This window comes from Candidatus Eisenbacteria bacterium (assembly GCA_018831195.1).
Classification (GTDB): Bacteria; Eisenbacteria; RBG-16-71-46; order CAIMUX01; family JAHJDP01; genus JAHJDP01.
This window is the reverse complement of record JAHJDP010000077.1, coordinates 1-57,671: the sequence shown is the minus strand read 5'-3', so window position 1 is coordinate 57,671 and position 57,671 is coordinate 1. Positions and strand designations below refer to the sequence as shown.

47 protein-coding genes, 5 tRNA genes and 1 other RNA gene (1 of these 53 running past the window's edge) are annotated in these 57,671 nt (G+C 56.0%); 37 read left to right on the top strand and 16 right to left on the bottom strand.

Features of this window, described 5'->3' with window-relative positions:
• From KJ970_12965 to menD, 4 genes are all read left to right on the top strand, one after another.
• Positions 1-509, top strand: partial view of a tetratricopeptide repeat protein gene (locus tag KJ970_12965; GenBank protein ID MBU2691825.1) — the end only. 643 nt of this gene lie to the left of the window's left edge; the window shows 509 of its 1,152 coding nt (coding positions 644-1,152); the start codon falls outside the window, past its left edge; it ends in the stop codon at positions 507-509.
• A 132-nt stretch (positions 510-641) separates the two neighbouring features.
• Positions 642-1,283: a TetR/AcrR family transcriptional regulator gene (locus tag KJ970_12960; GenBank protein ID MBU2691824.1), complete on the top strand. Its 642-nt coding sequence runs from the start codon at positions 642-644 to the stop codon at positions 1,281-1,283.
• The gene (locus tag KJ970_12955) at positions 1,280-2,644 is read left to right on the top strand and encodes an isochorismate synthase (protein ID MBU2691823.1); all 1,365 of its coding nucleotides are present in this window, start codon (positions 1,280-1,282) and stop codon (positions 2,642-2,644) included. The genes KJ970_12960 and KJ970_12955 overlap by 4 nt, the downstream gene beginning before the upstream one ends.
• Before the next feature lie 9 nt (positions 2,645-2,653).
• Positions 2,654-4,519 (top strand): 2-succinyl-5-enolpyruvyl-6-hydroxy-3-cyclohexene-1-carboxylic-acid synthase, encoded by a 1,866-nt coding sequence (gene menD, locus KJ970_12950; GenBank protein ID MBU2691822.1) that lies wholly within the window; start codon positions 2,654-2,656, stop codon positions 4,517-4,519.
• A 24-nt stretch (positions 4,520-4,543) separates the two neighbouring features.
• On the opposite strand, the gene KJ970_12945 is transcribed toward menD, so the two are convergent.
• Positions 4,544-5,719 carry a mandelate racemase/muconate lactonizing enzyme family protein gene (locus KJ970_12945; protein MBU2691821.1) on the bottom strand — a complete coding sequence of 392 codons (1,176 nt, stop codon included), beginning with the start codon at positions 5,717-5,719 and terminating at the stop codon, positions 4,544-4,546.
• Between the two features lie 68 nt (positions 5,720-5,787).
• Here KJ970_12945 and KJ970_12940 point away from each other — a divergent pair, with 68 nt between their 5' ends.
• From KJ970_12940 to menA, 3 genes are read left to right on the top strand one after another with little or no spacing between them, the layout of a single operon-like run.
• Positions 5,788-7,020, top strand: coding sequence for a CoA transferase (locus tag KJ970_12940; protein ID MBU2691820.1), 1,233 nt, complete (start codon positions 5,788-5,790; stop codon positions 7,018-7,020).
• The gene (gene menB / locus KJ970_12935; protein MBU2691819.1) at positions 7,017-7,817 is read left to right on the top strand and encodes a 1,4-dihydroxy-2-naphthoyl-CoA synthase; all 801 of its coding nucleotides are present in this window, start codon (positions 7,017-7,019) and stop codon (positions 7,815-7,817) included. Before KJ970_12940 ends, menB begins: the two co-directional genes overlap by 4 nt.
• Before the next feature lie 47 nt (positions 7,818-7,864).
• Positions 7,865-8,788, top strand: coding sequence for a 1,4-dihydroxy-2-naphthoate octaprenyltransferase (gene menA, locus KJ970_12930; GenBank protein MBU2691818.1), 924 nt, complete (start codon positions 7,865-7,867; stop codon positions 8,786-8,788).
• An 82-nt stretch (positions 8,789-8,870) separates the two neighbouring features.
• On the opposite strand, the gene KJ970_12925 is transcribed toward menA, so the two are convergent.
• On the bottom strand, positions 8,871-9,257 hold the full coding sequence (locus KJ970_12925; protein ID MBU2691817.1) for a cupin domain-containing protein: 387 nt from the start codon (positions 9,255-9,257) through the stop codon (positions 8,871-8,873).
• Positions 9,258-9,991: 734 nt separating this feature from the next.
• Between KJ970_12925 and KJ970_12920 the strand changes: the two genes are divergently transcribed.
• From KJ970_12920 to KJ970_12905, 4 genes are all read left to right on the top strand, one after another.
• On the top strand, positions 9,992-10,420 hold the full coding sequence (locus KJ970_12920) for a hypothetical protein (protein MBU2691816.1): 429 nt from the start codon (positions 9,992-9,994) through the stop codon (positions 10,418-10,420).
• Between the two features lie 13 nt (positions 10,421-10,433).
• Positions 10,434-12,605, top strand: a complete 2,172-nt coding sequence (locus KJ970_12915) for a SpoIIE family protein phosphatase (protein ID MBU2691815.1) — start codon at positions 10,434-10,436, stop codon at positions 12,603-12,605.
• Positions 12,595-12,945, top strand: coding sequence for an STAS domain-containing protein (locus tag KJ970_12910; GenBank protein MBU2691814.1), 351 nt, complete (start codon positions 12,595-12,597; stop codon positions 12,943-12,945). The genes KJ970_12915 and KJ970_12910 overlap by 11 nt, the downstream gene beginning before the upstream one ends.
• 397 nt (positions 12,946-13,342) lie before the next feature.
• Positions 13,343-13,516, top strand: a complete 174-nt coding sequence (locus KJ970_12905) for a hypothetical protein (GenBank protein MBU2691813.1) — start codon at positions 13,343-13,345, stop codon at positions 13,514-13,516.
• Between the two features lie 184 nt (positions 13,517-13,700).
• Here the strand turns inward: KJ970_12905 and KJ970_12900 are convergent, their stop codons facing one another.
• The 7 genes from KJ970_12900 to KJ970_12870 form a co-directional block, all read right to left on the bottom strand.
• Positions 13,701-13,955, bottom strand: coding sequence for a hypothetical protein (locus tag KJ970_12900; protein ID MBU2691812.1), 255 nt, complete (start codon positions 13,953-13,955; stop codon positions 13,701-13,703).
• An 18-nt stretch (positions 13,956-13,973) separates the two neighbouring features.
• The gene (locus KJ970_12895; protein ID MBU2691811.1) at positions 13,974-15,482 is read right to left on the bottom strand and encodes an HNH endonuclease; all 1,509 of its coding nucleotides are present in this window, start codon (positions 15,480-15,482) and stop codon (positions 13,974-13,976) included.
• Between the two features lie 29 nt (positions 15,483-15,511).
• Positions 15,512-15,709 carry a hypothetical protein gene (locus KJ970_12890; GenBank protein MBU2691810.1) on the bottom strand — a complete coding sequence of 66 codons (198 nt, stop codon included), beginning with the start codon at positions 15,707-15,709 and terminating at the stop codon, positions 15,512-15,514.
• Positions 15,710-15,858: 149 nt separating this feature from the next.
• Entirely contained in the window at positions 15,859-16,611 is a 753-nt protein-coding gene (locus KJ970_12885; protein MBU2691809.1) for a molybdenum cofactor guanylyltransferase, read from the bottom strand.
• A gap of 14 nt (positions 16,612-16,625) precedes the next feature.
• Complete coding sequence (locus KJ970_12880) at positions 16,626-17,849, bottom strand: 2,3-bisphosphoglycerate-independent phosphoglycerate mutase (GenBank protein ID MBU2691808.1); 1,224 nt, start codon at positions 17,847-17,849, stop codon at positions 16,626-16,628.
• A gap of 17 nt (positions 17,850-17,866) precedes the next feature.
• On the bottom strand, positions 17,867-20,365 hold the full coding sequence (locus KJ970_12875; GenBank protein MBU2691807.1) for a S8 family serine peptidase: 2,499 nt from the start codon (positions 20,363-20,365) through the stop codon (positions 17,867-17,869).
• Between the two features lie 166 nt (positions 20,366-20,531).
• On the bottom strand, positions 20,532-23,030 hold the full coding sequence (locus KJ970_12870) for a S8 family serine peptidase (protein ID MBU2691806.1): 2,499 nt from the start codon (positions 23,028-23,030) through the stop codon (positions 20,532-20,534).
• A gap of 286 nt (positions 23,031-23,316) precedes the next feature.
• Between KJ970_12870 and KJ970_12865 the strand changes: the two genes are divergently transcribed.
• The 10 genes from KJ970_12865 to KJ970_12820 all read left to right on the top strand — a co-directional run bounded on the left by KJ970_12865 (position 23,317) and on the right by KJ970_12820 (position 35,980).
• Positions 23,317-25,095, top strand: coding sequence for a lamin tail domain-containing protein (locus KJ970_12865; GenBank protein ID MBU2691805.1), 1,779 nt, complete (start codon positions 23,317-23,319; stop codon positions 25,093-25,095).
• 587 nt (positions 25,096-25,682) lie between these two features.
• Positions 25,683-26,030, top strand: a complete 348-nt coding sequence (locus tag KJ970_12860; GenBank protein ID MBU2691804.1) for a pentapeptide repeat-containing protein — start codon at positions 25,683-25,685, stop codon at positions 26,028-26,030.
• Positions 26,031-26,094: 64 nt separating this feature from the next.
• A complete protein-coding gene (locus KJ970_12855; GenBank protein MBU2691803.1) occupies positions 26,095-28,038 on the top strand; it encodes a hypothetical protein in 1,944 nt (647 codons plus the stop codon).
• 346 nt (positions 28,039-28,384) lie between these two features.
• Positions 28,385-30,415, top strand: coding sequence for a tetratricopeptide repeat protein (locus KJ970_12850; protein MBU2691802.1), 2,031 nt, complete (start codon positions 28,385-28,387; stop codon positions 30,413-30,415).
• A gap of 281 nt (positions 30,416-30,696) precedes the next feature.
• Complete coding sequence (locus KJ970_12845) at positions 30,697-32,166, top strand: GIY-YIG nuclease family protein (protein ID MBU2691801.1); 1,470 nt, start codon at positions 30,697-30,699, stop codon at positions 32,164-32,166.
• Between the two features lie 42 nt (positions 32,167-32,208).
• The gene (locus tag KJ970_12840) at positions 32,209-32,637 is read left to right on the top strand and encodes a DNA-binding protein (protein ID MBU2691800.1); all 429 of its coding nucleotides are present in this window, start codon (positions 32,209-32,211) and stop codon (positions 32,635-32,637) included.
• On the top strand, positions 32,630-33,091 hold the full coding sequence (locus KJ970_12835; GenBank protein MBU2691799.1) for a hypothetical protein: 462 nt from the start codon (positions 32,630-32,632) through the stop codon (positions 33,089-33,091). The genes KJ970_12840 and KJ970_12835 overlap by 8 nt, the downstream gene beginning before the upstream one ends.
• Positions 33,045-34,214, top strand: a complete 1,170-nt coding sequence (locus KJ970_12830) for a pyridoxal phosphate-dependent aminotransferase (GenBank protein MBU2691798.1) — start codon at positions 33,045-33,047, stop codon at positions 34,212-34,214. Before KJ970_12835 ends, KJ970_12830 begins: the two co-directional genes overlap by 47 nt.
• Before the next feature lie 15 nt (positions 34,215-34,229).
• Entirely contained in the window at positions 34,230-35,189 is a 960-nt protein-coding gene (gene arcC, locus KJ970_12825) for a carbamate kinase (protein MBU2691797.1), read from the top strand.
• 38 nt (positions 35,190-35,227) lie between these two features.
• Entirely contained in the window at positions 35,228-35,980 is a 753-nt protein-coding gene (locus KJ970_12820; GenBank protein MBU2691796.1) for a formylglycine-generating enzyme family protein, read from the top strand.
• 56 nt (positions 35,981-36,036) lie between these two features.
• On the opposite strand, the gene KJ970_12815 is transcribed toward KJ970_12820, so the two are convergent.
• Positions 36,037-38,172, bottom strand: a complete 2,136-nt coding sequence (locus KJ970_12815) for a penicillin acylase family protein (GenBank protein MBU2691795.1) — start codon at positions 38,170-38,172, stop codon at positions 36,037-36,039.
• Positions 38,173-38,555: 383 nt separating this feature from the next.
• On the opposite strand from KJ970_12815, the gene KJ970_12810 reads away from it, so the two are divergent.
• Positions 38,556-39,188, top strand: coding sequence for a lamin tail domain-containing protein (locus KJ970_12810; protein ID MBU2691794.1), 633 nt, complete (start codon positions 38,556-38,558; stop codon positions 39,186-39,188).
• 106 nt (positions 39,189-39,294) lie between these two features.
• On the opposite strand, the gene KJ970_12805 is transcribed toward KJ970_12810, so the two are convergent.
• A tRNA-Leu gene (locus KJ970_12805) sits at positions 39,295-39,378 on the bottom strand.
• 213 nt (positions 39,379-39,591) lie between these two features.
• Between KJ970_12805 and smpB the strand changes: the two genes are divergently transcribed.
• The 8 genes from smpB to KJ970_12765 all read left to right on the top strand — a co-directional run bounded on the left by smpB (position 39,592) and on the right by KJ970_12765 (position 47,803).
• Entirely contained in the window at positions 39,592-40,098 is a 507-nt protein-coding gene (gene smpB, locus KJ970_12800) for an SsrA-binding protein SmpB (protein MBU2691793.1), read from the top strand.
• The gene (locus tag KJ970_12795) at positions 40,091-41,755 is read left to right on the top strand and encodes a hypothetical protein (GenBank protein ID MBU2691792.1); all 1,665 of its coding nucleotides are present in this window, start codon (positions 40,091-40,093) and stop codon (positions 41,753-41,755) included. The genes smpB and KJ970_12795 overlap by 8 nt, the downstream gene beginning before the upstream one ends.
• Complete coding sequence (locus KJ970_12790) at positions 41,755-42,351, top strand: GerMN domain-containing protein (protein MBU2691791.1); 597 nt, start codon at positions 41,755-41,757, stop codon at positions 42,349-42,351. Before KJ970_12795 ends, KJ970_12790 begins: the two co-directional genes overlap by 1 nt.
• Positions 42,352-42,407: 56 nt before the next feature.
• The gene (gene murI / locus KJ970_12785) at positions 42,408-43,223 is read left to right on the top strand and encodes a glutamate racemase (GenBank protein MBU2691790.1); all 816 of its coding nucleotides are present in this window, start codon (positions 42,408-42,410) and stop codon (positions 43,221-43,223) included.
• 20 nt (positions 43,224-43,243) lie between these two features.
• On the top strand, positions 43,244-43,984 hold the full coding sequence (rph, locus tag KJ970_12780; protein MBU2691789.1) for a ribonuclease PH: 741 nt from the start codon (positions 43,244-43,246) through the stop codon (positions 43,982-43,984).
• Position 43,985: 1 nt separating this feature from the next.
• Entirely contained in the window at positions 43,986-44,597 is a 612-nt protein-coding gene (gene rdgB, locus KJ970_12775) for an RdgB/HAM1 family non-canonical purine NTP pyrophosphatase (protein ID MBU2691788.1), read from the top strand.
• Positions 44,598-44,684: 87 nt separating this feature from the next.
• Positions 44,685-45,152, top strand: a complete 468-nt coding sequence (locus KJ970_12770; GenBank protein MBU2691787.1) for a transcriptional repressor — start codon at positions 44,685-44,687, stop codon at positions 45,150-45,152.
• On the top strand, positions 45,149-47,803 hold the full coding sequence (locus tag KJ970_12765; protein MBU2691786.1) for a T9SS type A sorting domain-containing protein: 2,655 nt from the start codon (positions 45,149-45,151) through the stop codon (positions 47,801-47,803). Before KJ970_12770 ends, KJ970_12765 begins: the two co-directional genes overlap by 4 nt.
• A 629-nt stretch (positions 47,804-48,432) precedes the next feature.
• On the opposite strand, the gene KJ970_12760 is transcribed toward KJ970_12765, so the two are convergent.
• From KJ970_12760 to KJ970_12750, 3 genes are all read right to left on the bottom strand, one after another.
• Positions 48,433-48,506 (bottom strand) — tRNA-Arg (locus KJ970_12760).
• A 25-nt stretch (positions 48,507-48,531) separates the two neighbouring features.
• Positions 48,532-48,607: transfer RNA gene (locus tag KJ970_12755), tRNA-His, on the bottom strand.
• A gap of 41 nt (positions 48,608-48,648) precedes the next feature.
• Positions 48,649-48,723 (bottom strand) — tRNA-Pro (locus KJ970_12750).
• A gap of 124 nt (positions 48,724-48,847) precedes the next feature.
• Between KJ970_12750 and KJ970_12745 the strand changes: the two genes are divergently transcribed.
• The 4 genes from KJ970_12745 to KJ970_12730 all read left to right on the top strand — a co-directional run bounded on the left by KJ970_12745 (position 48,848) and on the right by KJ970_12730 (position 52,797).
• Positions 48,848-49,342, top strand: coding sequence for a single-stranded DNA-binding protein (locus tag KJ970_12745; GenBank protein ID MBU2691785.1), 495 nt, complete (start codon positions 48,848-48,850; stop codon positions 49,340-49,342).
• 127 nt (positions 49,343-49,469) lie between these two features.
• Positions 49,470-49,542 (top strand) — tRNA-Lys (locus tag KJ970_12740).
• A gap of 197 nt (positions 49,543-49,739) precedes the next feature.
• The gene (locus KJ970_12735) at positions 49,740-51,503 is read left to right on the top strand and encodes a hypothetical protein (protein MBU2691784.1); all 1,764 of its coding nucleotides are present in this window, start codon (positions 49,740-49,742) and stop codon (positions 51,501-51,503) included.
• 232 nt (positions 51,504-51,735) lie between these two features.
• Positions 51,736-52,797, top strand: coding sequence for an aryl-sulfate sulfotransferase (locus KJ970_12730; GenBank protein MBU2691783.1), 1,062 nt, complete (start codon positions 51,736-51,738; stop codon positions 52,795-52,797).
• Between the two features lie 92 nt (positions 52,798-52,889).
• On the opposite strand, the gene KJ970_12725 is transcribed toward KJ970_12730, so the two are convergent.
• The gene (locus KJ970_12725) at positions 52,890-53,096 is read right to left on the bottom strand and encodes a hypothetical protein (protein MBU2691782.1); all 207 of its coding nucleotides are present in this window, start codon (positions 53,094-53,096) and stop codon (positions 52,890-52,892) included.
• A 40-nt stretch (positions 53,097-53,136) separates the two neighbouring features.
• On the opposite strand from KJ970_12725, the gene ssrA reads away from it, so the two are divergent.
• Both ssrA and KJ970_12715 read left to right on the top strand, forming a co-directional pair.
• Positions 53,137-53,486: a transfer-messenger RNA gene (gene ssrA, locus KJ970_12720) on the top strand.
• 154 nt (positions 53,487-53,640) lie between these two features.
• On the top strand, positions 53,641-54,825 hold the full coding sequence (locus tag KJ970_12715; protein ID MBU2691781.1) for a Fic family protein: 1,185 nt from the start codon (positions 53,641-53,643) through the stop codon (positions 54,823-54,825).
• 20 nt (positions 54,826-54,845) lie between these two features.
• On the opposite strand, the gene KJ970_12710 is transcribed toward KJ970_12715, so the two are convergent.
• On the bottom strand, positions 54,846-55,499 hold the full coding sequence (locus tag KJ970_12710) for a T9SS type A sorting domain-containing protein (GenBank protein MBU2691780.1): 654 nt from the start codon (positions 55,497-55,499) through the stop codon (positions 54,846-54,848).
• 348 nt (positions 55,500-55,847) lie between these two features.
• On the opposite strand from KJ970_12710, the gene KJ970_12705 reads away from it, so the two are divergent.
• Positions 55,848-57,671, top strand: a 1,824-nt coding sequence (locus KJ970_12705; protein ID MBU2691779.1) for a choice-of-anchor D domain-containing protein, incomplete at its 3' end; no start/stop codon positions are given.

Sequence of the window (57,671 nt, the reverse complement as noted above, 5' to 3'; positions counted from 1 at the left end):
TTGCTGTCAATAACGCCTTGGAGATTCAGCCTGATGACCTGGCCTGTCTTCGGTTTCTCGGGGTTCTCTATTTTGAGCAAGATGTTTGTGAGGAGGCGATCGAGGCATTTCAGAAGGTTCTGTTTCAGGATCCGCTTGATCTCGAAGTACGCATCGGTTTGGCAAGCTGCCACCACGCGCTGGGGGATTATGACGAGGCGATTTTAGAGCTGCGCACGATCGTGACCCTCGACGAGACGAACTACGATATCCTGCTATTGTTAAGCAATATACTTCAAGAAAAGGGCGATTACGAAGAGGCGGCCCATTATTCCGCTCGTGCGGTTCGCCTGGCGCCGGACCGACCCGATGCCTATTATCTTCTCGGACTGGCCCATCAAAAATTGGGACGGCAAAAGGAGGCGACCGAAGCCTTCCAGACGCTTGAAGAACTCCGGGAGAGAGATCGTGGCATGGCGGCCGGCGACTCACTCAGCGGAACCCCTCCTTCTGACGGATCGCCCCGCTAACCATTCCACACACCTTGGTCTTGACAGCCGTCGGCGGGCCCGTCTAGATTTTTAATAGACTGACCAGTCGGTATTTCATGCCGCTGCCGGGGATTTCAAGCCCGGTCATCCGAGGTTGGGAGGGGATATCTGATGCCGCGGCAGGCGGGACGTTCGGCACAACAAACACGGGCGATCATTCTTGATGCGGCAGCTGAAGTTCTTGCCCGGCAAGGATATGAGGCCGCCCGGGTTGATGACATCGCCCGCCGTTCCGGCGTATCAAAGGGGGCCTTCTACTTCCATTTCCCCAGCAAGGAAGAGATGGCCCTGGGACTCGTGGATCAACTCTCCGAGAGATTGATCCAAAAGGTTCAGCGGATGGTCGAACCCCAGCCCCCATCGCGGGCGAGGCTGGGGGCGGCGATTCAAGCCCTTCTGGAAACCTTCGCCCGCAAGCGCGCCTTGGGGCATCTCCTTCTCGTCAACATCGTCGGCCAGGGCCGGGTGATGGATCGAAAGTTCCTGCCGATCCGCGAGAAATTCATTCTCTTTATCCGGGCGGAATTGGTGGGGGCGGCTGAAGCGGGGGAGCTGCCGCGGGATCTGGATCTGGATCTGACGGCGCGCGCCTGGCTGGGCGCCCTTCATGAAACGATCCTTCATTGGCTACTGGCCGCCCATCCAACACCGCTCGCATCACAGGGGAAAGCCCTGCAGAACCTCCTTTTTTATGGGATTGGAAGGGCTCTCCCGGGTTGTGATGATAAAGAGACGGGCAGAGGGTCGCCATGAATCGGGAATCGGTTAAAAACGGACGGTGGCATCTCATCTCTCGCACGGAGAGCCTGGATTCCGAATCCGATCCATTTGAGGCGTTTGAAAAGGCGCGATTGAGAGGTGAACCGTCCTTTTTCTGGATGCACCCATCAGACGGATTATGGATGGTGGGCGAGGGCGTTCCCCGGAAGGAGCTCCAGCCGCGCCCCTGCATCATCAGCACGGCGGCGGAAACCCATCGCCACTGGATGCAGAATCTGAGATTGGATCCTGCCGGCCGGCCGGGAGTGGGGCCGGTTCTATTCGGCGCCTTTCGCTTCCGTTCGGATCACCCCGTGGGAATTCCCTGGACCGGCTTGACGCCCGATCCTTTTATTTTTTGCCCGCTTCAAATGATAAAGATGAACGGCGCTGTTTCGAGAATCGTTACAACGGCCGCCGACGGACCGCTGGCGGAGGATCTTAATGTTAAAGACTCCGACTCCCCCTCGACCCGCTCGTTCTCGGAACCTCCCGCGCCAAGACTGATTGAGGCTGAAGGAATGTCTTATGGCGGATGGGTCGAGGGGGTTCAGCGTATTCTCGGTGAGGTCGGGAAGGGACGGGTGGAGAAGACGACCCTGGCGCGTTATCTCCATCTCCGATTTTCCGGATCCTGGAATTGCGCCGGAATCCTCCGGCGTCTCAGCGCCTCGTATCCCGATTGCCGGATCTTTGCCATTGCGGAGAAAGGCGCCTGCTTTCTCGGCGCGACACCCGAACTGCTGATGGAACAAAAGGGTGGAAGAATCCAATCCGTTTGTCTGGCCGGATCGGCGCCGCGGAGCACGGATGCCGGGACCGACACCGAGGCCGGGCGCGCCCTTTTGGGGGACCGCAAGGAAAGGCGTGAACACGAGATTGTCGTGCGCTGGATTGCCGAGCGGCTGAAGGGGAAAACGTCATCCCTAAGCTGGGACCGGGAACCCCGGTTGCGGCGATTGCGCGCTGTTCAGCATCTCCAAACCGTTTTTGAAGGGGCCGTGGCGCCGGGAGGGCATCTTCTGGACCTGGTCTCGGCGATCCATCCGACACCGGCCGTCGGTGGTGTGCCGCTGAACCGGGCTTTGGAGCTTTCCGGCGATATCGAAATGTTCGATCGCGGGTTGTATGCCGGCCCGATCGGATGGATTGACGGCCGGGGCGATGGGGAGGTTGCATTGGGAATCCGTTCCGCCTTGATCCGGGGAGAGGATGTGCATCTCTTCGCTGGGGCCGGTATTGTGAAGGGTTCAGATCCGGAAAGGGAATGGCGGGAGGTGTCGCTGAAGTTTGCGCCGCTGCTCGGGGCTCTGCAACTGCCGCCGGATACGGTGTCAGGGGTAGGAATGGAGTGATCGATAAAGATGCCGACGAATCGTAGCGGGACATGGGCCGGTGTGTTGGTGGAGGAATTGGCAAATGCCGGATTAGAACATCTTTGCGCGGGCCCCGGTTCGCGATCCACCCCGCTGATTCTCGCTTTTAACAAACAACCGGGAATTCGTCTTTGGACCCATCTCGATGAGCGTTCGATGGGCTACTTTGCGCTGGGCATGGCCAAAATTCTGCGCAAACCGGTTGCCTTGCTCTGTACCTCCGGCACCGCGGCGGCGAATTTCTATCCCGCCGTCGCCGAGGCGTTCGCCGCGCGCATCCCGCTGCTGGTTTTGACAGCGGACCGCCCTCCCGAACTTGTCGATTGGGGCGCTCCGCAGACCATGAACCAGACCGGGCTTTATGGCTCATTTGTTAAAGTTTCCGTGACTCTTCCCAAACCGGAGATAAGTGTGGAATCGATCCGCTATCTGCGGGCTATCGCCTGCCGGGCCATGGCGTCGGCGGGTGCGGCGCCGGCGGGGCCGGTCCACTTGAATATTCCGCTGGTTGAGCCGCTGGTCGAGCCGCTGGTTGCATCGCCGGTTGAGCCGCTGGTTGCATCGCTGGTTGAGCCGCTGGTCGATCCATTGGTTGAGCCGCTGGTGTCCATCGTTGATCCACCGGCTTCGCCGGCCGGCAGTGGCGGGTGGTTTTCCCGTGGGGGGCGGGATGTGGATCGCGCCTACACCCAAGTCCCGGTGGTGGAGGCGCGAATTGATAAAGACAGCTTGCGGCGCTTGGCCGATGATTTGTTAAAGGAGGCGAAGGGGTTGATCATCGCGGGGCCGATGGCGGGTTCCGACGCCACCCTCGGGATCGCAGCGCTGGCCCGGAGGCTCGGCTATCCCATTCTGGCCGATCCCTTATCACAGCTGCGATGCGGGCCGCATGATAAATCGCTTATAGTTGACAGCTACGATTTTATTTTGCGCAGTGACGTTGTGAGGTGTGAGGCCGAGCCCAAGATTATCTTGAGATTCGGCGCCCTGCCCTCTTCAAAGCCGATGCATCTATTTTTGCAGCATCATACGAATGCCCGGCAGATTCTGGTCGATCCCGGTTCCTGGCGCGATCCCCATCATCTTTTATGGGATCTTATCTCCGTGGATGAATCAGTCTTTTGCCGGGAGCTGGTGGATCGGCTCCCCGATGGCGGGCGGCGGAGCGGCTGGGCGGATAGATGGATGCGTCTGGCGGCTGAAAGCCGCGGGATGGTGAGTGAACATGTTTCCGAGAGATCTGCGCTCTTCGAGGGTAGGGTGTTTCAGGAGCTGAAAGAGCTTCTGCCCGGCGGTTCGACCCTTTTTGCCGGGAACAGCATGCCGATACGGGATCTTGACGACTTCTTCCCAAAATGTGATCGGGAGATTCGTTTGTTGGGAAACCGCGGTCTGAACGGAATCGATGGGGTGGTTTCGACGGCGCTGGGGACGGCGGCTGTCGCACCGGGAAAGCCGGTTGTCGCTGTCCTGGGAGATATCTCGTTCTATCACGATCTCAATGGACTTCTTGCGGCGACACGGCATGGACTCCATGTTGTCTTTATCGTGGTGAACAATAATGGCGGCGGCATCTTCTCATTCCTGCCACAGGCCGGCGACCCGCAAACCCTGGACCCGCTTTTCGCCATGCCGCACGGTTTAACTTTTCAGGATGCGGCGCGGCTCTACGGATTACAGTATCGACTCGTTGAGTCATGGACAGAATTCCGAATCCGCCTTTCGGATGAATTGCAGAGTGCCCGCTCATCAATCATTGAGATCCCCGGAGACCGGGAGATCAATAGATCCCTGCATGAAGAGATCTGGGCGGAGGGGATAACGGCGGCTTCGGAGGTCTGGGCGAAGGGATGACGGCGGACGCGCCGTCGCTGAATCTTACTCGGTGACCTCGCCCTTCGGAGGAACAGCATAGCGTTCCAGCGCTTCCGGATTGACCGCCGCCCCGATTCCCGGTCCCTGCGGGAGAGTGAGACAGCCGTTTTCCACGATAAGCGGCGCCTCCAGGAGATCGTGTTCCAGCAGCGAGGCTGTCGCCAAACCGCAGGCGGGCGCATTGAGCGGCAGGAATTTTGTAAGATGCGCGGCGGCCAGAATGCCGATCCCGCTTTCAAGGGAGGATGTGATCACGACGGTTCGGTTCCGCTTGGTCAGGGCGCTGGTGAGAAAAACAGCATGATGGAAGCCGAGCCGGGCCGCTTTCACAATAAAAATGTCGGCGGCATCAATCTCGATGAGCTTCTTCACGGCGGGCCAGGAGACGACGGCTTCATCGGCCGCGATCGGCACGGCCGACCGGCGCCGCACCTCGGCCAATCCCTTCGGGTCCTCTGGTGAAACAGGTTGTTCAATGTACTCGATCCCAAAAGGTTTGAAGCGCTTGAGCACCGCTACCGCCTCATCCGGCGTCCAAAGGCCGTTGGCATCCAGACGAATTGTGGCATTCGATCCGGCCAGTTCCCTCACGGCCCGCAGTGTCTCCAGCTCTTCGCTGAGAGGGCGGCGTCCCACTTTTATCTTGAATGAAGTCATTCCCTGCGATCGCGCCAGCTCGATTTCGGTTGCGAGCTCTTCATACCCGGATGTGGTGATCAGGGCATTGGTCCGGATCGGCGTTTCCGCGGATCGCTGGATTCTCTCAGGGTGCTTCGGTTCGAGAAAGGCCCAGCCCATGGCCCGTGAGACAAGATCCAACATGGCGGTTTCAAGGCCGAAACCGGCGGCGCGCGCCGGCGGCGAGGATTTCTGGGGAGGAAAGAGCTTTGCCGAGAGCATTCCGATCCGGATGAAGACGAGGGACCGCGGATATTCGCCGACCAGTTCCCGCCCCAACAACGCGGCGGCGCTCTCTTTAATAATCTTGGCGATCTCTTCCAACTGGGTCGGTGATCCGGCGCCGATGGGTGAGGCTTCGCCGATGCCGGTGCTCCCATCATCCGCCGTGATTCGGATAAGAAGACCATGCCGGTGCGACGCCCTTAGCGCGCCATGGGCAACCGGGCTCCACAAAAACGGCACACGGTATCCCCGCCACGCTACCCTGTTAATTTTCATGAATGACTCCTCCACCTCTACAAGGCACTATGACTCAGGATGGAACCGATCTTCAAGCGGGGGGGGAAATGAATTCTCAGGATGCATCTAAGAGCGGCCCGCCGCTGGCCGGGCTGCTGGTTCTGGATCTGAGTCAAATCCTCTCAGGTCCCTACTGCACAATGCTTCTCGCAGATCTCGGCGCTGAGGTGATCAAAATCGAACCTCCGGGAGGCGACCGGGCGCGCGATATCGGTCCGATGGCCGGCCCGGATAGTTCCTATTTCATCAGTGTCAACCGCGGTAAAAAATCAGTCGTCATCGATCTCCAGACCATTGAGGGACGCGAGCTTTTTCTGCGGATGGTCGATCACGCCGACGGGTTGGTTGAAAACTTCCGCCCGGGTGTTCTGGATCGCTTGGGATTGGGGCACGAGGTTCTTCTCAGCAGGAATCCACGCTTGATCTATGCATCGATCACGGGGTTCGGACATACCGGCCCCTATGCACAAAAACCGGCTTTCGATATTATTGTACAAGCACTCGGCGGCATCATGAGCGTCACCGGCGAACCCGGTGGGCCGCCACTTCGCCCGGGCGTATCGCAGGGAGACAGTGTCGCGGGAATGTTCGCCGCCATCGCGATTTTGGCGGCATTGCAGCATAGAGAACGCACAAGTCTCGGCCAGTGGATCGATATGTCGATGTTGGACGGGCAGGTGACACTGATGGAGAATGCTTTTGCCCGTTTCTTCGCCACGGGCGACGTGCCGGGGCCGCTGGGATCCCGTCATCCGGCCTTGACGCCGTTTCAGGCCTTCCCGACAGCGGATGGATTTATCGTCGTCGCCCTGCTGCATGACAACCCCGAGATCTGGCGGCGTTTTGTGGAACTTATGGATTGCGCCGAATTGTCCGCGGATCCCCGGTTCTGCGACGGCCGGTATCGAACAGAGAACTATGCGGCCCTGGCGCCGATGTTGACGGAGGCCTTCAAGCAGCGTTCGACGGGGGAATGGTTGATCCGCCTTTCCAGAGCTGATATCTCCTGCGCGCCGGTGCAGAATGTCGCCGAGGCGGCGGAGGATCCCCAGGTGCGGGAACGTGAAATGTTAAAGGATATCCCTCGTGGTGACGGCGGGAAACTGACGGTTGCGAATACGCCCTTTCGCTTTCAGACGGCCCGGACAGGGCCTCAGGGGCCGGCGCCGGGTTTGGGCGAGCATACCGACGGGGTTCTAAGGGATCTTTTAAAGTTAAGTCCGGCTGAATTAATGAAGCTGCGAACAATAGGCGTGACTTCAGTACGGAGGAAAGAATGAATTTCGAGTTTAATGATATCATTTATGAACACAAGGATGGGGTCGCTTTTGTCCGCATCAACCGGCCTGAGGTTCTCAATGCGTTCCGTCCGCAGACACTGGATGAGATCATCATGACGCTCGAAGATGCCTGGGCGAATACGACGATCGGTGTGGTGGTTCTGACCGGTGTCGAAGGCAACTTCTGTGTCGGCGGTGATGTGAAAGCGCGCGGCAAGGGGGGGTATATCGATGGGTCCGGGACACCGCGACTGCAGGTAACTCGTGTGCATCGCTTGCTGCGGGAGATCCCCAAACCGGTCATCGCGATGGTTGACGGCTACGCCATCGGCGGCGGGCACGTTCTCCATGTTCTGTGCGACCTGACGATCGCCTCCGACCGGGCTCGCTTCGGACAGATCGGCCCGCGTTTCGGAAGCTTTGACGGGGGGTTCGGCGCGATCTATCTGGCGCGGATCGTTGGAGAGAAGAAGGCGCGGGAGATCTGGTATCTCTGCCGGCAATACACCGCGGAAGAGGCGCGGGAGATGGGGCTGGTCAATAAGGTTGTACCGGCGGAGGCACTGGAAAACGAGGTGATGGCTTGGTCAAAAGAACTCCTGGCCAAGAGTCCGATGGCGCTGCGCTTCTTGAAACATGCCTTTAATGCCGATACAGATCATGTCTATGGGATTCAGAACCTGGCGCATGGTGCGACGGCGCTTTATTACGATACCGATGAATGCCGGGAGGGAACAGAAGCCTTTCTTGAGAAACGGGATCCCAATTATGATTCCTTCCGGCGTCATCCCTGGTAAACAATTCTTTTGCGGCATGCTAAATTCAAAGGACGCTGGCGGTGACCATGTCGAATGTACCGAAAACTTCACTTTGGGGGCCGGGTATCGGATCACTCTCCGTCTGGTGGCAAGCGGGGAGGCCCTTTACGCTGCCCGCCTCCATCGTACCGATCCTGATCGGCGCGGCTTTGGCTTATCGGGAGGGAGAGCTGATCTGGGTTCGTTTTATCCTCGCTCTGATCGCTTCTCTCCTTGTACAAATTGGCGTGAATCTCGTCGATGAATACAGCGATCACGGCCGGCCGGCCGGTGCTTTGAAGCATCCGGCGCCCTACAAAGTGATTTTCAGGAGAGAGCTTACCGCACGCGCCGTCCGGATGGGAGCGATTATTGTTTTGGCAGCCGCCACACTCATAGGTGTCTATCTAATTGCCGTGACACATTGGTTACTGCTCCCGATCTGCCTGGCTTCACTGGCTGCAGCCTATTTCTACGCCGGCGGGCCGAAGCCGCTGGGGCATCGTGGTTTCGGCATTCCACTGGTCTTTGTATTTATGGGCATCGTAATGGTGACAGCCGGGTATTACATTCACAGCGAACGATGGACATTGGATGCGCTGTGGGCTTCATTGCCTGTCGCCTGCTTTGTGACGGCGATCCTCGTTGTGAATGATCTGCGCGACCTCGATGAAGATCGCGCTGAGGGCAAAATGACGCCGGTGACCTGGTGGGGGCGGTCCTTTGGGAGGGGTCTTTGGCTTGTGCTGGTTGTGTCGGGTTATCTCGTTGTCTGCGGGAGAGCCCTGCTGGATCCGGCGATGAGAGGATTGTTGCTCGTGCTATTGTCTCTTCCGATTCTTTTTGTGGCGGCACGGCCGGTTTTTCACGGGAAGGAGCGGGAAACGTTAGCGCGTGGATTACGGATGACATCACTGGTGCATTTTGTCTTTGGTTTGCTGTTCGCGATTGGATTGATCATCGGGAGATGAGCAGCTTCTAGATTGCCCAAACCGGACGTGATGCGTCGGTTCGGGCAATTCTGAAGCCTATGCATCCGGCTCGATCAGCCGTCTAACCGTTGATCATGCCGAGAATATGGTCGATAACCTGCGTGTGCTCTTTCTGAGGACTGAATAGGACAATATCGGCCTCTTCATCCGCCTTCACAGTATGCCCCGGGGGCCAGTAGAACAGGTCTTTCTCACGAACCGTTTCCTGCTCACCGTTCGTGTATGTCGTCGTCAGCGCGCCCTTGATGACGTAGCCCCAATGCGGGCATTGACAGAGATCGCCTTCCAGTCCATGAAGCAAGGGCGTGATATCCGTCCCGGCTCCAAAGGAAAAGTACTCGCCGCTGATTTTTCCATACCCGGAGGAATCACCGAATCCTGTTTTCTGCCGGGCGATAGCGCCGGGGACTTCGATCTTGACGGGTACATCATCTCTTGCTATCCGCATTTTCATGCCTCCTATTCCAGGTTTAACTTATGAGATCGAATAAAAAGGCCAACGGAGGACTTTATCAGCAAGAAGCCGATATGTCAAGCCGCCCCTGCCATCAAGCTCAATGGGCTGTACAGGTCGGCAATGGAGTTTTGAATCCTGGCAGCGGGCATCTGGCAGCGGGCATTGGGCATCTGGCAGCGGGCATTGGGCATCTGGCAGCGGGCATTGGGATACATATTAGGTACGCCTTGCCTGCGGAAGACATCGGATGAATGAAATTAATATATTGAACAATCAGATGAGGAGGATCTACCGAAGAGCGGACCGGGTTCGCGAAATTATGATGAGGGCTTAAAATAAACCAAGGTGCTTTCGCATTATTTCAACCACGGTTCTCTGATGTTTTTTCTGCGAAGATTGATGACATCAAAACCATCGATCCACAAATAACCGGACTTTTGATGAAATTGATTCCCTCCGACACGGAGAGTCGAATGCCGGTGACTCAAAAATGAAAACCGTGCAACCTATTGCAAATATGCACGTTGCGGGTGCTTCTCTTTTCAACGAGAAGAGCCCTGCAAATCCTCAAAATCTCATCACAAATCCCCGATATTTCTTGTGGGGATTAATGTTAGGGGAGGCGACCCCGACCCGCCATTTTTGCTGGCATTTCCTCGATGAAGTTTTTCAGTCAGACTAATGACCCCGGTTTTGTGGAGTGATGACGTCATATTATGAACGTGGTGATAAGGACAGCTTTCATCTGCCTCCTTCTGGCCGCCTTCCCCCAATATGCCTTGGGTGAGTTCGCCTATTGTACGGCCATGGATTTGGAACATTGCCATAAAGAGGGCAACGAGCGGGCACGCCGATCTGAGACCATGCTGCGGCGGACCGAGCTTGCGATCCCATCTCATGTTGACGAGCTGCTGGTGGAGGTTGAGCGTCGCTGCGTGGAGGTTGAGCGCCGCTGCGGGGAGATTGAGCGCCGCTGCGGGGAGATTGAGCGCCGCTGCGGGGAGATTGAGCGCCGCCGGGTGGAGGATCTCTATCGCCAAGGTATCGAGGCGATGAAAGCCGGCCGTTCGCAGAACGCTCTGCACTCCTGGGAGCTAGCGCACGCACCGCAACAGCTCAGTCGCACCAGAGAAATTCTGGGCGGTGGGCGATAGGGATTAAGAGACTATGGCAATATCGAACGAAAATGGTCTGGCAAAACAGACATGGGCGTCCTTTAATCCGTCACCTCCCCAAAAGAAGCCGGCCTTCAGCATTCGATTTATTGTCACAGCCGCGGCGATCGGTATCACTATGGCGGCTGTCTTGATTGTTGGAACGGTCCAGGAGCGGAATTCGCGAAAGGCACTCGTCGCCGAAGTTGAAACCCGCCTAATGCTGGAAGCGCGCAACCTGGCGATGACCGGGGCCGGTGCTCTTCTTCGCGACTATCCTGAGCTGACGCTGCATCCTTTAATAAAGGAGATGCAAACCAAGCAACCCGAGCTGGCTCTGGTGCTGGTTATTGATCATGAAGGTAAGGTACAAGGTCATGCTGATTCCCGTGAATTGGGGCAAAAGACAAAGGCTCTGGAAGGGCTGAAGCCGGAGACGGCACAGCTGGAATTGGGAGATGGGGAGGCGATGCTGGGTAATTCTGAAAACCTGGTTGCCTCGGCGCCGGTGCTGCACCCCAGCGGACAGGTTATTGGGACCGCCGTCGTCGGTCTTCAACGTAACTATATTAACCAGGTTATCAACGCGGGCCGCCGCCAGCAGCTTATTGCACTTTCTATCGTTCTGATCCTTGGCGTGATGGTGGCCCTGATTCTGATGACAAGTCTCCTCCGGCCGGTCGGAAAACTGCGGGCCGGTTTGGAGCGGATCGGACAGGGAGATCTTAACAAACCGATTCGGCTGCGTGATCGGACGGAGCTGGGAATGCTGGCCGATACGGTGAATGATATGGCCGCCAAGCTCAAGAAGGCCCAATCGGAAATGGTGGAAAAGGAGCGTTTTGCGCACGAATTGGAATTGGCCAGGGAAATTCAAGCCTCACTGCTTCCTAAATCCAGGATAGTGGCCAAGAGCTTCTTCATTGACGGTGCGCATCGTGCAGCGTCAGAGGTTGGCGGCGATTATTACGACATTTTCGAATTGGCCAATGGGAAAATCGGTGTGGCGATTGCCGATGTTGCGGGCAAAGGCCTGGCCGGCTGTCTGGCGATGTCGATGCTTTCAGCCTTGCTCCGTGCTTTCCGGGATCAATTTGAATCACCGAAGGAACTCCTTATAAAACTTGATGAACGCCTTGGTGAAAATCTGAGCTCGGGAAGCTTTGTGACAATGTACTACGGGATATTGGATCCTGAAACCGGAAGGCTGGTCTCCGCATCCGCCGGTCATTCACCCACTATCGTCTATCATCGATCCACCGGGCAAGTTGAACAAAGAATGATGAAAGGGATTCCCCTCGGAGCTGTTCGGGGCGGCGCCATCCGGTCCACTTTAAATGATGAAGAGATTATCCTGGAACCGGGCGATATGCTGCTCCAATACACGGACGGCGTGAATGAAGCCTTTGGTTCCGCGAGTGAGGAGCAGTTTGGGTTTGAAAGAATGGAGATTGTTTTCAAGGAATGCGCCCCGCGGGGATGTGTGCGTGTCATTGAGGATTTTCGTCAGGTGCTGGATGAATGGCGGGCGGGCAGCGCGCGTTCAGATGATGAAACATTTCTTGTGGTGAGCCGTGAGATTTGCGTTCCGGTGGAAGCGACCGGGCGGGATGATGCGGAAGCTCTTCCGGCGCATCATTGGGAGGCTCGGCGCTGGCTTGAAACGGCGAAAGAGCACGGGATCCATCTCCGCCTGCCCGCAAATCTTGATCAACTGGATAATCTGACAGATTGGCTGATCGAGCGTCCCGAATTCCGGGAGATGGAGGAAAGCCATATGCATCTCCTCTCTTCGGGGATGTATGAGGTCTGCGCCAATGTCATGGAACATGGCTATAAGCTTGATCCAGAACGGGAATTTGATCTCTGGTGGCTCCCGGAATCCTCGGCCCATCAGATTTTCACCATGGTTTCCATCGATGAAAACCGGCAGGGGATCAATCCCACCGGCTACTTTCTACTCCTCGATCAAGGTGTGCCGTTCTCGGCTGATAACTGGGTCGCGACTGATTTTTGGGATCCAGAGGTCTGGCGCCGGCTACGCGGGTTCGGTCTCGACATTATTCACAAGGTGATGTCCCGCGTCGTCTATCGTCCTGCGACACCGGAAGGGAATGTCACTCTTCTGGCATTCGATATCTCGAAACTGGATCAAGAACAGAGGGAGCTACCTCATGGGTTTTGATTTTGAAGTCAATGAAGTCGGTGCGCCCGGTGCGATGATTTTAAGAATTCAGGGGAACCTTGACAGCAAAAGCACCCCTGTTTTTCTTCGACACTGTCATCAGGTAAAGGCTGCTGGTAGAAACCTCGTGTTGAACTTGTCAGATGTGCAGTTCATCGCATCCAGCGGGATTGGAGGCCTGTTGGCTCTTCGGGAGGATTTTGAGGAAGCTGGTCTCGGAGTTCGTTATGCCGCTCTATCTTCAGCAGTGGAATCCGTGATCAATCTTCTAAACCTTGGGGCGTTTCTTGGGATCGACCCCACCGAAGATGAAGCGCTTTCATCCCTGGCGGCGCAATGACGGATCCGGCAAGAAAGAGATCTCAGGAAATCGATGGCTCCGCAACAGGTCTAGTGGATTCTAAACGTTAAACAGCCCGGCTTCATCACAGGCTTCTTTCATTAATGGAGTTGAGCCAGGAACTCGCCGTCTCGCCCGATCCCTTTAAGATTGCCGATCTTGTGTTTTTCAATCTCATGGGGGAGATGGGAACATCAAAAGCCTCCCTTTGGATTGTTTCAGTTGAAAGCGAGCGCCGGCTGATTCATTTGCGAAGATATGGGATTCGAAAACAATCGGTGAAATTGACTGGAAAATTATTTGAATCCCAAAAATCCTGGAAATTGATTGAATCGCAAAAGACCTGGAAATTGTTTGTCATCAAACGGAACCTGTTCTTACCGAGAATTTACCGGCCATGGTTGATGCCGAGGGTCTCAACCTGATCACCGAGGCGAAAATAGGTCTCTTCGGCCCCATCCGTATCCGGGAATGGTCGCTGGGATGTTTGGTGTCGCGCTTGAGAATGCAAGCCTATACAATAATGAATTGGAGAAGCATAGGCATTCGCGCCATGCGAATGAGAGTCTGAAGGAACTCGACCATCTGAAATCCGACTTTATCTGAAATATGCATCATGAGTTGAGAACACCCCTGACAATGATTATGGCGTACCTCGATGATGTTATCACGGAGGAGAAAGCCGCCGGCCGCCGGAAGGAGTTCCTGGAGATCATCATGGGGAAACGGTCAAATTCGATAGGCCGTTGGAAAATTTAATGGATTTCTCGGCTTTGGCGGAGGACGGTTTCGAGATCCGCCGGGAGAATGGGAACATCACGGAAATGATGCGACGGTTCAACATGGCGTGAGGTCGGCGGGATGGGGATAGGGCTCGCTCTGGCCAAGAGATTAGCCGATTCGATGAGTGCAAGCTCGCTGTCCGCAGCGCCGTCGGCAAGGGATCGATCTTCACGCTGCTCGTACCGGCCTGCTGCTGAACATCTATTATCCGCGACCGAATGGTTCATCGTACTCTGTACCCAGGATCAAGAAAGCAGATGTGGGTCTAGATTCTTTTCATGCCACAGCTGGTGACAACTTGAACATAAGGTGACAAGGTTTCCGGGATTATTCGATCCGCCATCCTTGCGAGGTTTTCGGTGATGCACTTCCAGAAAGCGTGTATTCCGGCATCCCGGCGCCTGACATTTATGTTTGTCTCGATTGAGTACCGTCCGACGGACGGTTGGTGAAATCGTTGATCGATTCCTCTGTCCTTGTTGCTCGATGATCGCATCGCAAGCAGCTGCTTCTGCAACTGAGGGGTTCAGTTTCTTCATTCCCCGATTCGTCTGGAGGATTGCCTGCTGACACGTATCGCATTTGTAAATCACTATCTTGTAAGGAGTTGCAGAGTCTCGCCGGCGAGACTTTTTGGATTCTGCGGGTGCCCTGTCGTCCTGATTGTTTCGAGTTTCGTTCCTTTGTTCATCGCCTTTCATCGAAACCCCATCACTGATGGCCACGCCAGCATTGGGAGTCGGATCAGAGAGCGGCTCACGTATCGGATCAGAGAGCGGCTCACGTATCGGATCGGAGAGCGGCTCATGTATCGGATCAGAGAGCGGCTCACGTATCGGATCGGAGAGCGGCTCATGTATCGGATCCAGGAACTGCTCAAGTGAATGCAAGAGAATCTCCTCGCGGCTGATTCCTGGCTCGACGAGTCGTGATTTATGAATTTTCTCAATTAATGTTTCATATCGCGCCAGCTGGATGGGAGTGAAACGAAACTCAACGGAAACCGGCGCGTCGTCGACCAGCTCTGGATCATCATTTAAGATGATCTCCATATAATTGTCTGGGGCTACAAGTTTACGATCGCTGGCGGGAAGATTACCCTTATCCGTTGGACATTTCTGATCGGTGGGGTGGGCCGAAAGCTCCCCCTGCCTCGGATGGGCGCGACGCTTTAATGCCGATCTTCGGCGAGCGAGATCGACTCTCTTTTCGAGTGTTCTGCGATTTGAGTTTTTTGCCACATCAATCCAGCGCTCTTCGGTGGCCGGGCTCGCAACCTTTGCGACCTCTTGGGCCTTGGTCCAACCGATTTCATTTTTTGCGATGGCTGCTCGTAGTTGAGGAAGACGTTCGAGATCATCGGCCAAGCGCAAGAAGTGGAATATCTTGCTGCGCGAAAAGCCCAGCGACTCAGCGGCATATTGATGAATAGATGAGTAACCCAGGTCGCGATAGAGCTTCCGCTGATTCATTTCCGAGAACCACAAGACAGCTGATTGCTCGGCCCGATGAAGGGTGGTCAAGGCCTGGTGCAATTCACGATCGACCTGTTGGGCGGGGAGATTTGAGGTGAAGGGATCGGCAAGGGTGCGGATTGGTATATGGGTTGGTGTTTGGGCATGGGATGGTGTTTGGGCATGGGTTGGTGTTTGGGCATGGGTTGGTGTTTGGGCTTGGGTTGGTGTTTGGGCATGGTCTGGGGATTGCATCGTTATTGTGGATTTTACCTTAGATTGGGGGCGACGGGTCGTCATGCAAGACCTCCGGGGACCTGGCTGGGAGTTTAGGTGAATGTATTTGTAATATCGAACATATGTTCGTTTAAGTCAAGTGGAAAGATCGAAGAATTTGAAGAAAATTGCATTGCAGGTGGCTGCGCATTGCGGGTGGCTGCGCATTGCAGGTGGCTGCGCATTGCAGATGGCTGCGCATTGCGGGTGGCTGCGCATTGCAGGTAGCTCGCATTGCCGATGGAATGCATTCTTAAGGATTTTGAATTGAGGATTATTGTTTGCTGCCGTTTTGGAGTGTCGAAAATTCAACACTCATGCCGGATAGGCCCAAACCCCGCATGTGTTGGATTCCATTTCTCAAGGGTAGATTTGTCGAGATCAGGGTGGCGTTGAACTCTTATCCCTCGATGCAATCCCGGACCCGTTCCAAATCCTCGGGCGTGTTCACATTAATAAAGAAATTTGGATCCAGTTCTTTGCCGCTTGCATCATGAGTCACATCAAGGCAATCGATCGCCGCCAGGAATCCCAGCATGCCGTAGACCCCGCGCTCCAATCGATTCTGTATCATCGGAAGAGTCGATCGATGATAGACGGCGCAGAGCGGATGCTGGAGACCGCCGGCCAGCGGAACCGCGGCATCGTGATCGCCGATCGAATCAATGAGATGTCTTAAGACATCGGATCTAATGCAGGGGATATCGCAGGCGATGACTAAAATGAGATCACGATCGGGGGCGCCGGGGGCGTCAGGGGTGTCAGCGGCGTCAGAATCGTCAGAATCATCAGAATCGTCAGGGGCGTTGGAGGCGCCAGAAGCGTCAGATGTGTTTGAAATGTTAGAGGCGTTTGTGGCGGCAGCGGAATCCGCGATGGCCGCCGCATGCAGAAAGGCTGTTTCCAGTCCGCAGAGCGGGCCATACCCCGGCCGCGCATCGGGGATCTGGGGCAGCCCGAGAAACGCGAGGCCGTCCGTTTCGCCGACCAAAGTGAGTGATGAGACCACAGGTTTTACCGCGTGAATAACATGCTCGATGCAGGTCCGGCAACCAATCCGGATTTGGGCTTTCGGCTCGCCCATCCGGCGGCTCTTGCCGCCCACAAAGATCATTCCCGGGACGGAACTTTTGTTTATCTCCAATGATGGCATGGATCTTCGCTGTTTTATGCCCCGAATTTCTCAAACTTGAGCGCGTTGGCCATGAGAAGCGGCATGATGTCGACATGCTTCATCCCATTCAATGATCCCTCGGCGATGGAGCGCTCATCGAACCTTTGGACATTGTCGGGCCGGCAATAAGGCGACCAGACAACAAACGGCACCGGATGCCAGCTGTGGGATTTCAGCAAACAAGGCGTCGAGTGGTCACCCGTCACCGCGATGACATCGGGATTTAGTTTTTTGAACTCGGGGAAAAGGGTGTCACCATGCTGCAAGACATCCACCTTGCCGTTAAAGTCGCCGTCCTCGCCCATGCTATCCGTCTTCTTAATGTGAAAGAAGAAGAAATCGTATTTATCCCAGTTCGCTTTCAATGTCTCCAGCTCTGATTCGAGCGTTGAGCCGGCGTTCAAGACATCCATCCCGACCAATTTTGACAAACCCTTATACATTGGGTACGTGGCGATACACACCGGCTTAAGTTTGAAAATGTGCTGGAAGGAGGGGATCTGGAGATGATCGTCGAAGCCGCGCAACAGAACCATGTTCGCGGGCTCCATTCCCTTCAGTCTCGACCTGGCTTCAGCGATGAACCGAGTGACCAGATTCGCCGTGTGCGCGGCCTCTTTTATTTGCGTCGCCGGTGGATTCAGAGGTTTGACGTCGAGGGGCGGCACGCCGGTGGTCTGTGGATCGGAATCCGAGAGCTTGCCGCACAGGCCGGCCCCGCGGAAAATCGCCGCCGCTCGATAGTCCATTTCAGGTTGAACAAATATCTCGACGCCCGGAAGCTTGATTTCCGAAAGAATCTTGCAACGCTTGGCGCCTTCCTCCGTTGCGATACGACCGGCCCGCCGGTCGGTGATGAGGCCGTCGCTATTCATCGTGCAAAAATTAATCCGGGCCGCAACATCGCCCGGCTGCAAGTCGAAACCGATTCCAAGGGCCGAAAGAACACCCCTCCCAATAATGTAATCCAAGGGTTCGTAGCCGAACAGCCCCAGGTGCGCCGGACCGGAACCGGGGGTGATTCCCGCGGATATAGGGGTGGAAAGACCGCAGGCCCCTTCCGCCACCAGGTCATCAAGATTGGGGGTCTTGGCGGCCTCGAGCTCGGACATTCCCATCGCGGGGGTCGGGTGGCCTCCCAATCCGTCAAATACGACCAAGAGAATTTTGGAATCTGTTTTCTTGGCTAATGAACGGTACAGATCAAAGGGATTCATCTATGCCTCCATACTTGTCATCGAATCAGCACGAGCCTTCCGACGCGGACCTTACCGGCCGCCTGGACGCGGGCAAAGTATAACCCCGAGGGAACCTCCCGATCCTCTTCATCCCGGCCATCCCAAATAAGCCGGTGCAACCCCGCCGGCAGCCAATCCTGCACCAATGTGCGAATGCGCCGTCCCGCCGGATCCATCACCTCCACGGCGACCCGTCCGGCGCGGGGGAGATTCAGCCGCAAGGTTGTTTGTGGACGGAAAGGATTCGGCATCGCCTGAAAGAGCTCGGCATTGAGACCGGCCGGGCCGCTCCAGTCGATATAAACCGGACCCGCCGGATATTCAACCTGTCCCTGAAACACGGCGGCGATCCAGTAGGCGTAAATGCCGGGTTGTACAAGATCACGATCCTCCCATACCATCCCGGCGCCGTCCCGCGGCACAACGGCGATCATCTTGGCGTTTTGTATAAGCTCGCCCGGCGCCGATCCGTCATCGAGGGCGCGCAGCAGCTGATATGATGAGGCCTGAATATCACCCGGGGAGTTCCAAGCAAGGCGAACGCCCCATGCAGTGGCGGTCGCTTCGATCCCCTCAATCATGATCGGCGTGTTGATATCGGTCGCGGCCGATGCATTGATCTTTCCGTAACCCCACCGAGCGTTGGGGACATTCCCGGTAAAATCATCGGCGCGGGCGGTCCGGGTCAACTGATCCAAGGCGTCCGCGGCGGTGAGGGAACCGAACGCCTCTAACATCAGCGCGAGCGTACCCGCCACATGCGGAGCCGCCATGCTTGTTCCCTGCGTGAGGAAGTGGACGCCATCGGGATCGATATAGGCGTCGTACATAAAAGCGTCGGATGAGAGGGCGGATTTGATCCCCATTCCAGGCGCCGCGATCTCCGGTTTCAGCACGCCGTCACGGCGGGGACCGGGGCTGCTGAAATCGGCGATGCCGCCGTTCTCGATGGAGCCCTGGTAGTAATAGATATTGCCGTCGATCGACCGCCAATTCGGTTTGGTGACATAGGCCGCCACGGCGATGACCGAGTCAGCCGTTGCCGGTGAGGCGACGATTTCTTCCTCTTCGACACCTTGCACAAATTTTGGGATCGGTCCCGACCATAGATAGACCCAGAGATCGGTTTCAACCGGCACCAGGCCCGTGGGGACGACGGCCCCTTCGATGTAGATCGTCCAAGTACCGGGCGCGGGACTGTGCGCCGCGTCGACGTCGAGAACGTAAATGTGAAAGTTTTCATCCCCGTTCGGCGGATCCCAGTAACCATTATCGATATAGACATCCCCATCGCCGGTCATTTCATCAAGAACCTCGCCGTAGAAGATGGGACCCAGTATGGCGCCGTTCGGCGTCTGCATCGTGATGGTGAGCTCGGCGCTGCCGTCATACCAGGCGTCGATCGCAAAATAATCATTCTGCGTTCCGGCGAGTGGATCATAGGGCGCGATGTCAAAAGTCACGGTGGCCAGGCCGCCCTGTTCAACACTTACCTCGGCGTGAATGCTATCGCCCAATTCATTGCCGGCGGCCGCGACGATCAAATGGTTCGGCTCCACCAAATTTTCAAAGGCGATATCAAAATCCTCGGTCCCGTCGTGAGGGCCGTAATGGCTGCCCAAGCTGAGGTTGACCACGGCCGGCTTCCCCAGGGCATCAGCGCGGCCGAAAATATAAGATGCGGCATCGATGATGTCGTCGGTATAAAAGGATGTTTTAACAATAATGAGATCGGCTTCGGGCGCCATGCCCACAAACCGATAAGCCGCCTGGCCGTTGCCGGTCGCCGAGCCGTTTCCCGCGGCGATCCCCGCGATATGCGTTCCGTGCCCGTCGTCATCCACCGCTGTGCAGGTTTGATTATTAATCTCCGCCTGTGTCCACTCGCTCCCCCCGTCGAATCCCACCGGCGGATCGCCGGAATCATCCATCTGATCCCAGATCGAAAGGATCCGGGTCGTCCCGTTCCCCTGAAAATCAGGATGATACGGATCGATCCCCGAATCGATGATGCCGATGATGATTCCCTCACCGGCATATCCATTATAAACGGGCGGCGTCCCGCCGTCGGCATTGTGCGCAGCGGTTCCGCCCATTTCAGGTACGGAACGATTGAGGAGGGGGCGCGCTTGCACCGCCAATGAAATGGAGGTGATTTCCGGTCGGTTCGACAGATCGTCGATCTCCTCGGGGCTTAACCGCGCCGTGCAAATCCGGCCGGATTGGGTCTGGATGGGGATCCCGATCGCTTCGGCGGAAATCCCATCCGCCACAAGACGGATAAGGCAGGGCAGCCGGCCGTCGTCGGATGCCATCAATTTAAAATAGGAATCAGGACCGGCGTTCTTGCCGAAAGGGCTCTCTTCATCAAGCCCCTTGAGCGCCATTCGCAGGGCCGGATGCAGCTTCGACGCAGGCATCCCGCCCGCCACGGCGGCGGTGCTGACGAGCAGAAGGCAGACCGCTAAAGCCGGAAGGAAACGCGGTCGAGGCATGATCTGATCCCCTTTCTCATTTGAGGCATCTTGAGCTATTCATCTGAGAATAGGTAATAGACAAATGAGTCACAAGTAAAAGGGGAAGGGGCCGTTGAGGAACAAGCAAACAGGGCGGGTGATTCCCGCCCCGTTTGCCGCCGGTTATCACTTGGTGGAATAATCCTTAGCGAAGCAAAACCAAGCGGCCAATCTGCTCTTGGTCCCCAGCTCTGATCCAGGTGAAATAGAGACCTGGGGCCATCGGCCGTCCCGTCCCATCGCGGCCGTCCCAGACGATGCGGACTTCTCCCGGCTGATACATTTGATTAGCAACGGTGCAGATCCGGCGCCCACCGGGTTCGAGTATGTCGACGCGGACCCGTGTCTTATAATTCAGGTCCAGCCGGATGGTCGTATTCGGCGTGAAGGGATTCGGTGAGGCCGGATGAAAGACGATGCGCCCCGTCGCCGTGGGCGACCAGTCGACATAGACCGGACCCGCCATCTCAGCGGATTTGCCGTCATGGATCGCCTCTATCCAGTAGGCATAGCGCCCCGGCTCGGTTAAACCCCGGTCATCGGCGGAGCCGTCGAGCTCTGCGGCCAGACCTTCAATAATGGGAAGAGCCCGATTCAGAAGATCATCCGGATAAGAGCCGTCATCGAGCGCCCGGTGGATCCGGTAGCCTTCAATGGTGATATCTGAGTTGACGGCCCAGGTCACGCGCACTCCCCAAGGCTCGGGCTGGGCTTCCATCCCGTAGATCATGACCGGCGTGGTCCAGCTTGTGGCGCCGAGGGCGTCAATCTTTCCAACACCCCAGGTCGAATTGGGAACCGACCCTGTAAAGGCATCCGTATTGGCCGTATTGGAAAGCTGGGCCATGATCTCTCCCTTTGTCAGACTGCCGTTGCTTTCAAGCATGAGAGCGACGATGCCGGCGACATGCGGGCAGGCCATGCTGGTCCCCTGGTTGAGGAAATGTTTGCCGTCCGGATCGATATACTCGACCTGATAGGAGGCGTAGGTGGAGAGGGCCGCCACGATCCCCATGCCCGGAGCGGCGACGTCGGGCTTATTCACGCCATCCCGGCGGGGGCCGATGCTGCTGAAGTCTGCGATGGAGTTGAGCACCGGCGCGGGGCTGTACTGGTATGAATTGCCGTCGATTGAGGCCCACATCTTCTTGGTCACCCATGCCGCAACGGCGATAACCGAATCGGCGGTTGCCGGAGAACCGACGATCTCTTGTTCCTGGGAGCTGAGATTGAAGTAGGGGGAACTCGCGATCGTTGCAACGTATAACCAAAGGTCGATCTCGGCTACGGCAGGGAGAAGACCCGCGGGCACAACGGTGCCTTCAAATTCGAGGATCCATGTTCCCTGCTCCGGCGGATTGACGGACATCGCATCCCGTATCTCAATGTATAAGTTTTCGTCGCCGTTGACGGGGTTGGTTGTGGCGTTGTCGATGGTCACAAATCCATCGACGGTGTTGTAGGTTTCTGAGTCGCCGAAGGGGACAGGGCCGGCCACATGCCCGTTGGGAGACGTCAAGGTGACGGCCAGTTCACTATCGCCGGTGTACCAGGCGTCAATGGCGACAATGTCATTGTCGGAAGCGACTTTGGCGACGTAATTCGGAATGATAAAGGTAGCGCTGCCGGTTCCCCCTTGGGCGACGGTGACTTCCGCGTGAATGCGATCCCCCTGTTCATTGCCCGCGGCGGCGACGATGATTCTATTCTCACCGGCCAGGGCGTCGAGGGCCAAATCGAAGTCGGCGGTGCCGTCATGCGGGCCGTAATGTGTGCCGAGGCTGAGATTGACAACGGCGGATTTGCTAAGGGCGGTCGCCTTTGAGAAGACATACTCGACCGCGTCCACGACATCCGTCGTAAAAAATGTCGTCTTGACGGCTATGATGTCGGCCTTCGGCGCCGCGCCGACATATGTATAAGCCGGCTCGCCATGCCCGGTCGCCGCGCCGTTGCCGGCCGCCGTTCCGGCGACATGCGTTCCGTGACCGTGCGTATCTTTTGAATCGCAATCTGAATTCTCGATGTCGTCTGTATCCCATTCGGTGCCATAACCAAATCCGCTGGGGGACGTGCCGGAATTATCATCTTGATCCCAAATCTGCAGGATGCGGGAGTCGCCATTAGCCCAGAAGTCGTCATGATACGGATCGATTCCCGTATCGATGATGCCGACGATGACCCCTTCACCGGTGATACCCGAATAGACAGGCGGAATCGCGCCATTCCCGTCATGAACCTCATCTGTATAAGTTGCGGGGATGGAAAGATCGAGCAGCGGCTTGGCGCGCACGGCCATCGAGATACTCGTGACGGCGTTCTGTGTGGAGAGGGTTGCGATCTCGTCGAGGGTCAGCCGGGCCGTTACAATCGAGCCGGCGACGGTTTGAGCGGGAATGCCGAGAGCCGCGATGCTCCCGGGATCAGTGACCCGGATGAAGCAGGGTATCCGGTCATCGGGCAAGGCGGAGACTTCAAGCAGATGCGCCACTCGTTCCATGGCTGTGCCGTTTTCACGATCGTTCATAATGCTTTGCAACCGCGGATCAAGCCGGCTGGCGCCATTTGCACCCCAGGATTGCGCGGGAAGGAGAAAATGTAGCACAATTATGAGGCCTAATGTGAAAGAAACATTTTTGTTCATGCTCGCTACCCCCTCGTGACGGAGCGGCTCCCGCGGCCATCGGCGACGCGACTTTGCATCTCAAGTATAGGGATGGCTCCCCGACTCGGTGGTCGGAACCGAGTCCCATCCTGTCTAAAATATCGGCCCCGCCATCCCATCACCTAAGGCGAGGTGGTGCGATCCCTGCACTATTGTCGTTTTACGATCTTTCTCGTCGTTCTTCCGACACCCGGTGGGATAGCCGGTGGGAGGGGAACACGGAAGTATTCCGGTTTGGGGATCTTTTACAAGGAAGGAGATCGAGATGCAGCGGAGAGACTGGGGAATAGCCGGATGGGTGGGGTGGCGGCTGCTGATGCTCGGCTTCATCTGTCTTGGATTGTCGGGCGGATGGATTGCGGTGTGCAGCGCAACTTCTGAAATAACAGAGTGTTGCGGAAATTTAGCGGGCCCCGAGAGCACCGCCGTGTGTTCCATCGACGGCGAAAGCCGGGTTGTGATTAATGAGATCTTCTATGACCCTCAGGGGTCTGATACGGGAAAAGAATATGTGGAGCTTTTCAACGCCGGGCTGTCTTCTATCGTATTGGATGACATCATCTTAGAATCTGGAAACGGCGCGCGGCCCGAGAGCTGGTCGGTGGAGTGGGCGGCCCCCTCAAACTTGGTTCTGGATCCAGGAGCGTTTCTCTGGATTGGCGGTGTACCAGAAGGGTACTCCGGCTCTCCCGATTTTGAGACGACACTGCATCTCCAAAATGGCCCAGATGCCGCCCGCGTGCGCCGTGGAGATGAAGTTATCGATCTAGTGGGATGGGGTGTTTTGGAGTACCCGGTTTACTATGAGGGGCTGCCCGCGCCCGATCTGCCATCCGGCGAGGCGCTCGGCCGCATGCCCGATGGGAATGATACCGGCGATAATTCAAGGGATTTTCAAGCCCTGTCCTCACCCTCACCGGGGAAACCGAACAAGTCGCCGCAGACACTTTTCCTGGAAAGCCCGCATGCTGATCCCCGTGTCGCCTCCCCGGATGAACCGATCGGATGGTCGGCGCGACTTGTCCATTCCGGCCTTGACCCGGTCGTCCTATCGCCGGCGGTCATCACATGGGATGGAAGGCCGCTCCACCCGCCGCTACCCGAAGCGATCTATTGTGATAGCCCGGTGAGTTTCAATTGGGAAGAAAAGGCGCCATCTCAACCCGGTTTCTATCAACGTGAGATAATGTTCTGTCTAAATTCCGACACCCTTCTTGCCCGGACCGGGTTTTATGTCGGGACCGGACCCGTCGCGATTGTGGAAATACAATATGACCCGCTGGATGGGGAGAAGGAGTGGGTCGAAATCCTCGTTCGGGAAGAGATCTATTCGTTAAATGGGTGGGGTCTGGAGGATGCGGGAGGACGTCGGATTTTAATTGATGACTCCCGGCCCATTTTTCGCGATGACCGCTTTATATTGTCAGAAGATCCGGTAGCCCTTGTGGCGGCCAGACCTGACTTCGATTTTTCAAAAATCCTTGCCCTCTCCGGCACTTGGCCGTCCTTAAACAATACGATTCAAGAAGAGATCGGGGTCGCGGACATCCTGGTTTTATCGAAGGCGTCCGGTGAAATCTCCGATGTCGCATCTTATACACCACCGCCCGGCGCCGGTGATGGGATCTCGTTGGAACGACGTTCGGTGGAGAGGCCGTCTCACCCCATTGCTGATTGGATTCCTTCTCCCCACGGCCCGACACCCGGGTCTCCCGGCTTTTTAGAGCAACAATCTTTATACCAGGGAAAACTCCTCATCACGCCAACGGTCTTGACCCGAGGCGAATCCCCCGGCTGTCTCATTCTCCCCCCCGCGACGCCGGAAGGACGGACCTGGTCTGCTGAGGTCTTTGACATTTCAGGACGCCGGGTCCGTACCTTGGGTCTCCAGGAGAGAAAAGCCGGTGAACCGGCCTTCTGGTGGAATGGAGAAGGCGAATCAGGGCGGGGTGTCGCTCCGGGACTCTATGTGGTCTGCGTCAAATCCTGGACGGAGGGGAAGGGATCGCAGCAGTGGAGCGCTTCTCTCGGTGTGACTCCCTGAGATGTCCGGCATGGAAAGTTTTGATAAAGCATTCACCGAAAGGATCGTTGGTCGATACACGAGGATCCTGTTCGGGATCGCCCTGGCGACCGGTTTTCTCACGTGTGCCATCACCGCCGCCGGGGCCGGTCCCCCTCCTTTGCGACCGGTTTGGGGATCAGGAGATCCGATCTGGCATTGGCCCGATCTATTCACCGATCAAACAACGGCTCGCTGGATAAGAGCAAAGGGAGGGAGAGGAGAGCAGGGAGGGCATGAAGGGAATGGGGAATGGGGGGAACCCGGTCCGGCGATCTGGAGCGGCCGGATTTCCGCTTGGCGCCCCTTTCAAATCGCTGAACTCTCTTCGATGACATTTGAGACCGGTCTGTCCGGCGATCACTGGTCGGGATTTTTCTCGGGTGTCTTGCTCTCGGGTGAACAATACCGGGAAGCGTGGTGTGATTTCCGTTTTGTGAAAGGTAAACCGCCGGCCGTCTGGTGGATTGGGTGTGGAGGGGGCGGGTTGCAGGCGGCCGGCCGCAGTGAGCCCGTGGGGTGGGGTGGAAATTCGGGTATCAGCATTTGCCGGGGATTTGTTGAAGTGAATGGAGGATTCAGCGTCGACCGGATGGTACAGAGTTTTGATGGAGAGGGTCATTGGTCGTGGACTTGGTGCGTTGGGAGCCGGCTGTCGGCGCCGGCCGGTCTTATTGTCGATGTTCAGATACGTCAAACATCCCAAAATACGGGTTCATCGGTGGTCGGGATCAGGTGGACCCCAGCCCAGGCGACGGAGGCGCCCTTGGATCGCGCTTCGGCGGGCAGTGTTCCGGCGGGCAGCGCTTCGGCCGGCATCGCTTCGGGGGGCAGTGCTTCGTCGGGCATCGCTTCGGCGGGCAGTGCTTCGTCGAACACCACTCCGCGCCTGGCCTTGGCCACGGCCTATAATTTGACCTTGGGAACTGAGATTTTTCATTTCATCCTGCACCTTCCCTTCGTTCGCACCGGATTTGATCTTTGGATGCACGGCCACCCTGTCTTGGGTTGGACACCGGGGATCTCATTCTTTTGGGGGTTCTGATCGTGGCGCGTCATCAGTGGCCCCAGAGGCTCCAATTCCGCCACGTCCTTCAACGACTCCGGCCGGTTGCCGTCCTGACCGCCCTTTCCTGCATGGGAATGATACATTTTATCTCCCCGGCCGATGCCGATACGGACACCATTGCCGACACCCCGGCCGGCGCCGTTACCGATGCCCCTGCCGACAACCCCGCCGCCACCATCGTCGCCGCCGTTACCGATACTCCGGCGGACACCCCCGCCGATCCGCTGGTGATCGACGAAGCCCAAGAGGAAGGCACGCTTGACCTACTGGAGGAAATGGGGATTCTCGACCTGTTAAATGGTGCGGGATACCTCGAAGCGGCCGATTCTGTAACGTCAGCCCCTGAGCACATCCGCCCCGATCCGGCCTTCGCCAAGTCCACGGGGCTGCAAAAATTCTCGAACTCCTGGAGCCACAGGATTTCGTTGCGATGGGTTCACAGCTCCACAACCGAGCCGCTTCGCTTCAAGGGGAGCGCCGGGTGGAGTGGGGGGCGGTTTCCTTTGCATGGCGATCTTTTGTTAAAGACAAATCCGGAGAAGATCTCAGGCGCGAATGTCAAAGGCTCTCTTGCCGCGGGGCCCTTCCAGGCCGGGCATCTGGAGTTGAGCTGGGCCGAGGGTTTGATTCTCTCACTGGGTGAAAGGGATCCCGGTTGGGGCGGCCGTCTCGCTTTGAGTCCCATGGCCATGCGGGTCAAGAAATGGTCATGGCTTGGGGAGATCGAACCGCCGATCGTGGGCGCCGGCGCGGTGACTCCGCCAGGATTGCGGCGACTGACAATCGGTGGTCTCTGGGCCCGCAAACCCAGCCGAGGCGAGAAGAACTGCGAGATCGACGGCGGTGCCCAGCCGGAAGCTTTCTCAACGATTCATGGCGCTTGGATTCTCTTCGATCTTTTCCATTCGACTCCGAATCCATCCTCCTGGCTCGGTGTATTATTGTTAAAGACGACTCCCAGGCCGATCCCCCTGCTCTCGTTGGCCGGATCCCACGCCGGTCCGCGGGGGCGGGTCTCCTATGAAATGGCCGGAGAGGATCGAATCGAGGCTTGGGCCCTCTCGGCGCTCTGGAAAGGAAACCGGGATATGCCATCCCTAAAGCGTTTGGAGGTCGCTTTCCGGTGGGATCGGGAAGTGGATTGGGAATGGAGTTGCGATCCCCGCCGGCCGCCGACGGGGCGTGTCAGAATGATGCGGGTGGCCGCCGAGTGGAGGCTCCGCCCGGGAGCCACGATGCAACTGCACGCGGCCAATGAAGCGCGCTGGACCGATGCGAAGCCGCTTCCAACTCATCGAAGGGATCTCAACCTATACATTTCCTTCACGCGCGGGATTCCATTCCAACCAACATTGGGTTTGGCTGTGCGGCATAGTCTGGAACCCCGCTGGACACAGGGTCTGGGGCGGCGGCTGACGGCGGATCTTTCCCGTTTAACATGTAATCTCCATCTTTTAGACAATGCGTCCCGTTCCATCGGCCTGCGTGCGGGTCTGGGTCAATCGACCTCCGAAACCGAACCGGGCTCCGCAGGCGACGGAACGGCGCTAGATGCGGGGCCTTCCAAAGGGAATCATTTTGTAGAGTTTCATGGCTCGGAAAGATCTCCGCGGGGGAGCCTGCAGTGGGTTGCCGGAAGGGGATCGGGAGATACCGGGGGAACGCGATGGATCGGCCTTTTCCCCGATCCGTCGGGGTGGATTCCGATCCCCACGACCTCGCCGTCGTTATGGCTGGGTATGGGAATCCGGCGGCTGGCAGGAGGGATTCATTGGGGTGCCGGCTGGCGGATGCATCTGATGGGGGGTGAGATCCGATCGGGTGGAGCCGTTTCTGTGACCTGGCAAGCGCAGTGATCGGGGTCGTCTCGATGAGATCCTGGCAAGCGCAGTGATCGGGGTCGTCTCGATGAGATCCTGGCAAGCGCAGTGATCGCGGTCGTCTCGATGACCCCGCCGGACGCAGTGATCCAGAGTCATTAACGGCGCCCCAGGCAGGAGCAGCCGATGATCCGCCGGATGATCATTATTATTCGTCATCGAGTGAAAGAAAGATCCCATTCGTTGCGAAGCGGCCGCGACCCCACTAGGATTAACGAAGGCGCTGCTCTATCGCCGCCGTTATTCGAGGGACCGGTGCACGATCCGCATTCAGGGCTCGAATCACCGGTTCGTAAACCGCATACGAGAGGATGTGGATGTGGTGGCCCAAAAGGCGAGAATCTCAGGTGTCAAGCTGTGGATCTTCCGTGGAACAGCGATTCTACTTCCATTTGTCCTCATCGCATTGGTTGAAATCGGGTTCCGGATCGCCGGTGTCGCCACCCCCGAATCCCTCTTCCGCGAGGTCAAGTTCGGATCGATCCACAAATTCCAAACGAATCCCAGAGTCGCCGAACGCGATTTCCCGCCCGAGCTGGCGCGCATTATGCCCGCTCCCGGTTTCCAGGCCTTTGATGCGATCAAGCCGGAGGGACGCCTTCGTGTTTTTTGTCTCGGAGCCTCGACGACCGCCGGATTCCCATTCCCGGCGCACCTCTCCTATCCAGCCCTATTGAATGAAAAGCTGTCGATCTATCTTCCGACGAAGGGGATTGAGGTGATCAATTGCGGGATTTCCGCCGTGGCTTCCTTCACCATCGTCGATTTTACGCGCGAGGTGCTGCGCCAGGGACCCGATCTGGTGGTGATCTATACGGGGCATAATGAGTATTACGGCGCGTGGGGCGCCGCGTCGAGCGCCGGTCCCGGCGGTTCATCGAGCCGCTTGCTCCCCTTCATGCGATGGGTTCAGCACTCCCGGATCTGGCGCTATCTTTCAAGCAAGACGAGGGAGCCGGATATCGCGCCGGGAACCTTGATGGAGCGGATGGTGGCCCGGCCCGAGATCGATCCGCGCAGCCCGCTGAGCCTCCGGGCTGAAAAGGATTATCGCAACAACCTCCGCAAGATGATCAAAGCCTGTAAAAGGTATGATGTGCCGGTCGTTTTCTGCGAGCCGGTCAGCAATTTGTCTGGTCATTATCCCTTCGGAAGTCTTCTCGAGAACGATCCAACGCTTGTACAAAGCCGGCGAGAGAAGCTGTGGGGGCTGGAGAAGGGTTATCTCGAGGGCCGCGTCTCCGCGGTGGATGTCAGCTCCTACTGGCGTGCGCTTGTCGCCGAAGATTCTACCGGCGCTGATCTTTGGTATCACGGCGGATGGCTTACCGCGGTCGCAGGAGATACCACCGCCTCCGTTGAAGCTTATACATTGGCCAGAGATTGGGACACCGTTCGTTTCCGCGCCGACTCGCGTTTATTGAACATTCTTCGCACAATCTGCCGCGATGAAGAGGTGCCGCTGGTTCCGTTGACGGCGCAATTCCAGGCCGCCACGCGGGGACCCGCTCCGGGAGGGGATCTCTTCATGGAGCACCTCCACCCGGGATTCATCGGCCAGCTCATCATCGCCGAATCCATCTGCGGCAAGCTGGAGGAAATCGGCTGGCCGGATCCCGGCATCCAGTGGCAAGACAGTGACGAATTCAGCGCAAGGGAGCTTTTACAGATGGCCGGGTTGACGCAACTCGACGCGCTGCATGCCGATCTTCATGTCGCCCATTTGTTAACCCGCTGGCCCTACGCTCATCCTCAGGGATTGAATGTTTCTCCCTCCCAGGCGGTTTTGGAAGCCGATCCGATGAGGCAATACCGCGTGCCATCGGCCTACCGTGAAGCCTATGCGATCTGGAATGCCGGCAAGCCGGCCGATACGGAAACCGCCGGGTTTGAGGAATCCATCGGCTGGCCCGAGTTGCCCGATACCATGGCGCTCAGGCTGGCCCAAATGGTGATCAAGAAAGACCTATCGATTCTCGACGGACATGTCGCCCTGGGGAATTACTATCGAGAAAGGGGGGAACTCGCCAAGGCCTTCGTCGAATTTCGAGCCGCCGCGCGGTTGTTCCCTGTCGATCCCGATAATTATATCCGGGCCGGGAACACCTTGTTGAAAGCGGGATATCGTGAGCGGGCGAGAGATTACCTCCTCGAGGCCCTGTCTCTCTCACCGGGCCGGAAAGATGTGATGGCTGTCGTGGCGGATTGTGATGTGGAGGCGGGCCGTTTGGAGGAGGCCCGCATTTGGATCGACCGGATTCTGGCGGTCGAGCCCGGCAATCCCCAGGCGATGGCTCTCTTGCAGAAGATGCGCGAAAGGACGAGAGAGAGTGGCGGGCCGGAGGGTCGGTAGCGACGGGAGGGGAACGCTGAGGCATCAAGAAAACGACGGGGGCCGTTTTCACGAGTCCCCCGCCATTAGGATTCATACACGGGCTAACTTTGAGGTCCTACGGGGGACTGGGAGCGCGGTTCACTCTGGACTCTTTCCAGATCCTCGACGGCGATCCTTCACCGCCTCGCTCCACTACTCTTTGACCTCGCGCAGTCATCCCCCCGTTAGGGATGCATGAATGTACCTAATGCTTACACCATTTTACCAGGTTTGTCAATATTTTGTTATGGAGTCACTTAATGGCCCAGGACCTAAAACAATCGATCGTTGATCATCTTCGGGAGGCCGGCGATTCGGTCCCGGCGTCGGACCTTGCCCGGCGCTTCCTAAGACTTGTCTCACCCAACGGCGCCGACCGGTTGGTCCGCTCGATCCTCTCGACCGAACCTCGCTGCCAAGAGATCAACCCCGGCCATTGGAGTTACCAAGAGCCGCAGGAGGAAGCCTGGTTCCCCGGATCGGTTGCTGTCATAGAAGTCGCCCGCGGTCATGAACGGACTCCCTGGCTTTGGCGGATGATGCTGGCGCCGGTGACAGCCGAGGGCCCCGGGCCATCTTGGACCGGCACCCTCCGATCTCCCGATACCGTTGAGAAACTCAGGATGATCGAGTCGGGGCCGCTGTACACGCCGTATTCGGCCCGGGTGCAGCGGTGGTTGGAATCGGCCGAGAAGATTTTGGCCATCCCCGAGATCTCATCCCCCATCTATGACCTGCGGGATGCCTTTCGCTGGCTCTGCGACAAACAAAAACGGCCCCGTCCGGAGCCGATGATCCTCAAATCGCCAAGCATGTGGCCGGCGGCCTTGGGCTCTTCGCAGCCCCTTCCCGACGGGCTTTCCGGTGAACTCGCGGGGGCCGTGGCCCTCTTGGAAACCTGCGCGGAAACGACATCCGACAGGAAATCGTTCAAGAGATTCGCTGAGAGCGGCGAAGGGCGGGGGAAACCGGTCGACTTCGGGTCCTTCAATTTCTCAGCCGCCGATCTGAATCGATTGCCGGAAACACCCGGCGTCTATCGCTTTATCAATAAGGCGGATGAAATTGTCTATGTCGGCAAGACCAGAAATTTGCGACAGAGGGTCGGACAATACTTCAAGCCGCTGACGGATAACTCCAAGCGCCGGCAGTCCTTTTTGGAGGAGATCAGGGATCTCTCCTGGACGCCGCTGGAATCGGAGCTGGCCGCGCTCGTGCTCGAATCGACTGAAATCAGGAGGCGCCGGCCGCGTTGGAATATCCAGATTGAGACCCATGATGTGGAGGCGGGAGATCCCGGAACCAGAATTTTTGCAATCCCCAGCGCGCTGCATCCGGATCGCTATGAGACCTACTTTCTGACAGCCCGTGGGGCGGCCCGGCTGCTCACGGGAGAGGGGGACGGCCTCGGTCTGAAGGAGGAGGATCTGGCGGCGGCGTTGAAAAGCTATTTTTCATCCGGCGGGGAGGAGGCGTCGCCGCATCTAGCGATCCTTGACCCGCAAGAAGCGATCCTGGTCCGGCGCTGGTACCAAACTCAAATGGATGACCTGATCAAGCTCAATCTGGACCACTTTTCGACCTGGCAATCCGCGGCCCAAGCCTTCCAGTCGGCTTTGGCCGGAGGGGAAAAGGGGGGAGCGTGGATCCGGGAAAGCCCTGTTTTGCCTCCAGGGACTGGAGTTGGGGGCATTTCCGGCGCTCCATCCGGCGGGGGGGGGTGTAGGTGACCCGGGGGATCGTGTTAGAATAGAGATAAGGAGATGAGGACGATGGATTATAGATCGAAAGGCGATGTCCTGTTCATAAGGCTCCATCCGGGCGAGATTGTGCCGGATATTCTGGGTGAGATCAGCCGGAAAGCCGAAATTGAGACGGCGGTCATCGTCAGTGGCGTCGGTATGCTGAAAGATGTCGAGCTGTCCTATTTTGTGGGGCAGGGAAGGTATGAATCGCATCATTTCACCGAGCCGCTCGAACTGATTTCTCTCTCCGGGAATATCTCCAGGCAGGATGACGGATATATTGTACACGCCCACGCGGCATTGGCCGAACCTGATGGGCGATTGGTCGGAGGTCACCTGACACGGGGAAGTGTCTGGGTAACCAATGAAATAATGCTGTCTCGAATTCCCATCAAACTCCTTCGATTGGAGGATCGGGAGACGGGACTGCGGGGGATCTCGTTCCCTGATGAATAGACAACTTAAGAAAAAGTTCACGCAACTGAACCAAACTCTGTTGACAAGGCAACTTGTTGAGGAGTGGTATCAAGAGGAACTGGGAGGATCGTCCTGGTACTGTCTGAATCCGTCCTGCAGTGTCAGTGTCGCGGGGTTTGATGCCGAACCGGTTGATGGGGCTGACGGGCAAGCGCACTGTCCGAACTGCTCCGAACGCCTATATTATCGTTGCGGCAAGGTGATGCTCCCGGTGGGTGACATTGTTCCGCCCGATATTTGTACATCCTGTTGCACGCTTTATGCAGTCTGTATCCGTTACCGGTTACATAGAATTTGGTGGAATGAGATGCTCCACCAACAGAACTGGATGATGAACCCTGATTCCCGGATGAAATTAGACGATTTCTGGGAGGAGGAGGAATGGAATGTTCGCGGATCGAATGAATCGTCTGGGGACGGAAACGGCGTTTGAGGTTCTGGCGCGCGCGAAGGCGCTGGAGCGCCAAGGCCGCGATATTATACATTTGGAAATCGGAGAACCTGATTTCAACACCCCACAGAATATCATCGATGCCGCGAAAGAAGCTCTGGATCAGGGTTTCACTCATTACGGTCCCGCCGCCGGCCAGCCCGATGTCCGGGAGGCCTTTGCAAAGCATATCGCCGAAGATCGGGGCCTTGCGGTTGACGCGGAAAATATCGTTATTACGCCCGGCGCCAAACCGATTATCTTTTTCTCCCTCTTTGCCTGCGTGAACAAGGGCGAAGAGGTCATTTATCCCAACCCCGGCTTTCCAATTTATGAATCGGTCATCAATTTCATCGGCGCCAAAGCGGTTCCGATTCAATTGAAAGAGGAACGGGATTTTCGCCTCGATCCGGCGGAGCTCGTCGCGCTAATCACCGACAAAACAAAAATGATCCTCCTCAATTCACCGCAGAACCCGACCGGCGGCGTGCTCTCATCGGAGGATATGGGGCTGATCGCCAAGGCGATCGGTGACCGTGACATTTGGGTTCTCTCTGACGAGGTCTATTCCAAAATCCTGTATGAAGGGCGGCATGTCTCTATTGCGCAGATGCCCGGGATGCTGAAGCGGACGATCTTGTTGGAAGGGCATTCGAAGACCTATGCCATGACAGGTTGGCGGCTCGGCTACGGCGTTATGAATAAGGAACTCGCCGCCCATATCACACGACTTATGACGAACTGTAACTCGTGCACCAATGTTTTTGTGCAACGGGCTGGAATGAAGGCGGTAACGGATCCGCAGGATAAGCCGAAGGAGATGGTGAAAGAGTTTAAGAAGCGCCGGGATGTGATTGTCGACGGTTTGAACAAGATTCCCGGCATCACCTGTCTCAAACCGAGGGGCGCCTTCTACGTATTCCCGAATATCACCGGCACCGGCATCAAATCGCAGGCGCTGGAATCGGCCTTGTTGGAAAAAGCCGGCGTCGCCGCTCTTTCTGGGACGTCGTTCGGGAAATTCGGCGAGGGGTACCTTCGCTTCTCATATGCGAATTCGATCGAGAATATCAATAAGGCCCTCGATCGGATCGCGACCTACCTGTCCGGAAGAGCCGGCGCATAATTTAGGGAAGATTTAATGGCCGGTTCAAAAGTTAACTCGAACCTCGTCGTATCGCTCGGGGGAAACGCACTCCTTCCTCCCGGTGGCGGAGGAACGCTCGAGGAGCAGTACCGCATCACACGCGCCACCATGGAACATGTCGTGGAGTTGATCGCCGACGGCCACCGCGTTCTTCTGACCCATGGGAATGGGCCCATTGTCGGCAATATCCTGATCCGAAACGAAGCGGCGCGTGAGATCGTTCCCCCGATGCCCCTCGATATCTGCGGCGCCGATTCACAGGGCGGAATCGGGTATATGATCCAGCAGACACTCCGCAACTTAATGGTTGAAAGAGGGATTGAGAAACCCTTGGGCACCGTGGTGACCCAGGTCGTTGTCGACATTGACGATCCTGCCTTTCAAAATCCAACCAAACCGATCGGGCCTTTCTACAGCCAGGATGAAGCCAAACGACTGAGTCTGGAGAAGGGCTGGCGGTTGGTTCAGGACAGCGGCCGCGGGTGGCGCCGCGTCGTTCCCTCTCCACGGCCGCTCGAGATTGTAGAACTCGATTTCATCAAATCCCTCTATTCACATGGCAACACGGTCATTGCCGCCGGCGGCGGCGGTATTCCCGTCGTGCGGGAAAGCTCGGGGAACCTCAGGGGCGTCGAGGCGGTTATTGATAAAGACCGCGCCACAACGGTATTGGCGAATGCGCTTGGCGCCGATGGGATCGTCATCGTCACGGCCGTCGGGAAGGTCTCCCTGAATTTCGGGACCGAACATCAACAGGATCTCGATGTCATTTCGATGGGTCAGGCGATCGAATATCTATCCGAGGGCCACTTCCCAGCGGGGAGTATGGGTCCGAAGATGGAATCGGCGATCGATTTTCTGAAATCGGGCGGCAAGTTCGTATTGATCACCTCTCCAGGCCGGTTGCGGGAAGCGCTGAGGGGTGAGGATGGAACCCGGATCACGAGGGATTGAGAATGAGAATTTCAGCGCTCTTTATGTTGTTCACGGCCATGATATGGATAGCGCCGACAGCGGCCGAGAACAAGACGAGTAAAAGTTTTCAGATCTATCCCGGTGTCACCATGGATTTCGCATTGATAACCGCCGGCGTCTTTGAGATGGGTTCGCCCGATGATGAAGAGGGGCACCGTCCCGAGCAGGGACCGCTCCACACGGTGGAAATCAGCCATACCTTCTGGCTGGGGATCCACGAGGTTACCCAGGCGCAGTGGATCGGGGTCATGGGTGACAATCCTTCCTATTTTAAATCCGACAGCCTCAATCCGGTCGAGATGCTGGACTATGCCACGGCCCTCGCCTTTCTTGCGAAGCTGAACACCCACGCCGGGAAAGAAATCTACCGGCTGCCGACCGAGGCGGAGTGGGAATACGCCTGCCGGGCGGGAACCGAAACCCGTTTCTATCATGGTGTGGCGACGGATGGCGTGGAGGATTACGCCTGGTGCCGCGATAATTCCGGCAAACGAACCCATCCCGTGGCGCAAAAAGAGCCCAATCCCTGGGGTCTTTATGATATGAACGGAAATGTTTGGGAGTGGTGCCACGATTGGTATGGTGAGGACTATTACGATACCGAGCCTATTGTTGATCCCACCGGCCCTGCCTTTGGGAAATATCGCGTCGTTCGAGGCGGGTCTTGGGGAAGCCTCGCCGGACAATGCTCATCCCCGCATCGAGCTTACTCATTGGCCGAGAAGGGGACCTCAATGTTCGGGCTGCGTGTCGTCAGGGTTGAAGAGTAGCTATCGCCAAGCAGCTATCGCAGAGTAGCTATCGCCAAGCAGCTTTCGCAAAGTAACTATTGAATCAGCAGCATCCTCCGCGAAACGATTTCACGCCCCACTTTCATCCGATAGAAATAGAGCCCGGATGGAACGGCGAATCCGCCATCATTCCGCCCATCCCATATCACCTGCCGCGTTCCGGCGTCGATAGTCTTGTTGAACAAGGATCTCACACGCCGGCCCGACGGAGCATAGACGGTCAAGTCCACCTCCCCAGGCTCAAAGAGCGTGAAGGCGATCCGTGTCTGCGCGCCAAAAGGATTGGGCTTGTTCTGGTAGAGAACGCCGCTTGCTCCCATCGTCGGTGATGGTGGATCCAGGCCGCTTGGTTCGTAGCCATAGAGCATATCCTTGAATTTCCAGGCTATATGAAGGCTCCACTGGTCATTGATATGGGGGCTCGGTATGCCCTCGAGATTGATAAAGGCGCTCTGTCCCGGCGGGACGATATTCTCGTCAAGGATCAAATCGGCGCTGAATTCGACCGCCTGCTGATAGGTCCCGTGGCTGTTGATGGCATGCGGCGTTCCCTTGAGATCATCGAATGTGAAATTAGGAATCGGCGCCACGTAGTTCTCGACATACGCGACGGGATGCCATCCGACCCAGGGGATATTGTCGCCGTTGTTCCACCAGCTCACCGGCTTATTGTTCCAATTAACGAAGTATCCCTGCTCCGGATCCGCGGCGGCGGGAAGCTGGTTGAAGGGGATGAGGCCGCCCCATTCCTCGGCGCCGCCGCCGTTGTGGGGAAGACGCGGATCGACGCCGTCCGTACGGTCCTGATAGAGCCCGGCGTGCCAGTATTTGATCGCTTGGTCGACTCCCGCGTAGAACACATTGAATGAGACCGGGCACAGCGCGAGCGCCGCTTCAAATTCGGCGAGTGTCCCAGCTCGAATGATTAGGTAAAAAGCCTGTGCAAAGTCCAGCTCCAACCCCCAAAATGTCATTTTGTATGTGAAAGCCTGGTGGTTCGACAAATCTGAACCGAAAACCGGGCCGTGAATCGATCGATATATTGTAAAAGGATAGGGCGAGTCGTTATTGTCAAAGACGGTGTCGGGGATCGCCGCGAAATCCTCCCACTGCCCATTGTGCCAATACCGGGTCAGGCTTTCATCCTCGGTTGTTTCTATATAGACATCGGTGTTGTCGCTGATCCCACTGGTGAGCGTCCAAGCCATATTGTCATTGTGGCCGATAATGATGCCCGGAATACCGGGAACGGTCATCCCACCGGTGTGAAAATCGGGCCCTGTCAGCTCAACCTCATGGATCGCGTTGGCTTGACCCTGCTGCGGTTCACCCATCTGGGGACAGCCGAGCAGCATGACATTCCCCGTCGCCGATTTGCCGGGTGTGATCTGCACGGCGAAGGAACCGAATTTGGGGGGCAGGCCGATCCCCTGAAGAAGGCGCTCGTGCTCCGCATTCCTTGCCTCGATTTCTTGTACAACCTCGGGCCGGACCGTCATCTCCGACCGGCGCCAAGCGCGGTCGGCCGCGCCTTTGACACCGCCGGGGATCGTTGTGGGCGCGGTGGGGTCGTTGATCGGCCGGTTCTGATCAAACCAGGCCTGGCCGTTGGCGTTCAACTCGCTGAGGCGCGTCAATTCCTGCCCGCCGAATTGTCCGAAACGCCGCATCTGATATTGAACAATCGCAACGATGTCGGTGGATGACCAGTCCTCGGGCTGCGCGGCGGCGAATTGCTGAGGGCAGTAAAGGCCGGGATGGACATCGATCGAGTCGAGATAGGTGTTAATGCCGGCGACATACGAGTCGACCATGCCCTGTAAATCCGCGGACATTTGGGCGAGCTGCTGCTGCCGTTCGGCCTCTGTATAGGATCGGCTGCGCGTCGTTTGATCGCTTGAGACATAACCGGCGCCGAACATTTCCGCCAGTGTGCCGGTGGAGGCCCGCCGGTTGATCTCCATTTGATAAAGGCGATCTTGGGCGGCGGCGAACCCCTGCGCGTAATAGATCCCGACCTCCGATTCGCCGATGATGTGCGGGACGCCGTAGAGATCCCGATGGATGGTGACCATTGACGCATCGGGGGCTTGCAGTGTCAGCGATTCCGCATCCGCACTCTTAAATCCGGCAAGGTGGCCCAGTATGATCAGGACAATTATTGTGCGCATGAACAGTCTCCCCATAATTTGTCAATGGCCTATCAATGGTGCGTGAATGTCCGCCATTATTTGTCAATGACAAGAGCATAACATGATTCCGCCATGCGTTTATACACCATCAGCCTTTCTCACTGTCGGCCGGACGACGGTGTCACCATCCGGCATTTCAATCCTTCACCCTAACCCCTTCCCTCTCAAACAACTACAGATCAGAACCCAAAGAGGTCCAATGTTTGCTATCTCCCTACTTGCCGACGGCGCGGCCGCCCGCCGGCGGGAGAATGCGACGGCGGTCTGTTCACAATCTTGTCTGCCGACTCAGTGTGCAGACTCAATCCACAAACTCAATTCACAAGCAGGGATGAATGCTTCGTCTTCAGAGGAGGAATTCTATGAAGCGCTTCGCGCTGATCGTAACAATAGTCTTTGTACAGGCAGCTCTGGCCAGCGGTCCCGGTCTTTGCGATCTGGCTCTCAATGAGATGATGGGAGATCCGGCGTCGGATTGGGATGGTGACGGCGTGTATGACTATCGTGGGGACGAATGGGTGGAGGTGATCAATACCGGCGGGAGCACGATCGATCTGTCGAGCTATCGGCTGGGGGATCCCCTGACGCTCGCTTATGGATTTACAGGAGATCTCGGGCCGGGGGATGTGCTCGTGGTTTACGGTTCGGAGAGCAAAGAGTGGGAATCGGATAACGGCTATTCGAGTTTTGGTTTCAATATGAGTAATGACGGAGACACGGTCATCCTCTATCAAATCTCGGGAGGCGATACTCTCATCGTCGACAGCCATACCTTCAATACATATGAGGCGGAGGATGACCGTTCCAGCGGACGGTATCCGGATGGCGACGGCGGCTGGGAGATCTTCGATTTCTTGAACCCCTATTTTGGGGGTACGGCTCCTTTCGGGAATGGCCTTGAGCCGACTCCAGGCTCGCTAAATACGGGTTTGACCCCGACGCCGACCCGGGAGACGACCTGGGGATCGATCAAGTCGATCTACCAGCTCCCCTAGAGAGGGCCCCTTGAGTCCACCCAGACGGTAAGGTCGGCGAAGAGTCCGGGAAAGGAGGGGCAAAAATGGGTACAGGCCCGGGAGTCACCTCCCGGGCCTGCTGGTGTGCGGAAGGGGGGACTTGAACCCCCACGGAGTTGCCCCCACTGGACCCTGAACCCAGCGCGTCTGCCAATTCCGCCACTTCCGCAACGGGCCAGCGCCCAGTCTAGGAACCGACACCCCGCCCTGTCAAGCGGTCCGTCGCCTTAAGGAGAGTTTGTCATGTCGGGCTCGATCGCCGGAATCCGGCCGGGGACGGTCTTAAGAATCAAAAAACTCCCATGAAATCGGTGGTGGGGCATGGTTGCACTTGCCCATCGGCCTTCTCTCTGATAGCCATAGGATGAGGAAAGAGAGTCCTATGGCAAAAAAAACATCAAAGCTATCGATCGCTGAAAAAGCGGGCGGTGAAGACAAGATCCGGCTCATAGCCACGAACCGGAAGGCGCGGCATGAGTATCATATTCTGGAGACCCTTGAAGCGGGGATTGCCCTCAAAGGACCCGAGGTCAAATCGCTTCGGAGCGGCAAGATCAGCATTGGAGAGGCCTACGGACAGATAAAAGATGAAGAGCTGATATTGCTGCAAATGTTCATAAGCCCCTATGAACAGGCGGGTGAATTCAATACCGAGCCGCGGCGGCCGAGAAAGCTTCTGCTCCATAAACGCCAAATCAGGCGATGGCAGGCGAAAACTGAGGAGAAAGGGTTGACGATTGTCGCATTGTCGATTTATTTCCGTGCGGGGAAGGCCAAGATCGAGATCGCTCTCGCGCGCGGAAAGCGGCTCTACGATAAACGTGAGGCGCTGGCTCGCAAAGATGCCCAAAGAGACATGTATCGTCTAAGATCACGGCGAGATGATTAAATTGCGCGAGAGACAGAGCGAGATGTTTTGGGGATGGGTCCTTCTCTTGTCGGCGATGCCTTTCCTTTGGGCCGCCGCCGATCCGTCAACGGCGTTCGATTCGCCCAGCGGCGCTGAGGCGCACAGCGCAGCCGATTCTATCAGTACGGCCGATTCCATCAATACCGCCGATTCACTCAGCTATGCCGGCACCGAATTTGTACAAGTTGATTCCGCCGCAGCGCCTCAAAGATCGGGTTTGGAAGAGACCGGTCCGCGGATACGGACCGTCTTTGCCGACGGCCGCGCCGACCGGCTGGATGCCCTGACGCGGTTTGGGGATGATCTCTATGCCCCGATCGACCGGCTGATCTGGGCGATATCCGGAAATCTCGCCTGGAACTTGGGGACACTGAGGGGGAACATTGTTTGGGATTCGCTCTCTGTTTCGTTTGCCGTCGGAAGCTGTGTTCTGCATGCCGGCGAGCGCGCTCTGACAATGGAGCATCCGATCCTGCTGTCACCCCAGGGACTCTATTACCCGTTCCCCGATTTCATCCATGCACTGAATGATGTGAGTGTGGGCAGGATCGAATATGAGGAGGAGATCCAGACCCTCTTTCTTATACCCCCTGAACCTGATGAGATCAGGTTCATCCAGGAAGAGGTGGGACATCAGTTTATCATACGATGTTCCTTCGAGGCGGAGCCGGTCGTTCATCCGTCTTGGGATGGCCGGGGTTATTTCACGATCGATTTGGAGAATGTGCAAACGGATCCCCGCCTGCTTTCCCTGCCCGATGCGGGGGAGTATGCGCAATTGCTGAAAATCAGTCCGACGTCGGCCGGTACGCGGCTCGAGTTTTTCTTGGAACGCACAATTGTCGGATGGGCCGTTTCCTGGGACGAACTTTCATCTGAGTGGAAGATAACATTCACGACAAGTTTGCGCGAAGTCAGCCGGTTGCGGATGCCATTATTGGAGTGGGATTCCGATCCCGCCGGGCTCTTTATGGATGGGCCGATCATTATCGAGTTGAAGATGGGGTGCAATCCATCGAACCAGGCGGCGCGATTCATGGAGGCATTAACCGAATCGGTGTCGAGCCTGCTGCAGGCCCGTTTGGGTGTCGATGTCGCGAGAGTGAACGCCACATCCCGAAACAGCGCCCTCAAGAATGTCGAAGCGGCGAACTCAAAGAAAGCTTCACTCTTTCTATCTCTTGCCCTGGATCTCTATAACGAACAGGTTCCCCGCGGATTGGCGGCGGTGATTCCCCTGCCGCGCCCTCCTGTGCCGTTATTTTCGGGAACATCGGAGAACGACGGAATGCCGGGATCGATGGATGCGTTCGCTCCGGCGGCGGGAACCGATCTCATCCCTTGGGATGAATCGACTGATCGGCATTATCATTCAAGCCTCTACCTCGCCCGGTTGATGGCGGCGATCCTCTCGGGAGATGAAGAGACCCGTGTGGAGAGGCGTCCGATGGCCGACCTCGTGGGGCTGGATATGCCGGTGGTGCGTCTCTTTATCGGCCGGCAGAGCCCACAGTGGAAAGAAGGGGAGGTTTTCCCGGGATCGGATGATTGGGAATCGATGGATAGGTTGGTTCTTTCTATTGTTCAATCGGTGCAGGAATTTTATACAGCCAACACGCCTGGGCAGGGATTCTAATGAACTTATCTAAAACAAGCGGCAATAAGAGGAAGGATGGTACCCTTTGGGGTTGGATACCCATCCTGTTGCTTGTTCTCATGGGGCTGGGGGGAACCTACTTGCTGCTTTTCGGTGGCGATGAAGAGGTTTCTGAATCATTTGTTGAGGAGTCGACGGATGCCCTGAACACGCCGACGCTTCACCCTGTTCTTCTTTATTTCGGTGCGCCCCACGATCCGTCGCTGCGCACGGAAACCCACTGGATCGCCGCCCGTGAGACGACGGAAGAGCGGATTGTTGATCTCGTCGAATCGCTCATTCTTGGCAGTCATCTTGAAAATGTCTCCTCGATCCCGCCTGAAACGGCCGTGCTGGGGGTCTTTCTGGATGGTTTGGGCGGGGCCTATCTCAACTTCTCCGAGTCGCTAAGAACCCTGCACCCGCACGGCGATGGAATGGAATGGCTGACAATCCGTTCGATCGTTGGAACGGTGACCCAGAATATCCCGGAGGTGGAAAGAGTTTGGGTCCTTATCGATGGGGAGCAGGAAAAACCGCTTGTGGACAATATCCCACTGGACCGGTATTATTCCTGGGCTGATATCAATTCTTGAATTGAAGTTTCACAAAAATAGGAGAGGCATGAGTGGAATCCGATAAACGCCGGGAACTGCCTATTGGTGTCTTTGACTCCGGGATCGGAGGGTTGAGCGTCGTCCGGCATATCCTTTGCGAGTTGCCGGACGAAGGGGTTCTCTATTTCGGTGACTCGGCCCGCGTTCCTTACGGAACAAAATCGGCGCAGACCGTCATCCGCTTCTCAATGGAGAATACCCGTTTTCTCTTGCACAAAGGGGTGAAATTTTTGGTTGTGGCGTGCAACACATCGAGCGCTGTCGCCCTTCCTGAGTTGAGCCGGTCTTTTGACATTCCCATCGTCGGCATGATCGAGCCGGCCGTCCGCCAGGCGCTGAGAATGACGCAAAAGGGAACCATCGGCGTCATCGGCACCCGGGCCACGATCGCGTCGGAAGCTTATACAATAGCGTTGCGGAGCATCGAGCCGTCCGTCAAAGTGATCTCTCAGGCTTGCCCGCTGCTGGTGCCGCTGGCCGAAGAGGGATGGGTGTCGGGTGATGTTCCCGAGAGGGTTCTCAAGGAGTATTTGGAGCCGGTGATGGATAAGGGGATGGATGTTCTTATTCTCGGCTGCACGCACTATCCTTTGTTAAAGGAGACGATCCGGAAAGTCATCGGGCCGGATGTCGCCATTGTAGAATCAGGCGAGGCCGCCGTTGTTGAGATGTCGGATCGATTAAGGGAATCGGGATTGCTCCGCCCGGCGGCCGCATCGCCTCCAGATTGTCATTATTATGTGAGTGATATTCCATTGAAGTTCAAAGAGGTCGGGGAGCGCTTCCTCGGCTGTCCGCTTGGCAGTGTCATGCCTGTCGATCAGGTTGATATACCCTGGTACGAACGCTAATTGATGTCAGGAGGAAGATGATGCCGCGCTCGGATGGGAGATCTCCCCATGCGCTACGAAAAATCAGTATCGAAACGCCGTTTTTCCGGCATGCCGAGGGGAGTGCCGCGATCCGGATGGGAAACACTTGGGTCGCTTGCGCCGCCAGTCTCGAAACACGCCTCCCCTTCTGGATGCGGGGTCAAAGGAGCGGATGGGTCACCGCGGAATATGGTTTATTGCCGCGGAGCGTGCCTGAAAGGGCGGCGCGCAACCGGGTCTCCGGCAGAAATTTCGAGATTCAACGCCTCGTCGGCCGCTCTCTGCGCGCCATTACCGATCTCGATCTATTAGGTGAGCGCCAGATCATCATCGATTGCGATGTGTTTGAAGCCGACGGTGGAACCCGCACCGCATCGGTCACCGCCGCCTATGTGGCGCTCCATCAGGTTTGCCGCCATCTCTTGGAAAAGGGCGAGATTCGGAAATTCCCGATTAAAGACCAACTCGCCGCGATCAGCGTCGGGCTCATCAATGGAGAGCCGGTTTTGGATCTTGATCACGCGGAAGACAGCGCCGCCGATGTTGATTTCAATGTCGTCATGACCGGTTCGGGTCATTTTGTTGAGGTGCAGGGAACAGCGGAAGGGCGGCCCTATACGCGCCAGGAATTGAACAAAATGTTGAGCCTCGCCGCTTCGGGGATTAGGAAGGTCTTGAAGGCTCAAGCCCGGGTGCTGCCATGGATTTTGTCCCCCGAAGTTAAAGATGGCGGAGAATAATGTGAAACTTTATGTCGCCAGCCACAATAGCGACAAGGTGCGTGAAATCAAAGATATCCTGCAGGGGTTGGATATAGAGATCTTCTCCGCGGCCGATGTTGAGGGATCCTTCGCGCCGGAAGAAACGGGGAAGAGCCTGGAGGAAAACGCCCTCTTAAAGGCCCGCGCTCTTTTTAAATTGGTGGGGGAGCCCGTGCTGGCCGATGACACCGGTCTCGAAGTCGATGCTCTGAACGGAAGACCCGGCATTCGAAGCAGCCGCTATGCGGGTGAGAACGCCTCTTACGATGAGAATGTGAAAAGGCTCCTCGAAGAGCTGGAGGATATCGAAGAGATCCATCGTTCGGCCCGATTCAGGACGGTCGCGGTGCTGATCATGGGGGCCGGTATTGAGATTACGACCGAGGGTCGTTGTGATGGGACCATATTGAGGGAGAGAAGGGGTGAAGGCGGCTTCGGTTACGATCCCGTCTTTCTGATCCCTGAAATCGGGAAGACCTTTTCTGAGATGGAATTGGCCGAGAAAAGCGCCCTCAGCCACCGCGGGCGCGCCTTTGCAGGCATCCGGGATCTGCTCACAAAATTCTTATCGGGTGAGATGGAAACATCCTAGATCTTATTATATATATTCATTTTGCTAATAATATATGGCTTGATAAGTTGTCTCAAATGATATATTGTTTCAATCACTATGAATGGAATGCCCCAAGAATCAGAAGAGTTAGCTCACGGCTTTGAGCAGAGGTGCCGGCAAAGTGGCTTGGCTGTGACACCGCAACGGAGGGCGATTTATGCGACCCTCTCGCAACGAAAGGACCATCCAACAGCTGATCTTATTTATGCCCAGGTGAAGAAGCAGCACCCGGAGATGTCCCGAGCCACGGTTTATCGGGTTTTGGAAACATTTGCCCAGCTTGGAATTATTCGCAAATTGCCCCACCCTGGCTCCGCCGTCCGTTATGACCCGGATACACGCCGGCACCACCACCTCCTGTGTCTTCGCTGCGGGGAAATCACCGACTTTAACAACTTGGCGTTTGACGACTTGAAAATTCCTCATCCGACACCGGAGGGATTTCGAATCATGAGTCTCTCCGTCAGTATCCAGGGTATCTGTTCGAAATGTCAAACCGAGGAAAAAGAGACCACACCCGGAGGTGAATCATGACACATGCCAGAGGTGCAACCTGCTTCATCCTTGCTCTGTTTGCATGGATGGCTGTATTTCCTACGCCGTCCGAGGCCAGGAATCCCATCCGCAATGCCTTTTTTAGCACCTACCCAATTGCCGTGAATACCCAGCTCGATGATCTCCCCAGCAATGGAGGCCATTGTGGTGTTTGTCATTTTAATTTTGACGGGGGAGGAGCTCGGAATCCATACGGATTGGGGGTTCAAATCGGCATTAACGGGGGTTTATCCTATGTTGATGCGTTTCTTGCCATTCAAAATGATGATTCCGATGCAGACGGCTTCACAAATATTGTTGAAATCACAGATGTCGTCAATTTCGGGAACACGCCCACATTTCCCGGTCTTTCACAAAGCAACATGGGCAGCACTTCCAATATTCTCCTTGCAGAGGTAGAGCCTTACCTCACCCCCTCGGGGGGGACCGACACGACGCCGCCCGAGGTCACTATTTCTGCGCCCGATGGTGGAGAAAACTTGTCGGCGGGAACTTTCCAAACGATCAATTATACAGCCACAGACGCCAGTGGGATATCGTATATCAATGTTTATCTATCGGAGGACGGGGGGGCATCATACAAGCATGTCGCAAGAAACGAAGCTCCTGGAAGCAGCTATTCCTGGTTTGTCCCCAATCGACCCGGAAGTATGAACCGTATCCGTGTGGAGGCCCACGACAATGCCGGGAATTCGGGGTTTGACGACAGTGACGCCGATTTCACCATCACCGGTGTCCCAGCGGGCTTTGTCCCGACGACGTTGAGGGATATGGATCTATCCGGGACGCAGCCACATGAAGGAGCCATTCTTGATGATCCCGGTGCGAGTTGTGCAAGCTGCCATGGCAATTATGATAGTGCCAATGAGGCATGGTACAACTGGCGGGGCAGCATGATGGCCCAGGCGGCGCGCGATCCCTTCTTCTTCGCCTGTATGGCGATTGCTGAGCAAGATGCCCCATCCGTCGGAGATCTTTGTATCCGCTGTCACACACAGAGTGGCTGGCAGGAGGGGCGTTCGGTCGATACCAGCGGCGGTCTTCTCAATGCCAAGGATCGGCAGGGTGTTCAATGCGATTTCTGCCACCGGGCGGTTGATCAAAATTACGTCGAAGGAGTCAGTCCTGCACAGGATGTGGATGTCCTGGCGAACATTTCGCCCCTTCCGCTTCAATACGGAAACGGGCAGTTCATCAATGATCCTGCGCCGCTGCGCCGCGGACCCTATGCTGATGCACTGGCAGCCCATGAGTTTGTCGAATCACCTTTCCACCGTTCCGCGAATATCTGCGGCATCTGCCACGATGTCAGCAACCCTGTATTTGTACAAGATAGCCCCGGCGATTACTCACCGAATACTTTCGATGCAGAACATCCGGATATGGACGTCCGGAATATGATGCCGGTTGAAAGAACTTACAGTGAGTGGTCCCAGAGCGAGTATGCGACAACGGGGGTGTATGCGCCGCAGTTTGCGGGGAACAAGCCGGACGGTATTGTTTCAACATGCCAGGATTGTCATATGCACGATGTCGAAGCCAGAGGGTGCAACGATGGGAATGCTCCTCTGCGCTCCGATCTCGGTCTGCATGATTTTACAGGCGGGAATACTTTTGTTCCGGATATCATCCCTACATTCTTCCCTGGTGAGGTCGAGGTCGTGCAATTGCAGGCCGCCAAGAGCCGGGCGGTCTCCATGCTGCAGAAGGCCGTTACATTGGAGGTGACGCCGGAGACCTTCGGGGTGACCGTTCGGGTCACAAATGAAACCGGACACAAGCTGCCATCCGGTTATCCTGAGGGACGGCGGATCTGGGTCAATGTGTCAGCATACGATGAAGCGGAACAGAAGGTCTTTGAATCCGGCGCCTATGATTATGAGACTGGTGAGTTGCTGCATGATGAGCAAGTGAAAGTTTACGAAGTTCACCCCGGCCTGAGCCCTGCGTTGGCCGCGGCGATTGGATTTTCTCCCGGTGAATCCTTCCATTTTGTGCTGAGTGACACGGTCTATTCCGATAATCGGATCCCGCCGAGAGGTTTCACAAACGCCGGCTTCGAGGCGATTCAATCACCACCCGTCGCCTACTCCTATACCGACGGCCAGTATTGGGATGACACATCGTATCATCTTCCGGAGGAAGCTGTCCTCGCCGTCGTGACCGTCTACTACCAATCGACAAGCAAGGAGTATATTGAATTTCTCCGGGATGAAAACACGACGAACTCAATGGGTCAGGATCTTCATGACGCCTGGGTGGCGCAGGGCATGAATCCTCCTGAGATGATGGAGCAGTTGAGTGTCCCGGTGAATATTGAAACCGCAGTTGAAGAATTCCCACAGATTTTGGTCAACCGGCTCGGCAGCAACCAACCCAATCCGTTCCATCAGACGACGACCATCCGGTATACGCTGGCGAAGCGTGAACAAGCTAACATTGCTGTCTATGATGTGAATGGCCGTAGGATTCGAACCCTGGTGAATGGGGTTCAGGAACCCGGCGATCTAAGCTTGCCTTGGGACGGCCGGAATGACGAAGGACGCGATCTTGCGCCTGGGATCTATTTCGTCCGATACCGCGTTGGTTCCGATCTGTTCTGGCGAAAGATCACCAAAAGCTCTAAATAGCAGGTTATGCAGCCTTAGACAATTTTGGCTCGTTTCCCTTCAAAAAGGAAACGAGCCAAAACTCATCCCGAGAGGGGAGAGCGCCGACGGTGTTGGCGTGATGGGAAGATCACACGATTGCGGGCCACAGGGTGTGCTAGAAGCGGGGTATCGCTTCTCCTAGGCCGTCAGGATTCTCCTTCTTGGAGATTTGCAATGTGGAAATGAGTTCCCCCAAGCACCGTCGACGCTAAAGTTCATGTAGGCATGCGCCAGAACTTGTCAATTTCGGATGGCCGAATTTAGAATCAGCCCAGAACTTTTGAGATTTTAGAGTGCAGGAAAATTCACTTGGGTGAAGATGGATATGCAGCTACGCCACTATCCCACTATCCCTCAAATGAAGCTTTACCGTTCGTTTCTGACCCTCATCCAATGGGATCATGCACTCTAACACTAGGGATATTACCAGTTCTAGAGAGGGTCGTCAAGGATCAAATTCTGTGGATACACATTAAACAATTTTAGTGTCACAAGAATGCGTAATGGCCCGGTTTTGGCACTAATGGGCCATCAGGAAATAAAACGACGCTCCGGTGACGGGGCGTCGAGGGTGTTGCGTGTGTCGCATTTATCGCTTTGCTATTCAGCGCGCCTGCCAGGACTCGAACCTGGGACCGACGGATTAGAAATCCGTTGCTCTATCCTCCTGAGCTACAGGCGCGTGGGAATTCGGGAGGGAGAAAAGGTGGGGTGGATGATGGGGGTCGAACCCACGACAACTGGAACCACAATCCAGCGCTCTGCCAACTGAGCTACATCCACCACCAAAACCTTCGCGGATGACCTATCGGTAGGTCATCCAGTCGGGGTGAGAGGATTTGAACCTCCGACATCCTGCTCCCAAAGCAGGTGCGCTAACCGGGCTGCGCTACACCCCGATCTAGAAGAGGTGACTTTTGGCCTCGCGTGATTCAAGATAAAACAGAAATCTCTCCCATGTCAACTGGATCACTTTGCACGGGATCCGGGAGTTGGGAGAAAACCCCTTGCAAGGAGGGCTTCATGAGCTACAACAAGGTTATCCTCATTGGCAATCTGGGACGGGACCCTGAGCTGCGCCATACTCCGGGTGGATCAAAGGTCGCGAACTTCACGATGGCCACCAATGCGGTTTGGATCGACCGGGACGGTCAAAAGCAGCAACGCACGGAATGGCATAGGATTGTTGTTTGGGGGAAGCAGGCGGAGACGGCCAGTGAGTACCTCAAGAAGGGGCGCCAGACCTTCGTTGAGGGGCGGCTCCAGACCCGAAAATGGACCGATAATCAGAATGTGGAGCGCCAAACCACCGAGATCGTCGCCGATCGGATCGTCTTTCTCGGCCAACGGGGGGATGCCGGCGCTGGTGGCGGATACCCATCCGATGGCGGCTACCAATCTGATAGCGGCGGTTACCCGGCTGATGCCGGCGGGGCGAACGCATCCGCCAGCATGCCCGAACCGGTGGGGGGCGAGACCTCGTATTCATCGGATGAGGATGACGACCTCCCGTTCTAGGCTCCGGCGACGGGCCTATCTCGAGAAATATGAGGCTGTTCCGCCGGTTGGAGCGCCTAAGGGTTGACGGGATTCCGGCGATTCACTAGGCTCTGATTCTGTCTGGAAGGGAAAATCCCAGATTTATGCACCGCTAGCTCAACTGGCAGAGCAGCTGACTCTTAATCAGCAGGTTTAGGGTTCGAGTCCCTGGCGGTGTACTGTGTTGGACAAGGACTTGCGGCGATGGCTGTGAGTCCTTTTGGTTTTTGGCTGACGTTCTGGCGATCCGACTTTTCAGTGTCGCTCATCATCTATGGTTGCCCCTTGTAGATAATTAGCTAATCGTATAAAATGTAAGCGGTAAAATGAATGTGTGATGTTTCGACGATTGAACAATTTTTTGGAGGATCGAGCTATGCGAGTGATCCTTTATGCTTGTCTATATCTTTTGCTTGCCGCGAGCGTTGCTTTTGCCGGGCCCAACGCAGGTGTTACCTTAGCAATCCAGGGGAATGTGCTCGGTGTAGAGACGAATGGTGATCCGTGTGGCGCCATTGATATTCCTGAACACTGCGACGACTTGAATCCAAGTGCGCTTCCAGACTCTAATGGGATTAGCTGGTATTTGGTGGTTGTCGTTTCTCCACCGGGAAACACGCCCAACTTCAATACCGTCATCTTTGGCCTCGGTGTTTTCAATATGGCTGATAACTACATCGGCTACACTGGTGCTTGCGTTCCCGGTGCTCTCGAAATCCATACATCTGGATGGCCTGGCCCTGGTGAGGGTACAGCGGTGAGCTGGTCGCCTGATTGCTTGTATGGCTACATGGAACCGGTCTATTACTTTGGTACTTACAACTATGGTGGTGTCATTCCTTTGGGCCCCCATCCAGTTGGTCCAAGCGGCGTCGTAGATTGTACAAGTGATCCTCGGGAAGATTCTATTCAAGGATTCGGTGAGATTGAGGGCGAAAACCCAGCCTGCCCCTCCGACCCACCAGACCCATCCGACGCAACCATAGTGACCTGGGGAGATTGCACCAGTGGCCAATGCGAAATCCCGGATTCGAACGCTATCTGCACAACCGTGGCGGCCGGCACCAAACACAGCTTGGCTCTCAAATCAGACGGATCAATTATGGCCTGGGGGCAAAACTCTTATGGCGAGTGCGATGTCCCGGCGCCCAACGCTGATTTTGTGGCCGTGGCGGGGGGGCAGAACCGAAGCCTGGGTATTAAATCCGACAGCACGATCGTAGCCTGGGGAGACTGTGGCGATTGCTACGTTCCCCTCAATGCTCACTATGTTGCCGTCGCGGCGGGCCTGGATTTTTTTGCCCCTGAATCCCAGGGCCACACCCTAGCTCTTAAGTCTTATGGCCCCATCGTGGCCTGGGGTACAAACGATTATGGCCAGTGCGACGTTCCCGAGCCCAATGCAGATTTTGTGGCCGTGGCGGCAGGGGACAATTTCAGCCTGGGTCTCAAGTCCGACGGATCGATAGCAGCCTGGGGGCGGAACTACTACCATCAGTGTGACGTTCCCGAGCCCAATACGGACTTCGTCGCTATGGCGGCGGGATACGAGCACAGCCTCGGTCTCAAGTCCGATGGATCGATCGTGGCCTGGGGGTGGGATCACTACGGCCAGTGTAATGTCCCAGCGCCCAACGCAGATTTTGTGGCCGTGGCGGGCGGGAGACTCCAGAGCCTGGGTCTCAAATCCGACGGATCGATCGTGGCCTGGGGGTGGAACTTCTACCACCAGTGTGACGTTCCCGAGCCCAATGCCGATTTTGTAGCCATGGCGTTAGGGCAGTTACACAGCGTCGGGATCAAGAGTTTGCCTGTGGCCTCTGCTCAGGATCCCCAGCCGGTTCGCAATTCGAAGGTCCCCAACATTGCGATACATTCTTTGGCGCCCAACCCATTCCATCGGTCGGTTGAGCTCGCATTGGAGAGCCGCGTTTCGTATCCCATGATGATGACCGTCCACGACCTGAGCGGGAGGCTTGTGAGAGTAATCCCTTTGGGCGCATTGGAGCCGGGTTTGCATCGGGTCCGGTGGGACGGATGCAACGGAAGTGGGGCGACTGTTAGTGACGGAATGTACTGGATACGTCTCAACAACGCGGTCGAGACGTCGGAAGCTGTGAAGGTGATACTTATACGTTAAGATCTTTTTATTCAGAAAACATGGTGGGTTATGTAGATTCATTGATATGCTATGGCCCTGGTTATGGCTGTAATTGCTAATGAGTCAAGCGGTTATTGGATAGCGACGAAATATTGTAACTTGCCGTGAGTCCTTTGTATATTTATATCCCCTAAATCCCGAATCAAACCCGATTGACCCGCCGTTAACAGGTATAGAAATTTCCTAGGCTTAGCAGGTTTGGGAGGATGCGATGATTAACCGGCCGCGCTTTACCCCGGCAACATTAGCTCTCGCAATAATTCTCTTTGTCGTCCTTTCAGCTTGTGAAGAAGACAACAATCCAACCGGTTCTCCCGAACCTGAAATCCAGGCGGGAGAGTTCTACGTCGATGTCTACGACGCCACAAAGGCCTGCAATGGCACGACCCTCTTCGCCGATTTGCACGATACTACTGCCCCGCGTCTTGTTGAAGTCAACATGAACGGGGAGATCGTCTGGGAGTATGACATTCCCGATGATGTCAAATCGTATCATCAGCCGGGGATGGATGTTGAGCTACTCGCAAACGGAAACATCCTCTTTGTTTTACCGCGTTATGGCATCTACGAAATTGATCGAGACGGGGATGTTGCGTGGTCTCATCTCGACAGTCAAGTGTCTCATGATGCCGACCGGCTGCCGAATGGAAACACGATTTATGTCTTTGGCGCCGGGGACCGGTTTGGGGATACACAAGTCAAAGAAGTAAATCCCCAGGGAGAAGTTATTTGGTCCTGGCAGGCAAGTGACCATTACAATAATGAACCATATATTAGTTGCGATCGCGAAGGATGGATTCATACGAATGCGGCAACCCGGCTGCAGAATGGAAACACATTGTTGAGTTTGAGGAACTTCTCGCTGACAATCGAGATCGAGCCGCAAGGCGCTGTCGTTTGGGAGTTTGACTGGAAGGAGCTCTATCCAACGACCAATCCATTGGGTCATGATCCTCATGAGCCAGAGATGCAAAACGGCAATCAGCTTCTAATCTGCCTGCAGCGGGACGCTCCGTACCAGATTGTCGAACTTGACCGCAATATCGGGCAGCCGGTATGGCAATATCATCGTGATCATCTCAGAACTTCGCGAGATGGAGATCGGCTGCCAAACGGAAATACCCTAATAGTCGGGGTTCTCGAGGATACAGACGACTCGGTGATATTCGAGATAACGAATTCCGGGGAAATCGTCTGGCAATTCAAAATCAAAGATACCCCAGCCACGAACTCGCCGGGATGGTTTTATAAGGCTCAGCGGATCTGTCGCTAGGGCAAGCTCTTCAATCTTGATTCGGTAGCAGGATTTGGCCGAAGATTATTGGACAGAGCTGGCCGCCCATGGTTCGGGCGCTGATTCCAGGCTCACGATTTATTTTTCGAGAGCTGAATGACGCGGGAGTTATTTGTGCGCTGTGGTGCCATAATAACAAGTTTGGCAATAAGATACGCCAGACCGAGGGGGAAACCCCGATTTGCTGAAAATTCGGCCGTGCCGGTGCGAATCTCCATATTGGCGTTCGCAAAGAGCGCAACAACGAAGGCAATGTGGTGTATGATATTCGTTAGCATGAGTGAATAATTTGTGGCGAAGTTTCTATCTATGAAAGAAGGGGGCGAAAGGTTTCGACGGAGAATACAAGGTTTGGACTGCGTGTCGAGGTCCCGCTGGCTCGTTAAACAAGTGGGAAAAAACAACTGCTGACACTGAGTTAGCATTAGCCGCCTAATTCGTTAGGTAGCTCGTCCCCAGATCCCGCGCCTGCCGGGGGTCTGGTAGGGCGCCATATAGGTGGGCTAGCCGCTGCGGCGCCTGGAAGCAGTAGCGAAACTAACAGGCTGGTGGTTTGGAAATCCCGTCCGCCGGAGTTCTAAACTGCGAGATTAAACGACGGACTACACACGTAGATGTTCTTGCTGAGGTTCTTTCGGACGCGGGTTCGATTCCCGCCGCCTCCACTGGTTAACTGCTGTTACTGCAAGAAGTTAAGTTTTCTGTCTCTGCTGATATGACAACTTCGATATCCCAGATTGACCCTCACCCCACTCCTTGTTATTTTAGAATAGAGCCTCAAGCTAAAACAACAAGGGATCTAATTATAGGATCTGTCGAGTTATGAAACGAGAACTCCAGGGGTATTACGCGACCATATCAACGGTGGGAGAAAAGGCGCGGGCTTTTGTCCCCGCTCCATTGCCCCCTGCTCCACCCATTGAATGGACGCCGGAATTGCGTAGCAAATTCGACGAGGCGCTGCTGGCGCTTGGGCGTCTGGATAGCATTTCAAGCTTCATACCGGATATTTCCTTGTTTCTATATATGTATGTCCGCAAGGAGGCGGTGCTTTCTTCGATGATCGAGGGCACGCAGTCCTCGCTTTCTGAGCTCCTGCTTTTTGAAATGAATGTGGTGCCCGGCGTGCCATTGGATGATGTGCGGGAGGTCAGCAATTATGCGGCGGCCTTGTACCATGGTCTGAGCCGGCTGGCGAACGGATTTCCGATCTCTCTGCGCTTGATCAAGGAGTTGCATCGGGAGTTGCTCTCGAAGGGGCGAGGCTCGAACCAAACACCCGGAGAATTTCGCCAAACCCAAAATTGGATAGGCGGCACCCGCCCGGGCAATGCCGCTTTCGTTCCGCCGCCGGCAGAGAAGGTGCTGGAGTGTTTGGGAAAGCTGGAGTTGTTTCTCCATGATCAACCGGTCGCCACGCCTGCGCTCCTTAAAACGGCGCTGGCTCATGTACAATTCGAGACGATCCATCCGTTTTTGGATGGCAATGGTCGTCTTGGCCGCCTTTTAATTACCTTGCTCTTGTGCGAAAAAAATGTGTTATGTAAGCCGATGCTCTATTTGAGCCTCTATTTCAAGACGCACAGGCAACGCTATTACGAGTTGTTGAATGAGATTCGATTGAGCGGTAACTGGGAAGCCTGGCTCGATTTCTTTGCCGAAGCGGTTATTGTGACGGCGGGCCAGGCGGTTGACACGGCGAGACAACTTGTGGACTTGGCCGGCGAGGATCGCGATAAAATCGGCGCTCTGGGCAGAGCCGCCGCATCAACATTGCGGGTTCACCGGGCGCTCATGGAGCGTCCTATCGTGACTTCAGGCAGATTGGCGGAGATGACAGGAATCACTCCTGCAACAATTAACAAAAGTTTGGGGCACCTGGCGAGTTTAGGTATTGTACAGGAGCTGACTTCTCGCAAACGCAATCGAATCTTCTGCTACTCCGGGTACATAGAGATTATGAATCACGGGACAGAGCTGCCCATCGCGATGCGCAATGGGGGGTGAACCGGTATCAGCAGGCGACGTCACCGCAGCAGGTTCACGCGCCCGGTCGCCTGGTCCTGGCCGGCGGTCACCCGATAAATGTACACTCCGGAGGGAAGCTGTCGTCCTTCGTCGTCTCGGCCATTCCACTCCACAAAGTGAGTTCCGTTTGCGCTGGGAGCCGAACTTATCAGCGTCCGAATCAACCGGCCCCCGACATCAAAGACCTGCAAGGACACGATCGCGGACGCGGTGAGTTCGTAGCGCAGAACCGTCAGCGGATGGAAGGGGTTGGGGACATTGGGTTGGATGACGAGCCGGCCAAGCGAAGTGTCGCTGACATCACCTGAAGGGACTGCGGATATTGTGTAAGGGAAGAGGTACTGCAATGTGATCGGGAATCTTGCGGCCCAGTACTCCTCGCTGTGCTGGTCCCCCTCGTCCTCGACGACCATGAGGTCCTCATCCAGGATGAAGCCCTGGTTCAGCATCACATCGCGCATGGCTCGCAGCTCGTCGATGGCGTCAGCAACCCCGTTTTCATCCTCGTCCAGAAAATAACCCGGTTCCACTGAGGCCACACGCCCAGCGTGCCGTCGGATCCATGCGCGCATTCGAAGGTAAATATTACCACATTTTCGATAACCGCCGCGATAGTGCTGCGCGCCGCCTGTGATTAGCTCCCTATCGATCATGAAGCGGAGAGTTCCGAATAAGAATAGGTTGAAGGACAGGCCGATGAGCGGTCTCACGGCCTTCTGCATCCGGTGCCGTCACCCCGGGCGCCTGCGGATTCTCCTGCAGAACATTTTGGCATTGAATGCGTTAGGATTTTCGAAGGCATCGTCCTCGGTGGGGATCGGAACCCTCCCGGAATGAAAATTACGGATGTATCGCTGTTTGCCGATAAACATCCTGAGATTAATTCAAAGTGCCACCCTTGCCGGAGGGCGCAGATCGTCAGACTCGCTTTGTCCGCAGCGGGTGAATGCCACTCCGACAATCGATTCGCCGGCTCATACTTAAAGTCTGAGAGGGAGTTTATGAAACTGCGATGCCTATTTGGAATTTTTGTTAATTGCATCCTCTTCTTTTTAGTATTCGCATCCCAGAGTTTTGCTCAGGACTTCCTTTCGGGCCGTGTTTACTCGGGCGATTTGGGTGTAGAACCACCAGCAGCCGCGCCGTTGAGCGGTGTCACCGTCAAGCTCTACGGGGGCAATAATTCCGGCCAGCTTACGGTTCAAATTGATCAAACACAGACCGACGCCCAGGGATGGTATTCGCTCGCGGTCGAAGAAGGATGGGAATATTACAATATCGTGGAGGTTGATCTTTCCGACTACTATTCCGTGGGGGCCACTTCACCCGACGGCACGGTAATCAATAGCAATCAAATTCAGTATGACGTCTCTGTGCCCTTGTCACAGCAAACCACTACCGGTAATAAGTTTTGGGATAAGCCTGAGGGGCAGGAGCCTGAAGAGCCTGAGATGGACGTAAAGGGCAATTCGATTTCTATCAGTGATGGAGATACATCGCCCTCGACAGCAGATGATACCGATTTTGGAGCTGTCTCCGTGTCGGGCGGGACGCACGATCATACATTTACAATTAGAAATACCGGTAGCATGGTCTTGAATCTCTTCGGCTCTCCCCGAGTCAACATCGGTGGCGCGCATGCCGGCGATTTCTTAGTCACTGTGGAGCCCGCACCCACAGTTTCCAGCGGCGGCGGAACCACGACATTCACGGTGCGCTTTGATCCCGGTGCTTCGGGACTGCGTTCAGCCACCATCAGCATCGACAATGATGATGCCAATGAGAATCCGTATAACTTCTCGATTCAGGGCACAGGCGAGATTGATGAGGAGCCGGAGATCGATGTAAGAGGCAATGGCATATCCATCACCAACGGAGACACGACTCCCAGCACCGCCGATTGGACGGATATAGGCGGCTTGGAGATCAATACCGGATCCATTACAAAGATATTTACAATCCATAATACGGGAACAGCCACACTCAATATCACGAGCATCGGATTGTCGCAGGATGTCCACAACCAAGGTGGATCAGTCGCCGCAATATGGGGAATCATTCCCGGTGTGATGTCGATTGCATCCGGCAGTTCAACCACATTGGGAGTTGAATTCTTTCCCTACCTGACGGGGACATATGTCACAACCTTAATCATCGAAAGTAATGATTCCAACGAAGGTTATTATACCTTTGATGTTCAAGGAGCCGGTACTGCGCCGGAGACAGGGTCGATAATGGTCGAGAAGGTGACGGATGTCAGTACGACCGACCTGTTCACCTTTACTGGAGATGCTTCCGGTTCAATCACCAACGGCGGACAAATTATTGTCTCAGATCTCCAGCCGGGTACCTATACATCGGTCGAATCCCCGTTATCCGGATGGACTCTGACAGATATCACATTCGACGATGATAACAGCACATATGATTTGCAGACGCGTACGGCGACATTCGTTCTGGAAGCTGGTGAAACGGTGAGGGCTGTCTTTACCAACCAGAAGGATGAAGTTCCCGAGTACGACTTCGGCGATGCGCCCGACCCGGCCTATCCGACGCTGCTGGCGAATAACGGCGCGCGCCATCTGATAGATCCTGATGTCTACCTGGGCACTCAGATTGATGCTGAAGCGGACGGCGTGCCCGATGCCGGAGCGCAAGGGGATGACAATAATAACAATGACGACGAAGACGGAGTCCTCTTTGTGTCGCCTCTCATCGCGGATTCAACAGCGACCGTCAATGTTACGGCTTCGACCGAAGGCCTGCTGTATGGATGGATTGATTTTGACCAAAACGGAACATGGGATATGCCCGATGACTACGTT

Bases quoted from the DNA above. Each gene is read 5' to 3' on its own strand.
- KJ970_12905 (MBU2691813.1), top strand. From the start codon at position 13,343: ATGGTTGATGCCGAGGGTCTCAACCTGATCACCGAGGCGAAAATAGGT.
- KJ970_12810 (MBU2691794.1), top strand. From the start codon at position 38,556: ATGAAGCGCTTCGCGCTGATCGTAACAATAGTCTTTGTACAGGCAGCT.
- KJ970_12945 (MBU2691821.1), bottom strand. From the start codon at position 5,719: ATGAAAATTAACAGGGTAGCGTGGCGGGGATACCGTGTGCCGTTTTTG.
- KJ970_12860 (MBU2691804.1), top strand. From the start codon at position 25,683: ATGGAGGATTCAGCGTCGACCGGATGGTACAGAGTTTTGATGGAGAGG.
- menA (MBU2691818.1), top strand. From the start codon at position 7,865: ATGTCGAATGTACCGAAAACTTCACTTTGGGGGCCGGGTATCGGATCA.
- KJ970_12745 (MBU2691785.1), top strand. From the start codon at position 48,848: ATGAGCTACAACAAGGTTATCCTCATTGGCAATCTGGGACGGGACCCT.
- KJ970_12715 (MBU2691781.1), top strand. From the start codon at position 53,641: ATGAAACGAGAACTCCAGGGGTATTACGCGACCATATCAACGGTGGGA.
- KJ970_12835 (MBU2691799.1), top strand. From the start codon at position 32,630: ATGAATAGACAACTTAAGAAAAAGTTCACGCAACTGAACCAAACTCTG.
- KJ970_12915 (MBU2691815.1), top strand. From the start codon at position 10,434: ATGGCAATATCGAACGAAAATGGTCTGGCAAAACAGACATGGGCGTCC.
- KJ970_12795 (MBU2691792.1), top strand. From the start codon at position 40,091: ATGATTAAATTGCGCGAGAGACAGAGCGAGATGTTTTGGGGATGGGTC.
- KJ970_12960 (MBU2691824.1), top strand. From the start codon at position 642: ATGCCGCGGCAGGCGGGACGTTCGGCACAACAAACACGGGCGATCATT.
- menD (MBU2691822.1), top strand. From the start codon at position 2,654: ATGCCGACGAATCGTAGCGGGACATGGGCCGGTGTGTTGGTGGAGGAA.
- KJ970_12710 (MBU2691780.1), bottom strand. From the start codon at position 55,499: ATGATCGATAGGGAGCTAATCACAGGCGGCGCGCAGCACTATCGCGGC.
- KJ970_12880 (MBU2691808.1), bottom strand. From the start codon at position 17,849: ATGAATCCCTTTGATCTGTACCGTTCATTAGCCAAGAAAACAGATTCC.
- KJ970_12870 (MBU2691806.1), bottom strand. From the start codon at position 23,030: ATGAACAAAAATGTTTCTTTCACATTAGGCCTCATAATTGTGCTACAT.
- KJ970_12725 (MBU2691782.1), bottom strand. From the start codon at position 53,096: ATGCTAACGAATATCATACACCACATTGCCTTCGTTGTTGCGCTCTTT.
- menB (MBU2691819.1), top strand. From the start codon at position 7,017: ATGAATTTCGAGTTTAATGATATCATTTATGAACACAAGGATGGGGTC.
- KJ970_12955 (MBU2691823.1), top strand. From the start codon at position 1,280: ATGAATCGGGAATCGGTTAAAAACGGACGGTGGCATCTCATCTCTCGC.
- KJ970_12900 (MBU2691812.1), bottom strand. From the start codon at position 13,955: ATGAACCATTCGGTCGCGGATAATAGATGTTCAGCAGCAGGCCGGTAC.
- KJ970_12735 (MBU2691784.1), top strand. From the start codon at position 49,740: ATGCGAGTGATCCTTTATGCTTGTCTATATCTTTTGCTTGCCGCGAGC.
- KJ970_12845 (MBU2691801.1), top strand. From the start codon at position 30,697: ATGGCCCAGGACCTAAAACAATCGATCGTTGATCATCTTCGGGAGGCC.
- KJ970_12910 (MBU2691814.1), top strand. From the start codon at position 12,595: ATGGGTTTTGATTTTGAAGTCAATGAAGTCGGTGCGCCCGGTGCGATG.
- KJ970_12790 (MBU2691791.1), top strand. From the start codon at position 41,755: ATGAACTTATCTAAAACAAGCGGCAATAAGAGGAAGGATGGTACCCTT.
- KJ970_12940 (MBU2691820.1), top strand. From the start codon at position 5,788: ATGAATTCTCAGGATGCATCTAAGAGCGGCCCGCCGCTGGCCGGGCTG.
- KJ970_12770 (MBU2691787.1), top strand. From the start codon at position 44,685: ATGCCCCAAGAATCAGAAGAGTTAGCTCACGGCTTTGAGCAGAGGTGC.
- KJ970_12875 (MBU2691807.1), bottom strand. From the start codon at position 20,365: ATGCCTCGACCGCGTTTCCTTCCGGCTTTAGCGGTCTGCCTTCTGCTC.
- smpB (MBU2691793.1), top strand. From the start codon at position 39,592: ATGGCAAAAAAAACATCAAAGCTATCGATCGCTGAAAAAGCGGGCGGT.
- rph (MBU2691789.1), top strand. From the start codon at position 43,244: ATGCCGCGCTCGGATGGGAGATCTCCCCATGCGCTACGAAAAATCAGT.
- KJ970_12815 (MBU2691795.1), bottom strand. From the start codon at position 38,172: ATGCGCACAATAATTGTCCTGATCATACTGGGCCACCTTGCCGGATTT.
- KJ970_12890 (MBU2691810.1), bottom strand. From the start codon at position 15,709: ATGCATTCCATCGGCAATGCGAGCTACCTGCAATGCGCAGCCACCCGC.
- KJ970_12925 (MBU2691817.1), bottom strand. From the start codon at position 9,257: ATGCGGATAGCAAGAGATGATGTACCCGTCAAGATCGAAGTCCCCGGC.
- KJ970_12885 (MBU2691809.1), bottom strand. From the start codon at position 16,611: ATGCCATCATTGGAGATAAACAAAAGTTCCGTCCCGGGAATGATCTTT.
- arcC (MBU2691797.1), top strand. From the start codon at position 34,230: ATGGCCGGTTCAAAAGTTAACTCGAACCTCGTCGTATCGCTCGGGGGA.
- KJ970_12820 (MBU2691796.1), top strand. From the start codon at position 35,228: ATGATATGGATAGCGCCGACAGCGGCCGAGAACAAGACGAGTAAAAGT.
- KJ970_12830 (MBU2691798.1), top strand. From the start codon at position 33,045: ATGTTCGCGGATCGAATGAATCGTCTGGGGACGGAAACGGCGTTTGAG.
- KJ970_12865 (MBU2691805.1), top strand. From the start codon at position 23,317: ATGCAGCGGAGAGACTGGGGAATAGCCGGATGGGTGGGGTGGCGGCTG.
- KJ970_12895 (MBU2691811.1), bottom strand. From the start codon at position 15,482: ATGACGACCCGTCGCCCCCAATCTAAGGTAAAATCCACAATAACGATG.
- KJ970_12730 (MBU2691783.1), top strand. From the start codon at position 51,736: ATGATTAACCGGCCGCGCTTTACCCCGGCAACATTAGCTCTCGCAATA.
- KJ970_12765 (MBU2691786.1), top strand. From the start codon at position 45,149: ATGACACATGCCAGAGGTGCAACCTGCTTCATCCTTGCTCTGTTTGCA.
- KJ970_12840 (MBU2691800.1), top strand. From the start codon at position 32,209: ATGGATTATAGATCGAAAGGCGATGTCCTGTTCATAAGGCTCCATCCG.